This window comes from Hydrogenophaga electricum (assembly GCF_030160815.1).
In the GTDB taxonomy this organism is placed as follows: domain Bacteria; phylum Pseudomonadota; class Gammaproteobacteria; order Burkholderiales; family Burkholderiaceae_C; genus Hydrogenophaga; species Hydrogenophaga electricum.
This window is the reverse complement of the sequence record NZ_BSPB01000016.1, coordinates 1-56,633: the sequence shown is the minus strand read 5'-3', so window position 1 is coordinate 56,633 and position 56,633 is coordinate 1. Positions and strand designations below refer to the sequence as shown.

General features: G+C 68.3%; 49 protein-coding genes and 1 pseudogene (1 of these 50 running past the window's edge). 12 read left to right on the top strand and 38 right to left on the bottom strand.

Annotation, left to right across the window (positions count from 1 at the left end; translation table 11 throughout):
- Nucleotides 1–284, bottom strand: the start of a protein-coding gene (gene speB, locus QQK43_RS11585) for an agmatinase (protein WP_284307897.1). It extends 721 nt beyond the left edge of the window; 284 of the gene's 1,005 nt are visible here — the first part of the coding sequence; the start codon lies at nt 282–284; its stop codon lies beyond the left edge, outside the window.
- A gap of 152 nt (nt 285–436) precedes the next feature.
- Nucleotides 437–1,387 (bottom strand): agmatinase, encoded by a 951-nt coding sequence (gene speB, locus QQK43_RS11580; RefSeq protein ID WP_234266092.1) that lies wholly within the window; start codon nt 1,385–1,387, stop codon nt 437–439.
- A 116-nt stretch (nt 1,388–1,503) separates the two neighbouring features.
- Here speB (QQK43_RS11580) and QQK43_RS11575 point away from each other — a divergent pair, with 116 nt between their 5' ends.
- Both QQK43_RS11575 and QQK43_RS11570 read left to right on the top strand, forming a co-directional pair.
- The gene (locus tag QQK43_RS11575) at nt 1,504–2,391 is read left to right on the top strand and encodes a LysR family transcriptional regulator (RefSeq protein ID WP_234266091.1); all 888 of its coding nucleotides are present in this window, start codon (nt 1,504–1,506) and stop codon (nt 2,389–2,391) included.
- A gap of 61 nt (nt 2,392–2,452) precedes the next feature.
- Nucleotides 2,453–4,186, top strand: coding sequence for a Na+/H+ antiporter (locus tag QQK43_RS11570; protein ID WP_284307896.1), 1,734 nt, complete (start codon nt 2,453–2,455; stop codon nt 4,184–4,186).
- Between the two features lie 21 nt (nt 4,187–4,207).
- On the opposite strand, the gene fabI is transcribed toward QQK43_RS11570, so the two are convergent.
- From fabI to QQK43_RS11555, 3 genes are read right to left on the bottom strand one after another with little or no spacing between them, the layout of a single operon-like run.
- A complete protein-coding gene (fabI, locus tag QQK43_RS11565) occupies nt 4,208–4,978 on the bottom strand; it encodes an enoyl-ACP reductase FabI (protein ID WP_284307895.1) in 771 nt (256 codons plus the stop codon).
- 60 nt (nt 4,979–5,038) lie between these two features.
- Nucleotides 5,039–5,809 (bottom strand): SAM-dependent methyltransferase, encoded by a 771-nt coding sequence (locus QQK43_RS11560; protein WP_284307894.1) that lies wholly within the window; start codon nt 5,807–5,809, stop codon nt 5,039–5,041.
- A gap of 36 nt (nt 5,810–5,845) precedes the next feature.
- Entirely contained in the window at nt 5,846–6,289 is a 444-nt protein-coding gene (locus tag QQK43_RS11555) for a MarR family winged helix-turn-helix transcriptional regulator (protein WP_284307893.1), read from the bottom strand.
- A gap of 137 nt (nt 6,290–6,426) precedes the next feature.
- Between QQK43_RS11555 and QQK43_RS11550 the strand changes: the two genes are divergently transcribed.
- The gene (locus QQK43_RS11550) at nt 6,427–8,337 is read left to right on the top strand and encodes an FAD-dependent monooxygenase (RefSeq protein WP_284307892.1); all 1,911 of its coding nucleotides are present in this window, start codon (nt 6,427–6,429) and stop codon (nt 8,335–8,337) included.
- A 102-nt stretch (nt 8,338–8,439) separates the two neighbouring features.
- On the opposite strand, the gene QQK43_RS11545 is transcribed toward QQK43_RS11550, so the two are convergent.
- Together QQK43_RS11545 and fadB are read right to left on the bottom strand one after the other, a co-directional pair.
- Complete coding sequence (locus QQK43_RS11545; RefSeq protein ID WP_234266085.1) at nt 8,440–9,222, bottom strand: SDR family NAD(P)-dependent oxidoreductase; 783 nt, start codon at nt 9,220–9,222, stop codon at nt 8,440–8,442.
- A 20-nt stretch (nt 9,223–9,242) separates the two neighbouring features.
- Nucleotides 9,243–11,408 (bottom strand): fatty acid oxidation complex subunit alpha FadB, encoded by a 2,166-nt coding sequence (gene fadB / locus QQK43_RS11540; RefSeq protein ID WP_284307891.1) that lies wholly within the window; start codon nt 11,406–11,408, stop codon nt 9,243–9,245.
- 224 nt (nt 11,409–11,632) lie between these two features.
- Between fadB and QQK43_RS11535 the strand changes: the two genes are divergently transcribed.
- Complete coding sequence (locus tag QQK43_RS11535) at nt 11,633–14,326, top strand: winged helix-turn-helix domain-containing protein (protein WP_284307889.1); 2,694 nt, start codon at nt 11,633–11,635, stop codon at nt 14,324–14,326.
- Nucleotides 14,327–14,335: 9 nt separating this feature from the next.
- Here QQK43_RS11535 and QQK43_RS11530 read toward each other — a convergent pair whose 3' ends face one another.
- The 14 genes from QQK43_RS11530 to QQK43_RS11465 form a co-directional block, all read right to left on the bottom strand.
- Nucleotides 14,336–15,226 carry an SDR family oxidoreductase gene (locus tag QQK43_RS11530; protein WP_284307888.1) on the bottom strand — a complete coding sequence of 297 codons (891 nt, stop codon included), beginning with the start codon at nt 15,224–15,226 and terminating at the stop codon, nt 14,336–14,338.
- A gap of 22 nt (nt 15,227–15,248) precedes the next feature.
- Complete coding sequence (locus QQK43_RS11525) at nt 15,249–16,046, bottom strand: enoyl-CoA hydratase/isomerase family protein (protein ID WP_284307887.1); 798 nt, start codon at nt 16,044–16,046, stop codon at nt 15,249–15,251.
- 26 nt (nt 16,047–16,072) lie between these two features.
- A complete protein-coding gene (locus tag QQK43_RS11520) occupies nt 16,073–17,221 on the bottom strand; it encodes an acyl-CoA dehydrogenase family protein (protein WP_284307886.1) in 1,149 nt (382 codons plus the stop codon).
- Between the two features lie 26 nt (nt 17,222–17,247).
- Nucleotides 17,248–18,375 carry a CaiB/BaiF CoA transferase family protein gene (locus QQK43_RS11515; RefSeq protein WP_284307885.1) on the bottom strand — a complete coding sequence of 376 codons (1,128 nt, stop codon included), beginning with the start codon at nt 18,373–18,375 and terminating at the stop codon, nt 17,248–17,250.
- Between the two features lie 150 nt (nt 18,376–18,525).
- Complete coding sequence (locus QQK43_RS11510) at nt 18,526–19,338, bottom strand: enoyl-CoA hydratase/isomerase family protein (RefSeq protein ID WP_234266078.1); 813 nt, start codon at nt 19,336–19,338, stop codon at nt 18,526–18,528.
- On the bottom strand, nt 19,335–20,954 hold the full coding sequence (locus QQK43_RS11505; protein ID WP_284307884.1) for a class I adenylate-forming enzyme family protein: 1,620 nt from the start codon (nt 20,952–20,954) through the stop codon (nt 19,335–19,337). Before QQK43_RS11505 ends, QQK43_RS11510 begins: the two co-directional genes overlap by 4 nt.
- A gap of 13 nt (nt 20,955–20,967) precedes the next feature.
- Nucleotides 20,968–21,978 (bottom strand): NAD(P)H-dependent flavin oxidoreductase, encoded by a 1,011-nt coding sequence (locus QQK43_RS11500; RefSeq protein WP_284307883.1) that lies wholly within the window; start codon nt 21,976–21,978, stop codon nt 20,968–20,970.
- Nucleotides 21,979–22,013: 35 nt separating this feature from the next.
- Nucleotides 22,014–22,817 (bottom strand): enoyl-CoA hydratase/isomerase family protein, encoded by an 804-nt coding sequence (locus QQK43_RS11495; RefSeq protein ID WP_234266075.1) that lies wholly within the window; start codon nt 22,815–22,817, stop codon nt 22,014–22,016.
- A gap of 10 nt (nt 22,818–22,827) precedes the next feature.
- Nucleotides 22,828–24,075 (bottom strand): acyl-CoA dehydrogenase family protein, encoded by a 1,248-nt coding sequence (locus QQK43_RS11490; protein WP_234266074.1) that lies wholly within the window; start codon nt 24,073–24,075, stop codon nt 22,828–22,830.
- Nucleotides 24,076–24,089: 14 nt separating this feature from the next.
- Nucleotides 24,090–25,118 (bottom strand): phosphotransferase family protein, encoded by a 1,029-nt coding sequence (locus tag QQK43_RS11485; protein WP_284307882.1) that lies wholly within the window; start codon nt 25,116–25,118, stop codon nt 24,090–24,092.
- Between the two features lie 12 nt (nt 25,119–25,130).
- Nucleotides 25,131–25,670, bottom strand: a complete 540-nt coding sequence (locus QQK43_RS11480; RefSeq protein ID WP_284307881.1) for a TRAP transporter small permease — start codon at nt 25,668–25,670, stop codon at nt 25,131–25,133.
- Between the two features lie 13 nt (nt 25,671–25,683).
- The gene (locus tag QQK43_RS11475; RefSeq protein ID WP_284307880.1) at nt 25,684–26,994 is read right to left on the bottom strand and encodes a TRAP transporter large permease; all 1,311 of its coding nucleotides are present in this window, start codon (nt 26,992–26,994) and stop codon (nt 25,684–25,686) included.
- Nucleotides 26,995–27,141: 147 nt separating this feature from the next.
- Nucleotides 27,142–28,242, bottom strand: a complete 1,101-nt coding sequence (gene dctP, locus QQK43_RS11470) for a TRAP transporter substrate-binding protein DctP (protein WP_234266070.1) — start codon at nt 28,240–28,242, stop codon at nt 27,142–27,144.
- Between the two features lie 151 nt (nt 28,243–28,393).
- Nucleotides 28,394–31,090, bottom strand: a complete 2,697-nt coding sequence (locus tag QQK43_RS11465) for a winged helix-turn-helix domain-containing protein (RefSeq protein WP_284307879.1) — start codon at nt 31,088–31,090, stop codon at nt 28,394–28,396.
- Nucleotides 31,091–31,256: 166 nt separating this feature from the next.
- Between QQK43_RS11465 and QQK43_RS11460 the strand changes: the two genes are divergently transcribed.
- Complete coding sequence (locus QQK43_RS11460; RefSeq protein WP_284307878.1) at nt 31,257–32,054, top strand: SDR family oxidoreductase; 798 nt, start codon at nt 31,257–31,259, stop codon at nt 32,052–32,054.
- 9 nt (nt 32,055–32,063) lie between these two features.
- Here the strand turns inward: QQK43_RS11460 and QQK43_RS11455 are convergent, their stop codons facing one another.
- From QQK43_RS11455 to catB, 9 genes are all read right to left on the bottom strand, one after another.
- Nucleotides 32,064–33,701: a 3-(methylthio)propionyl-CoA ligase gene (locus QQK43_RS11455; RefSeq protein WP_234266067.1), complete on the bottom strand. Its 1,638-nt coding sequence runs from the start codon at nt 33,699–33,701 to the stop codon at nt 32,064–32,066.
- Nucleotides 33,702–33,771: 70 nt separating this feature from the next.
- Nucleotides 33,772–34,998: an ABC transporter substrate-binding protein gene (locus QQK43_RS11450; protein WP_284307877.1), complete on the bottom strand. Its 1,227-nt coding sequence runs from the start codon at nt 34,996–34,998 to the stop codon at nt 33,772–33,774.
- A 162-nt stretch (nt 34,999–35,160) separates the two neighbouring features.
- Nucleotides 35,161–35,982 carry an enoyl-CoA hydratase-related protein gene (locus tag QQK43_RS11445; RefSeq protein WP_284307876.1) on the bottom strand — a complete coding sequence of 274 codons (822 nt, stop codon included), beginning with the start codon at nt 35,980–35,982 and terminating at the stop codon, nt 35,161–35,163.
- A gap of 4 nt (nt 35,983–35,986) precedes the next feature.
- A complete protein-coding gene (locus QQK43_RS11440) occupies nt 35,987–37,021 on the bottom strand; it encodes a branched-chain amino acid ABC transporter permease (protein WP_284307875.1) in 1,035 nt (344 codons plus the stop codon).
- 3 nt (nt 37,022–37,024) lie between these two features.
- Entirely contained in the window at nt 37,025–37,897 is an 873-nt protein-coding gene (locus tag QQK43_RS11435; RefSeq protein WP_284307874.1) for a branched-chain amino acid ABC transporter permease, read from the bottom strand.
- Between the two features lie 11 nt (nt 37,898–37,908).
- Nucleotides 37,909–38,628, bottom strand: coding sequence for an ABC transporter ATP-binding protein (locus tag QQK43_RS11430; RefSeq protein ID WP_284307873.1), 720 nt, complete (start codon nt 38,626–38,628; stop codon nt 37,909–37,911).
- Entirely contained in the window at nt 38,625–39,446 is an 822-nt protein-coding gene (locus QQK43_RS11425; RefSeq protein WP_284307872.1) for an ABC transporter ATP-binding protein, read from the bottom strand. The genes QQK43_RS11430 and QQK43_RS11425 overlap by 4 nt, the downstream gene beginning before the upstream one ends.
- An 83-nt stretch (nt 39,447–39,529) precedes the next feature.
- On the bottom strand, nt 39,530–40,708 hold the full coding sequence (locus QQK43_RS11420) for an acetyl-CoA C-acetyltransferase (protein ID WP_284307871.1): 1,179 nt from the start codon (nt 40,706–40,708) through the stop codon (nt 39,530–39,532).
- Between the two features lie 137 nt (nt 40,709–40,845).
- Nucleotides 40,846–41,487 (bottom strand): type B chloramphenicol O-acetyltransferase, encoded by a 642-nt coding sequence (gene catB, locus QQK43_RS11415; RefSeq protein ID WP_284307870.1) that lies wholly within the window; start codon nt 41,485–41,487, stop codon nt 40,846–40,848.
- A 216-nt stretch (nt 41,488–41,703) separates the two neighbouring features.
- Here catB and QQK43_RS11410 point away from each other — a divergent pair.
- Nucleotides 41,704–41,966: pseudogene (locus QQK43_RS11410) on the top strand (IS110 family transposase); the annotation flags it as partial.
- A 95-nt stretch (nt 41,967–42,061) separates the two neighbouring features.
- Here the strand turns inward: QQK43_RS11410 and QQK43_RS11405 are convergent.
- Nucleotides 42,062–42,622, bottom strand: coding sequence for a DMT family transporter (locus tag QQK43_RS11405; protein ID WP_370465262.1), 561 nt, complete (start codon nt 42,620–42,622; stop codon nt 42,062–42,064).
- Nucleotides 42,623–42,674: 52 nt separating this feature from the next.
- Here QQK43_RS11405 and QQK43_RS11400 point away from each other — a divergent pair, with 52 nt between their 5' ends.
- Complete coding sequence (locus QQK43_RS11400; RefSeq protein WP_284307869.1) at nt 42,675–43,613, top strand: LysR family transcriptional regulator; 939 nt, start codon at nt 42,675–42,677, stop codon at nt 43,611–43,613.
- A gap of 126 nt (nt 43,614–43,739) precedes the next feature.
- Here the strand turns inward: QQK43_RS11400 and QQK43_RS11395 are convergent, their stop codons facing one another.
- The 3 genes from QQK43_RS11395 to QQK43_RS11385 are packed head-to-tail and all read right to left on the bottom strand — an operon-like array spanning nt 43,740 to nt 48,103.
- Nucleotides 43,740–44,972: an efflux RND transporter periplasmic adaptor subunit gene (locus tag QQK43_RS11395; protein ID WP_284307868.1), complete on the bottom strand. Its 1,233-nt coding sequence runs from the start codon at nt 44,970–44,972 to the stop codon at nt 43,740–43,742.
- Entirely contained in the window at nt 44,969–47,338 is a 2,370-nt protein-coding gene (locus tag QQK43_RS11390) for an ABC transporter permease (protein WP_284307867.1), read from the bottom strand. Before QQK43_RS11390 ends, QQK43_RS11395 begins: the two co-directional genes overlap by 4 nt.
- A gap of 30 nt (nt 47,339–47,368) precedes the next feature.
- On the bottom strand, nt 47,369–48,103 hold the full coding sequence (locus tag QQK43_RS11385; RefSeq protein WP_234266054.1) for an ABC transporter ATP-binding protein: 735 nt from the start codon (nt 48,101–48,103) through the stop codon (nt 47,369–47,371).
- A gap of 107 nt (nt 48,104–48,210) precedes the next feature.
- Here QQK43_RS11385 and QQK43_RS11380 point away from each other — a divergent pair, with 107 nt between their 5' ends.
- The 3 genes from QQK43_RS11380 to QQK43_RS11370 all read left to right on the top strand — a co-directional run bounded on the left by QQK43_RS11380 (nt 48,211) and on the right by QQK43_RS11370 (nt 52,564).
- Nucleotides 48,211–49,758 carry an ATP-binding protein gene (locus QQK43_RS11380; protein ID WP_284307866.1) on the top strand — a complete coding sequence of 516 codons (1,548 nt, stop codon included), beginning with the start codon at nt 48,211–48,213 and terminating at the stop codon, nt 49,756–49,758.
- Nucleotides 49,755–50,456: a response regulator gene (locus QQK43_RS11375; protein WP_284307865.1), complete on the top strand. Its 702-nt coding sequence runs from the start codon at nt 49,755–49,757 to the stop codon at nt 50,454–50,456. The genes QQK43_RS11380 and QQK43_RS11375 overlap by 4 nt, the downstream gene beginning before the upstream one ends.
- A 197-nt stretch (nt 50,457–50,653) precedes the next feature.
- Nucleotides 50,654–52,564, top strand: coding sequence for a potassium transporter Kup (locus QQK43_RS11370; protein ID WP_234266051.1), 1,911 nt, complete (start codon nt 50,654–50,656; stop codon nt 52,562–52,564).
- A gap of 3 nt (nt 52,565–52,567) precedes the next feature.
- Here the strand turns inward: QQK43_RS11370 and QQK43_RS11365 are convergent, their stop codons facing one another.
- The 3 genes from QQK43_RS11365 to QQK43_RS11355 are packed head-to-tail and all read right to left on the bottom strand — an operon-like array spanning nt 52,568 to nt 54,391.
- Nucleotides 52,568–52,963: a DUF1398 domain-containing protein gene (locus tag QQK43_RS11365; RefSeq protein WP_284307864.1), complete on the bottom strand. Its 396-nt coding sequence runs from the start codon at nt 52,961–52,963 to the stop codon at nt 52,568–52,570.
- Between the two features lie 7 nt (nt 52,964–52,970).
- Nucleotides 52,971–53,438 (bottom strand): MarR family winged helix-turn-helix transcriptional regulator, encoded by a 468-nt coding sequence (locus QQK43_RS11360; RefSeq protein WP_284307863.1) that lies wholly within the window; start codon nt 53,436–53,438, stop codon nt 52,971–52,973.
- 56 nt (nt 53,439–53,494) lie between these two features.
- Nucleotides 53,495–54,391, bottom strand: a complete 897-nt coding sequence (locus tag QQK43_RS11355) for a LysR family transcriptional regulator ArgP (RefSeq protein ID WP_284307862.1) — start codon at nt 54,389–54,391, stop codon at nt 53,495–53,497.
- A gap of 74 nt (nt 54,392–54,465) precedes the next feature.
- On the opposite strand from QQK43_RS11355, the gene QQK43_RS11350 reads away from it, so the two are divergent.
- Complete coding sequence (locus QQK43_RS11350; RefSeq protein WP_234266043.1) at nt 54,466–55,110, top strand: LysE/ArgO family amino acid transporter; 645 nt, start codon at nt 54,466–54,468, stop codon at nt 55,108–55,110.
- A gap of 143 nt (nt 55,111–55,253) precedes the next feature.
- The gene (locus QQK43_RS11345) at nt 55,254–55,895 is read left to right on the top strand and encodes an FMN-binding negative transcriptional regulator (RefSeq protein ID WP_284307861.1); all 642 of its coding nucleotides are present in this window, start codon (nt 55,254–55,256) and stop codon (nt 55,893–55,895) included.
- Between the two features lie 66 nt (nt 55,896–55,961).
- On the opposite strand, the gene QQK43_RS11340 is transcribed toward QQK43_RS11345, so the two are convergent.
- Nucleotides 55,962–56,633: SDR family NAD(P)-dependent oxidoreductase (locus QQK43_RS11340; RefSeq protein WP_284307859.1), on the bottom strand; the 672-nt coding region annotated here is incomplete at its 5' end.

Below are 56,633 nucleotides of genomic sequence, written 5' to 3'. Positions count from 1 at the left end.
ACGTCGCCCAGATCGGCCACGCGCGCCAGGTCGTAGGGCGCGATGCGGCTGACGTGGTGCACCTTGCGCATCAGCGCCGACTGGTTGCGCACCTCGCGTGGGCCGTGGCGGGCGCCGGCGCGGTGGGTCGTGCCGGCGTCCCAGGGAATGCCCAGCAGAGCGATGTCCACCTCGGCGATCTGCGCCATGTCGAGCATGGGCAGGCGCATGAAGGTCGGCAGGCCCGCGTAGCGCGGCAGTTGCGCCGCGTCCTGGGGCTGGAAGAAGGAAGGATCGAGGGGCATATCGAATGACCAGGTGTACCGAGCGAAATGTCTTGATCAGGTGGTGCCGCGGAACCGGCTTCGCCGGGCCGCAGGCGCCGTCCCCCTGCCCAGCGCCGCCCAGCGGCGCGCCAGAGCGGGGGGAAGCGGCGCCGCCGCGCAGGGGGGTGTCGTCATCGGTACCTCACACCCGGCAGCACGCACAGCATTTCGTACAGCAGATTGGCCGCCAGCTGCGCGGTGTTGCCGCTCTGGTCGTAAGGCGGCGACACCTCCACCAGATCGCAGCCGATCAGGTTCAGCCCCTTGCAGCCGCGCACGATCTCCAGACCCTGGATGCTGGTCAGGCCGCCCACCTCGGGCGTGCCGGTACCGGGCGCCCAAGCAGGATCGATGCCATCGATGTCGAAACTCAGGTACACCGGGCCGTCGCCCATGATCTGGCGCACCTCGGCCATCAGCGGCGCCAGCGACCGGTGCCAGCACTGCTCGGCCTGGAACAGGCGGAAGCCCTGGTCCACGCCCCACTGGAAGTCACCGCTGGCATAACCCTGGGCGCGCTGGCCAATCTGCACCACGCGGTGGCAGTCGAGCAGCCCCTCCTCCACCGCGCGGCGGAAGGTGGTGCCGTGGGCGATCTTCTCGCCGAACATGTGGTCGTTGGTGTCGGTGTGCGCGTCGACGTGGATCAGGCCCACGGGGCCGTGTTTCTTGGTCAGCGAGCGCAGGATCGGCAGCGTGATGGTGTGGTCGCCACCCAGCGTCAGCGGCACCACCTGGTGCGGCAGCAGCGTGTCGTAATGCGCCTCGATGATGCGCACCGATTCGAGCAGGTTGTAGGTGTTGATGGGCACGTCGCCCAGATCGGCCACCTGCAGCGCGTCGAACGGGGCAGCGCCCGTGGCCATGTTGTAGGGCCGGATCATCACCGACTCGTTGCGGATGCTGCGCGGGCCGTAACGGGTCCCCGCGCGCTGGGAGGTGCCGATGTCCAGCGGGATGCCGATGAAGGCCGCGTCCAGCCCGTCGGGCGTGTGGGCATCGGGCAGGCGCAGCATGGTGCCGCGCCCGGCGAATCGGGGCATCTCGTTGCCGCCTTGCGGCTGGTTCAGGGGCTGGGACATCGCAGAAAACGGGGGGAATCGGTGGATGGGCCCATTCTTCGCCCGCCCCCTGGCACGACAAATGCTCAGATGCAAAAAATCAGTTCAGAAAAATCCCAACCAATGTCTTTCGCCCCATGAGCACGCAGCCCGACCTGAAACTGCTGCGCATCTTTGCCTGCGTGGCCCGCCACCAGGGCTTCGCCAAGGCGCAGCAGGAACTCAACCTCACCCTCTCGGCCATCAGCACCTACATGAGCCAGCTCGAAAGCCAGCTCGGCTTCAAACTGTGCGAACGCGGGCGCGGGGGCTTTTCCCTGACCGAAAAAGGCGAGCTGATCCTGACCGAGGCCATGCGCCTGATCGGTGAAGTGGACGGCTTCGGCGCCTATGCCGCCTCGCTCAAGGGAGATCTGTCGGGCAACCTCAAGCTCGGCGTGCTCGACTCCACCGTCACCGACCGCATGCTGCCGCTGTCCGACGCCATCGGCGTGTTCTGCCAGCGCTACCCGGCGGTGCACCTGAGCCTGTTCATCAAGAATCCTTACGACCTTCAGGAAGGCCTGCTCAACAACGAGCTGGACCTGGCCGTGGGCTTCTTCCCCACCCGCCCACCCGGTCTGGTCTTCCAGCCGCTGTACCGCGAGCAGCAGTGGCTGTATTGCAGCGACCGCCACCCGCTCTACGGCCAGCGCGACATCCCCGAGTCGCTGGTGTCCGAGCTGAACGTGGTGCGCCGCAGCTACTGGAGCCAGTCCGAGCTGGGCCGCCACGGCTTCAAGCGCAGCGTGGCCACGGTGGACAGCATGGAAGCGCAACTGTTCCTGATCCTCTCCGGCGGCTACGTGGGCTACCTGCCCGAGCACTACGCCCAGGCCTGGGTCGACCAGGGCCGCCTGCGCGTGCTGCTGCCCGCCTACTTCGGCTACCAGTCGCCGTTCTCGCTGGTGTCGCGGCGCGGACGCGGGCGCGAAGCGCCGATCCAGGTCATGCGAGACTTGCTGCTGCGCAAAGTGCGCGGCTGAATGCGGCCGGCACCACCCCGCGCCCAGAACCCCGTTGGTGATCGGGGATCAAACCCACTTCATGCATACCGTTGAAATCGTTCTGCTGGTGCTGCTGCTCGGTGCGCTGACCGGCATCGCCGCGCGCTACCTGCGCGCCATTCCCCTGCCCCTGATCCAGATCGCCCTGGGCGCGGCGCTGTCCTGGCCCCAGAAAGGCCTGCACATCGCCTTCGACCCCGAACTCTTCCTGGCGCTGTTCATCCCGCCCCTGCTGTTCGCCGACGGCTGGCGCATTCCCAAGCGGGAATTCTTCGCGCTGCACCGCCCCATCCTGCGGCTGGCCCTGGGCCTGGTGCTGTTCACCGTGATCGGGCTGGGTTATCTGATCCACTGGCTGATCCCGGCCATGCCGCTGACGGTGGCCTTCGCGCTGGCCGCCGTGGTCTCGCCCACCGACGCGGTGGCGGTCTCGGCGATCACCCGCAACCTGGGCATGCCGGCGCAAACCATGCACGTGCTCGAAGGCGAGTCGCTGCTGAACGACGCCTCGGGCCTGGTGGCGCTCAAGTTTGCCGTGGCCGCCACGCTCACCGGCCTGTTTTCCTGGACCGAAGCGGCCAAGGAATTCCTCTGGATCGCACTCGGCGGGCTGGGCGCCGGCGCGCTGCTGGGCTGGGGCTTTGCCTCGCTGCGCGAGACCGTCACGCGCCGCGTCGGCGACGTGGCCGCCACCCAGATGGTGCTGCTGATGGTGTTGCTGCCCTTTGCCGCCTACCTGCTGGGCGAACACATCGGCGTGTCGGGCATCCTGGCGGCCGTGGCGGCCGGCGTCACCACCAACTTTGCCGACCTGCGGCGCGGCGAATTCGTGGTCGAGCGCATGCAGACCGAAGGCACCTGGACGATGGTGGAGTCGGCCTTCAATGGCGCCATCTTCCTGCTGCTGGGCCTGCAGTTGCCCGCCATCCTGGGCAAGACGCTGGAAGCGGCGGGCAACGACTGGTGGCAGCCCGCCAGCCAGGCGCTGATCATCACGCTGGCGCTGCTGGCGCTGCGCTGGATCTGGCTGCTGCTGGGCGTGCGGGGCAGCCTGCGCAAAGCCCACCAGCATGGCACGCTGACCGAACAGCCCACGCTCTGGCTCACGCTGGTGACCACGCTGGCCGGCATCCGCGGCGCCGTCACCCTGGCCGGTGCCCTGTCGGTGCCGCTGCTGATGCCCAGTGGCGACGTGTTTCCCGAACGCCACCAGCTCGTGTTCCTGGCCACGGCCACCATCTTGCTGACCCTGGTGATTGGCAGCGTGGGTTTGCCGCTGGTGCTGCGGCGCCTGCCCCACACCGGGGAACCGCTGGTGGTGCGCGAAGAGCGCCAGGCCCGGCTGGTGGCCTGCCAGGCCGCCATCGCCCACCTGCGCGACATCCAGCTACCGACCGACGAACTGCCCGATGCCGAGCAGCCGGCCCAGATGCAGGAGGCCGTGGGCCGCGTGGCCCAGGACTACCGCAAACGGATCGACCTGCTGGAAGAGCCCGCCAACGTGACCACCCCGGAAGCACAGGCCGATACCCCCGACGCGGTGCGCCAGCGCCAGCGGCGCTACGTGGTCGAGCTGGAGCTGCGCCTGCAGGCGCTGCGCGTGGAACGCGACGCGCTGTACGCCGAGCGCCAGGCCCACCACATCAACGACGCCTCGCTGCGCGCCCTGGTGGGCGAGCTGGACCTGAACGAGGTTTCGCTGCGCAAACGCCTGATCGTGGCCCGCCAGGCCGCCGGGCTCGTTGCGCCGGAGGCGGCCCACAGCGGCCACTGAACCGGCGCCGCCGGGCGCCGTTCAGCCGACGATGTGGTAGCCCGCGTCCACGTAGAGGGTGCTGCCGGTGATGGAGCGCCCACCTTCGCTGGCCAGGAACACGCACAGGGCGCCCACGTCGTCCAGGTCGACCAGCCGGCGCAGGGGCGCGCGCCGCACCGCGTCGGCCAGCAACTCGTCGAAGTGCGCAATGCCCGACGCCGCGCGGGTAGCCAGCGGGCCGGGCGACACCGCGTTGACCCGGATGCCCTGGGGCCCGAGCTCGGCTGCCAGGTAGCGCGTGCTGGCCTCCAGCGCCGCCTTGACCGGCCCCATCACGCCGTAATGGGGAATCACCTCTTCGGCCCCCACGTAACTCATGGTCATCAGGCTGCCGCCACCGGTCATCAGCGGCTCGGCCAGCCGGGCCATGCGCGCAAAAGAGTGGCAGGAGATGTCCATGGCGCGGGCAAAGCCCTCGCGCGAGGCGTCCACCACCCGGCCGTGCAGATCGTCCTTGGGCGCAAAGGCGATCGAATGCAGCACGAAGTCCAGCCGGCCCCAGCGCTCGGCGATGGTGTCGAACAGCGCTTCAAGCTGGCCAGGCTGCTCCACGTCGAGCGCCTGCGTGATCGACGCCTGCACGCGCTGGGCCAGCGGCTCCACGTGCGGGCGGGCCTTGTCGTTGAACCAGGTCAGGGCCAGTTCGGCGCCGGCCGCGTGAAACGCCTGGGCGCAGCCCCAGGCAATGCTCTGGGCGTTGGCCACGCCCACCACCAGCCCTTTGCGGCCTTCGAGGGAAAAAGGATTCAAGGCGGTTCTCCGGTCAGTGAAGGTCAGTGAGGTTCGGTGGGCCCCGGTCGGTGGGCCGGCTCAGGTCGGGGCCGCCCCGAAGCCGGCCCGCGGCATGAGCGCAAACACACCCCAGCCGAGGTATTCGCGGGTGTACGTGGCGTGGCGCACCGGCTCGGTGTCCAGCCTGGCGCGGACCTCCGCCGCCAGTTCGTCGTCCGGGTGGGCTTCCAGCCAGCGGCGCATGGTCAGCCACTTGGCCGCCTCGTAACGGTCCCAGCCGTCCTGGTTGGCCAGCACCATCTCCACCACGTCGCAGCCCAGCCGCCCGAAAGATCCGATCAGCTCGGGCAGCACGAGGAAGTCGGTCGTGGCGTTGGCCAGGCAGCCCCGGGCGATCTCTTCGGTCGGAGGAAGCTGGCGCCAGTAAGGCTCGCCGATGAGGATGATGCCGCCGGGCCGCAGGCTGCGCGCGAGCAGCGCCACCGTGCCGGCCACGCCGCCGGCGATCCAGGTCGCGCCGACGCAGGCGGCCACGTCGACCTGCTGGTCGGACACATGACCGGCGGCATCGTCGTGGATGAAGCGCACCCGGTCGGCGACACCCAGCTCCTGGGCTCGGAGCGTCGCCTGTTCGCTGAAGAGCTGGCTCATGTCGACACCGGTGCCCCGAACGCCGTGGTCACGCGCCCAGGTGCAGAGCATTTCGCCGGAACCACTGCCCAGGTCCAGCACCTGGTCCCCGGGCTGCAGGCGCAGCGCCGCGCCCAGCGTGGCGAACTTGTCGGGCGTGAACGGGTTGTGAATGCGGTGTGCACTCTCCATGACGTTGAAGATGCGGGGAATGTCCATGGTGCGAAGCTTGGGAAAGCCCCATCAAAGATGGGTTTACGAACGCAGCGCCTGGCGGGCGAGCTGGAGAAAGCGTGCCCGGTCGGCCGGTTTCAGTGAGGGGAGGATATCGTCCTGCAGCGCCCGCACCACCGGCAGCAGCGCCGCCAGCACACGCTCGCCTTCGGGCGTCAGCGACAGCTCGCGCGCCCGGCGGTCGCGTTCGCTGACCACGCGGCGGATCCAGCCCTTCTGCTCCAGCCGCTCGATCACGCCCCCGATGGTGGCGCGGTCGTAGGCGATCATTTCCGCGACACGCGCCTGGTCCGTGCCCGGCTGGGCGCGGATGGCGTCGAGTGCCGCGAACTGGACCGAGGTCAGGTCGAAGCCCGCAGCCTGGGTGCGCTGCATGAAAACCTGGCTGGACTGCTGGTGCAGGCGGCGAATCAGGTGGCCCGCCATGTCGAGCGAGTCCATCGGCGTCTCTGGGGAATCGGTCATGTGCGCATCGTATCCGCCGGTCGCGACAGTTATTGATAAGTACACATACAGTATTGACGGCAAATAGTATGTACAGATATTATTTGCGCCACGCGCCGGCAGCCCGCCAGGGCGCCCATCAACCCAGGAGACACCCCATGCAGTTCTACAAAGACGGTTTTCGCGGCGGCAACCCCGACATCAAGCAGGCGGCCCCCAACCGGCGCAACCGGGGTGTCAACGAGCCGCTGCCCGAGAAGGTGGACGTGCTGATCGCCGGCACCGGCCCGGCCGGCCTGTGCCTGGCCGCGCAACTGGCGCAGTTCCCCGAGATCGACACGATGATCGTCGAGCGCATGCCCACCAACATCATCAAGGGCAAGGCCGACGGCATCAACACGCGCACCATGGAAATGTTCCAGGCCTTCGGTTTCGCCGACAAGGTCAAGCGCGAGACCTACTGGGTCAACCAGACCGCGTTCTGGATGCCCGACCCGGCCAACCCCGCGCACATCCAGCGCGTGGGCCGCGTGCAGGACGTGGCCGACGACAGCTCGGAAATGCCGCACATCCTGATCAACCAGGCCCGGCTGCACGAGCTGTTTCTGGAAGTGATGGCGAATTCGCCCTCCCGACTGGCGCCCGACTACGGCTGGGAAATCCTGGGCCTGACCATCGACGAAACCACCGACGACCACCCGGTCACGGTCACGCTCAAGGACGCGACCGGCATCAACTGGGGCGCCACACGCACGGTGCGCGCCAACTACGTGGTCGGTTGCGACGGCGCCCATTCGGCCGTGCGCAAGGCCATCGGCGGCGTGCTGCACGGGGATGCCGCGCACCAGGCCTGGGGTGTGATGGACATTCTGGCCAACACCGACTTCCCCGATGTGCGCCAGAAGTGCCTGATCTCGTCGGCCAACGAAGGCAACGTGCTGATCCTGCCGCGCGAAGGCGGCTACGTGTTCCGCATGTACGTCGAACTCGACAAGCTCAAGGAAGGCGAAAAGGCCGCGAGCAAGAAGTTCACGCAGGACGACATGATTGCGGCGGCCAACCGCATCATCAAACCCTATTCGCTGGACGTGAAGGAGATCGTCTGGTGGTCGATCTACGACATCGGCCACAGCATCACCGACAAGTTCGACGACGTGCCCGAAGGCTCCGACCGCGCGCCGCGCGTGTTCACCGCCGGTGACGCCTGCCACACCCACTCGCCCAAGGCCGGCCAGGGCATGAACGTGTCCATGCAGGACACCTTCAACCTGGGCTGGAAGCTGGTGCACGTGCTGCAGGGCCGGGCCGACGCCAGCCTGCTGCGCAGCTACAGCAAGGAGCGCCTGACCGAGGCCAAACGCCTGGTCGACACCGACCACGAATGGGCCCGCATCATGTCCGCGCCCACCACCCAGGCCGAACGCGAGGGCAAGGAAGAGCCGCGCATCATCCGCCAGTTCAAGGCCAACCTGGAATTCACCGGCGGCACGGCGGTGAAGTACGACACGTCGCCCCTGTTTGCCGAAGGCAAGCACCAGGCCCTGGCCACCGGCGAAGCCATCGGCAGCCGCTTCCATTCGGCGCCCGTGGTGCGCCTGTCGGACGCCAAGCAGATGCAGCTCGGCCACGCGGCCGAGGCCGACGCGCGCTGGCGCCTCTACGCCTTCGCCGGCCAGGGCGACCAGGGCCAGCCCGGTGCGCCGATGGCCCGCCTCGCCGACTGGCTGGCGAATCACCCGGCCTCACCGGTGGTGAAGCACACCCGCCCGGGTGAAGACATCGACGCCATCATCGATGTGCGCGCCGTCTTCCAGCCCACCTTCGACCAGCTCGACTACGGGCAGATGCCGGCGCTGCTCAAACCGAAGACCGGCAAGCTCGGCCTGCAGGACCACGAAAAGATCTTCTGCACCGACCACAAGGGTGCGGGCGACATCTACGCCCTGCGCGGCATCGACCGCACACGCGGCTGCCTCATCGTCGTGCGCCCCGACCAGTACGTGGCCAACGTGCTGCCGCTGGACGGCTTCGACGAACTGTCGGCCTACTTCGCCGGCGTGCTGCGCTGAGCCATGCGCGGGCATGGCCGACCGGGCCGGTGCCCGACGGCATGCGAGGACATGCCGGGCCTGCGCGAACCTCCGCCCCATCGTGGGGCGGAGGGCATCTGATCACCGGGGTGCCATCCGGATCGCCCCGTCAAGGCGGATGGACTCCCCGTTCATGTATTCGTTGGTGATCAGGAACTCGGCCGCGTGGGCGTATTCCAGCGGATCACCCAGGCGCTTGGGGAACGGCACCGACGCCGCAAGCGCCGCCTTGACGTTGTCCGGCGCTGCCTGCAGCAGCGGGGTGTTGAAGATGCCGGGCAGGATGGTGTTGACCCGGATGCCATCGCCCATGAGGTCGCGGGCGATGGGCAGGGTCATGCCGACCACGCCGGCCTTGCTGGCCGCATAGCTCGCCTGCCCCATCTGGCCGTCCTGCGCGGCCACCGAAGCGGTATTGACGATGGCGCCGCGCTCGCCGTCGGCCAGCGGCTCCAATGTGAGCATGCCGGCCGCCGATTTGGCGATGCAGCGGAAGCTGCCGACCAGGTTGATCTGGATGATGCGGTCGAAGTTGGCCAGCGGGAAATGGCGGATCTCGCCGCTGCTCTTGTCGCGGCTGGCGGTCTTGATGGCGTTACCGGTGCCGGCGCAGTTGACGAGGATGCGCTCCTGGCCATGGACCGCGCGGGCCTTCGCGAAACCGGCGTCGACCTGTTCCTCATCGGTCACGTCGACACGGCAGAAAACGCCGCCCAGTTCCTGGGCCAGCGCTTCGCCCTGTTCGCTGTTGAGGTCAAACAGGGCGACCTTGACGCCTTGGGCCGCGAGGCGGCGTGCGGTAGCGGCTCCCAGGCCGGAGGCGCCGCCCGTGATGACGGCGGCAATGTCGTGGTTGAGTTGCATGGAATGGGCTCCAGAGAGGTTCAGGCAGATCGGTGGGGGTAATAGGCGGTGCCGGTCGCCGCCATGGCGCGCATGCGCGCCGTGGGTTGCAGGGCAGCGCCCAGTTCGGGGGCGAGGCGATCGCAGCGCGCAACCACCTCGGGCAGCCCCAGCCAGTCGGCGTATTGCAACGGCCCGCCCGCGTAGGCCGGAAAGCCCAGGCCGAGCTGCATCGCCATGTCGAGTTCGGCCGGGCTGCCGACCACGCCGTCTTCCAGCGCGTGCGCGGCCTCGACGATCATGGGCAGCATCATGCGGTCGACGATCTCGGCATCGCTGAAGGCCCGCGGTCTGTCGGGCTGCAGGCGCGCCAGCAAGGCGGGGGTGTCGGGCGCGATCGAGCGGCGCGGCTTGCCCTGGGCGTCCGCTTCGTAGCGGTAGAAACCGATGCCGTTTTTCTGGCCGTAACGCCCTTCGCTGGCCATGAGGCGCAGCGCATCGCGCTCCAGGCGCGGCATGCGCTCCGGGTAGCCGGCCGAGATCACGTCGCTCACAGGGCTGCCGGTGTCCATGCCGACCACGTCTTCGAGATAGGCCGGCCCCATGGGCCAGCCGAACGCTTCCATGACACGGTCGACCTGCAAGAAGTCCGCACCGTCGGCCACGAGCTGCAAAAAGCCGCGCATGTAGGCGGTGAGCACCCGGTTGACCAGAAAACCCGGACAGTCCTTCACGACGATGGGCGTCTTGCCCATGGCCACGGCATAAGCCACGGCGGTGGAAACAGCGGCATCGCTGGTGCGGCTGCCGCGGATCACCTCGACCAGCGGCATCATGGGCACCGGGTTGAAGAAGTGCATGCCGACAAAATTCTCAGGGCGCTGCAGTGGCTGGGCAATGTCGTCGATGCGCAGGCTGGAGGTGTTGGACGCGATCAGGGTGCCGGGTGCGAGCTGGCCCTCCAGCTCGGCCAGCACCTTCTGCTTGATCCCCAGGTTTTCGACGATGGCTTCGATCACGCCATCGACCTGGTCAAAACCCGCGCTGTCGAGCTGCGGCGTGATCGCGGCCAGCACGCCGTTGGCGCGCTCCTGGCTGAGTTTGCCGTTTTTCACCCCGCGAGCCAGCTGTTTGGTGGCCTCGCCCATGCCCAGTTCCAGCGCGGACGGCTGGATGTCCTTCATGCGCACCGGCACGCCGCGCAAGGCACTCGTGTAGGCAATGCCGCCCCCCATGATGCCGGCGCCGAGCACGGCGGCGCGCCGCACCGGCGTGGCGGCTTGGGCATGGCGTTTGAACAGCTTCTTGAGCGCCTGGTCGTTCACGAAGGCCTGCACCAGCGAACGCGCCGCCTGCGTGCACGCCACCTCACCGAACACCCGCGCTTCCAGCGCCAGCGCGCCGGCCCGGTCGAGCGCTGCCGCCTCGGCCATCATCTCGACCGCGCGCTGCGCGGCGGGCTGGTGGCGGGCACTGAGCGGCTCGGTCGCGGCCACGGCAGCTTCAAACACGGCCGTCCGCTCCGCTGCCGACAGGGGCACCGGGTCGCGCTTGCGCTGTTGTCGCGCGGCCCAGTCCACCTCGCCCGCGATGGCACGGCGCAGCAGGCCGAGCGCGGATTCGCGCAGCGCCTCGGGCGCCACCACCTCGTCCACCACGCCACAGGCCAGCGCGGCGGGTGCGGTCTGTGGCCGCCCGGTGGTGACCCATTCGCAGGCGGCCGCCGGACCGGCCAGGCGCGACAGTCGCACGGTACCGCCAAAACCAGGGAACAGGCCGAGCCTGACCTCGGGTACCCCCACCTGCGCCGCGCTCGACATCACGCGCAGCGAACCCGACACCGCCAGCTCCAGGCCGCCACCCAGGGCGAAACCATTGATGGCCACGACCGTGGGCACCGGCAGGTCTTCCAGCGCCACGAAAACCGTGTTGCTGTGCGCCACACCGGCGCTGATCGCCTCGGCCGGCTGGCTGAACTTGGCACCGAACTCGGTGATGTCCGCGCCGACGATGAACACCTCCTTGGCGCTGCTGATCAGCACACCGCGCAGGTCCGCCACACCGGCCAGCGCGTTCACCGCCTGGCGCAATTCCTCGACGGTGCGGTCATCGAACTTGTTGATCGCATCGCCCTGGCGATCGAAACACAGCTCGTACACGCCGGCTTCGTCCAGCGCACGCACCCACACACTTTGGCCTTGAAACACAGGGCAACTCCCGCTCTTCGGCACCATGCCGAATCGAAAGCCAGTCTAGGAAGCGCACCCTGTGGGCACATCGTCCGAAGCGACGAAAACGGCCACGCAGCGGCGGCGTTCAACCGCACGCCCCGTGCCAGCAGGCTGCCGGAAAACCACCGACCGTCCTGGGTGACATACCGGTGACAGCCACCCCAGGGGATTCGTCGCGGGTCCGGCGCAGAATGCGCCCCATGTCTGCTCCCGAGCCTGTCAACAGCACCTCTGCCCCACTCCGTGCGCGCAACACCGTGGCGCTGGAGACGAAGTTCCAGGCCCCTGCGCCGGTCGCGTCGCAAGTCACCCGCGCAGAACTGTGCAATGCCCTGTGCAACGGCATGGGCCAGTTGGTGCTGGTGCGCGCACCGGCGGGATTCGGCAAGACCACCGCCCTGGTGCAGGCCCGCGAGCGCCTGGAACGCGAGGGCGTGCCCACGGTCTGGCTCACGCTGGACCGCGCCGACAACGACACCTCGCGCTTTCTCAGCGCGCTCGACGAAGCCGTCCACCGCCTGGGGCTGAACGACGCCGATGCTGGCCGCGACGCGGTGCAGGCGCTGGCGCAGGCCGACAGCCCGTTCGCACTGTTCCTGGACGAATTCGAATCCGTGCACGAGGCCGCCGTGCTGGGTCTGGTGCGTGAGATCGCGGAACACCTGCCGCGCCGCGGGCGCCTGTTCATCGGTTCGCGCAACCTGCCCATGCTCGGGCTGGCACGGCTGCGGGTGCGCGGCCAGTTGACGGAGATCGAGGCCGACCGGCTGCGCTTCAGCCTGGAAGACACGACCGCGTTCTTCGACCAGCGCCGTGCGCAGGCGCTCAACCCGGACCAGCTGTTCCGCCTGCACCAGAAGACCGAAGGCTGGATCGCGGCGCTGTGGCTCGCGTCGATGGCCCTGGACCGCCACGAGAACGTGGCGGATTTCGTCGAGCGGTTCTCGGGCTCCGACCGCGCCGTGGCCGACTACCTGGCCGAAGAGGTGCTGGCGCGCCAGCCAGCACCGATCCGCCAGTTCCTGCTGCGCACCAGCCTGCTGCGGCAGCTCGATGCCTCGGTCTGCGCCGCGCTCAATCCGCGCACCGACTGCGCCACCCTGCTGGAACAGCTCGACGCCGACCACCTTTTTCTCACGCCGGTGGCGGGCGAACAGCGCACCTGGCGCTACCACAGCCTGTTCGCCGGCTACCTGCGCGCGCAGCTCGAACGCGAGCGCCCCGACGAGGTGGCGCGGCTGCACCTGGCGGCTTCGGGCTGGTACGAGTCGCGCGAGCGGCCGGTGCCGGCCATCGACCACGCTATCGAAGGCGGCGACTTCCCGCACGCTATGGAACTGCTCGATGCCAACGCCGAGGACTTCCTGGAACAGGGCCGCATGCGCCTGCTGGCACGCTGGTTCCATACACTGCCCGCCGCACAACTGCGCGGGCACTTGCGGCTGCAGATGATCGCGGTGTGGGCGGCCTGCTTCACGCGCGGCCCCTGGGAAGCCATGGAGCTGCTGGAGCGCAGCGGCGTCGATCGCAGCGAAGACCCCTTGCTGCGCGCCCACGCCGACGGCATGCGGCCGATGCTGATGGCGATGCAGGACCGCAACGACGAAGCTCTGATCGCCGGTCGCGCCTCGCTCCAGCGGCTGCCGACCGGCAACCATTTCGCCGACAGCACCCTGCTCAACGCGATGGCCTACATCAGCTCGGTCGCGGGCGATCCGCGCGAAGCGCTGCACCTGCTCGACGCGGCGCGGCGCGAGCAGGACGGTGGCAGCACCTTCAACCGGATGTACACCGAGTCCACCGAAGGCCTGGTCGACCTGCAGCAAGGCCGGCTGCGCCAGGCCACGGCGCGGTTCCGGCTGGCGGTCGACGCGACCCACGCGGTCAACTACCACCACACCCATGGCAACGCCTGGGCCGGCGTGCTCTACACCAGCGCGCTCTACGAAGCCAACCAGCTCGCGCAGGCCGATCACCTGCTCAATGTCTATCTGCCGCTGGCGCGCGACGTGGGACTGCCAGACCACATGATCCTGAGCCATGCCATGCGCTCGCGCATCGCCTACATCCATGGCGACGTGGACGTTGCCTCCCATGCGCTGACCGAACTGGAATACCTGGGCAACCAGCGCAAGCTGCCGCGCGTGGTGGCCGCGGCCAAGCTGGAGCGCGCGCGCCTGCTGATGCTGCAGGGGCACGCCTCGGCGGCCCACGACGAACTGGTGCGGGCGGACGACCCGACCCTGTGGGCGCGCGAGCAGCAACAGCGCCTGCTCGCGCACGACATCGAATACATGGCACTGGCGCGGCTGCGCTGGCACGTCGCCCACGGCGATGCGGCGACCAGCCTGCCCTTGCTCGATGCGCAGATCGAGACCGCCAGCCGGGCCGACCGGCAGCGCCGCCTGCTGGTGCTGCGCCTGCTGCGCGCGCTGGCCCTGCAGCGCTCCGGCGACACGCCGGCGGCGGTGGCGCAGGTCGGGGTGGCCCTGCAGTTCGCCAGCCAGGAGGGGTTCATGCGGCTGGTGCTGGACGAAGGGCCGGCCGTGGGCGTCCTGGTGCAACGCTACCAGGCCCTGCACGACAGCGGCCAGTCGCGCGACCCGCTCCTGGGGGACTACCTGCAGCGGCTGCTGCAGGCTTTCGGCCCCCTGCCGGCCGAGACCGAACTGCCCGGAGACCTGCCCGGCGGCGTGCTGGAACCGCTCACGCGCAAGGAACTGCGTGTGCTGCAGTTGCTGGTGGAGGGCTACTCCAACAACGCCATGGCCGAGAAGCTCTATGTCTCGGACAGCACGGTGCGCACCCACCTGCGCAACATCAACATGAAGCTCGGCGCCCACAGCCGCACGCAGGCGGTGGCCATCGCCCGCCGCCTCGGCCTGCTGAACTGAGGGCGGCGCTCAGGCGCTGCGCCGCTCGCGGTCGGCAGCGTTGCGGCGCTGGATGTTCTGGCGCGCGCGCTGCCAGTCGGCATCGGTCCACGCCGCCAGACTGGCGAAATTGCCCCCGGTGGCCTGGAACTGCGCACCGTCGATGGCGATGGTCTGGCCGTTGATGTACTCGGCGCCCGGCCCCATGAGGAACACGGCGAGGTTGGCCAGTTCGGGCATGCGGCCGTTGCGCCCCATGGGGTTGCCCTCGACCTGGTGCTCACCGCCCTGGGGGTTCAGCCGTGCGCTCATGCCCTCGGTCGGGAACAGGCCCGGTGCGATGGCGTTGAAGCGGATGCCTCGACCGCTCCACTCGACCGCCAGCGACTGGGTCATGGCGTGCAGACCGGCCTTGGACATGGCCGATGGCACCGTGAAGGGTGAGCCGTTCCAGACCCAGGTGGTCAGGATGGAGATCACCGAGGCCTTGCGCCCCTCGGCCAGCCAGCGCTTGCCGCATTCCAGCGTCATGTAGAAGCTGCCGCGGAACACGATGTTGGCGATGGCGTCGAAGGCGCGCGGCGAGAGGTCTTCGGTGCGGCTGACAAAGTTGCCGGCGGCGTTGTTGATCAGGCCGGTGAGGGCACCGCCATCGGCCCAGATGGTGTCGAGCAGGCCGAGGATGCTGGCGTCGTCGCGGATGTCGCAGACCAGCGGCACGACGCGCCCGCCATGCGCGGCCATGAGTTCCTGCGCGGTCTGTTCGACCACCGGGCCGCGCCGGCCACAGATGTAGACCGTGGCGCCGAGCATGAGCAGGGCTTCGCTCATGACCCGGCCCAGACCGGTGCCGCCACCGGTGACCAGGATGCGTTCGCCATTCAGGAGGCCGGGTTTGTAGATCAGGTCATCAAGGGTCATGGTGTTGTCTTCGTTGTGGTCATCAGACGTTGCGGTACCGGGGCTCCCGCTTTTCAAGGAACGCGGCCATGCCTTCGTGGAAATCGCCGCTCTGGGTGCACAGCACCTGCTGGCGGTCTTCCATGGCGATCACGGCCTCCAGCCCGCCCGCGTCGATGGCATGGCCCAGGCCTTCCTTGGTCAGGCGCAGACCCAGCGGGGTGCAGCGCAGCATGTCGTCGGCCAGCGCCTGCGCCTCGGCCTGCATCGCGTCCAGCGCGCCCACCTGGCTGAACAGGCCCAGGGCGAGCGCGCGTTGCGCGGTCATGAAGCGGCCCGTCAGCAGATATTCGGCGGCCACCGAACTGCCCACCATGCGAGGCAGAAAATAGCTCACACCCATGTCGCAACCGGTGAGGCCGATGCGGATGAACGAGGCGTTCATGCGCGCGTCGGGCGTGGCCAGCCGCACGTCGCACGCCAGCGCCAGGGCAAAGCCCCCACCGCTGGCCGCGCCCTGGATCACGCCGATCACCGGCTGCGGACAGCGGCGCATGGCGATCATGATGTCGCGGATGCTGTGCTGCACGGCCATCATGGCTTCGGCGCCCAGGGCATCGCCAGGGGCCTGCTCCTTGAGGTCGAGCCCGGCGCAGAACTGCGCACCCGCCGCTTGCAGGATCACCACGCGCAGATCGAGGCGGCGCTGCAGGCCCTGGAAGTGGTCGCGCAGCGCCGTGGCCAGCGCGGGGTTGAGCGCGTTGAGGCGCTGGGGCCGGTTGAGCGTGACGCGGGCGATGCCGCCCGCCTCCTCGATCTGAAGCACGTCGCCATCAGGCATGCTGGTCTCCTGGGTAATGGGCCCGTTCAAAGCGCACGGGCGATCACTTCCTTCATGATTTCGCTGGTGCCGCCGTAGATGCGCTGGATGCGTGCGTCGGTATACAGCCGCGCCACCAGGTACTCGTTCATGTAGCCATAGCCGCCAAACAGTTGCACGCAGGCATCGACCACCCGCCCCTGCGCTTCCGAGCCCCAGAGCTTGGCCATGGAGGCGGTTGCGGTGTCGAGCCGGCCTGCCACCAGGTCTTCGACACAACGGTCGATGAAGGCGCGGCCCACGCGGATCTCGGTCGCGATCTCGGCCAGCTTGAAGCGGGTGTTCTGGAAATTGGCCACGGCCTGACCAAAGGCCTGGCGATCGCGCACATAGGCCAGCGTGGCCTCGTAGGCGCCTTCCATGGCCGCCAGCGCGGTCACGCCGATGATCAGGCGCTCGTAGGGCAGATCGGCCATGAGCTGGAAGAAGCCCTGGCCTTCGCGGCCGCCCAGCAACTGGTCCGCAGGCACCTGCACGTCATCGAAGAACAGCTCGGAGGTGTCCTGCGCCTTGAGGCCCATCTTGTCGAGCACCCGCCCCACGCGGTAGCCGGGGCAGTCGGCCGTCTCGACGATGAAGATCGACGTGCCCCGCGCGCCCAGGGTGGGATCGGTCTTGGCGACCACCAGCACCAGACCGGCCAGATAGCCGTTGGAGATGAAGGTCTTGGAGCCGTTGATGCGGTAGCCATCGCCCGAGCGTTCGGCGCGGGTTCGGATGCCCTGCAGGTCGGAGCCGGCACCCGGCTCGGTCATGGCGATGGCGCCGACACACTCACCACTCACCAGCCGCGGCAGGTAGCGGCGGCGCTGTTCGTCGGTGCCGTGGTTGAGCAGGTAGTGCGCCACGATGGTGTGCACCGACGCGTTCATGCCGTTGAGACTGCGGCGCGCCATTTCTTCGTAGAACACCGCTTCATGGCGGAAATCACCGCCGGCACCGCCCCACTGTTCGGGCAGGTCGGTGCAGAGCAAGCCGGTTTCGCCGGCCTTGCGCCACAGCTCATGCCCCACGTGGCCACGCTGGCGCGCCGCCTCGTCGCCGGGCAGCATTTCGTTTTCGATGAAGCGCACCACGGTGTCGCGGTACTGGTCGAGATCGGGGTCGCTCCAGGAGCGTGCAAAGTTCAGAGCCATGGAAGGGTTCGGCGCAGATGGGCGGATCAGGCCACGGGATGGGTGGCAGGAACGGTCGCGGATTCCGCGCCCGCCCCCGCCTGCCAGCGGCGGCGTACCGCGTCGATCGTGGCGATCACGCTGCTGCGGGGCACGGCCGCGGGCGTGCGCTGGAAACGGGGGGCGGGTGCGGGCTGGACCACGCCGTCGAGTTCGACGAAGGTCTGGCGCGCGCGGTTGTGCGGGTGCGTCGGCGCCTCGTCCCAGTCCAGCACGGGCGCGAAACAGGCGTCACAGCCTTCCAGCAACGCGCACCAGGCATCGCGCGTGCGGGTGCGAAACACCTCGGCCAGACGCAGCTTGAGCAGCGGCCAGCTGCTCGGGTCCATCTGCGGGTCGAATGCCGGATCGTCGGCAATGCAGCAGCGCTCGCGCAGCAGGGCATAGAACTGGGGTTCGATGGCGCCCACCGCCACGTAGCGCCCATCGGCGCAGGCATAGGTGTCGTAGAAAAAGGCGCCGCCGTCGAGCAGGTTTTCACCCCGCTGGTTGCTCCACTGGCCCGCCGCCTTCATGCCGTACATCATGGCCGACATCAGGGCCGCGCCATCGGTCATGGCGGCGTCCACCACCTGCCCCTGTCCCGACCGGGCGGTCTCATGGAGCGCGCTGAGAATGCCGACCGCCAGCAGCATCGCCCCGCCACCGAAATCGCCCACATAGTTCAGGGGCGGCAGCGGGGAATCACCGGACCGGCCCACGGCATGCAGGGCGCCCGAGATGGCGATGTAGTTGATGTCGTGGCCGGCCGCGTGCGACAGCGGGCCGTGTTGCCCCCAGCCGGTCATGCGACCGTAGACCAGCCTCGGCTGGCGCGCCATGCAGACCGATGGCCCCAAGCCCAGGCGTTCCATGACGCCGGGGCGAAAGCCCTCGATCAGCACATCGGCCTGCGCCACCAGGGCCAGCACCTCGTCCACCGCGTCCGGGCGGCGCAGATCCAGCGCCAGGACCGTGCGGCCGCGGGCCAGCACGTCGTTCGGATCCAGCGGCGTTCCGGGGCGCACGATGCGCACCACGTCGGCCCCCAGGTCGGACAGCACCATGGCGCAGAAAGGCCCCGGGCCGATGCCCGCCATTTCGATCACCTTCAATCCCGCCAAGGGTCCCGCCATCTGCCTGCTCCTGCTTCCCGCACCCAGCGGCGGGACAGACAGATGGTGGCGCGCACCCGCGTGGCTGGCATCGTCCAATCCGACGAAATCCGGACGGCTGACGACGGCCCTGCCGGAGGTGGCCACCTCGGCGCGGTGGCCCCGGGGGAATCAGCGCCCGGTGAAGACCGGTTTTCGCTTCTCGACAAAGGCCTTGGCGGCCTCGGCGAAGTCCTGGGTCATCAGCCCGAGGACCTGGGTGTGGTTTTCCAGCTCGATGGCGGCGTCGAGGCTGCCTGCATCGAGGTTGCTCCACATCAGGCGCTTGGTGTGGGCCGTGGCGTAGGGGCTGTTGGCCAGCACCGCTTGCGCGCAGGTGATGACACGGGCGTGCAGGTCGTCTGGCGCCACCACGTCGGCCACCAGACCAATCTGCAGCGCCTCACCGGCCGACACCGGGCGCCCGGTGAGCATCAGCTCAAACGCCCGCGAAGCGCCGATCAGCCGGGGCAGGTGGTAGCTGATGCCGCACTCGCCGGCGGTGATGCCGATGCGCACGGCGCCCACGTGAAACGCGGCCTGGGTCGAGGCGATGCGGATGTCGGCCGCCAGCGTGAGCGCCATGCCGGCGCCGACCGCCACGCCCTGCACGGCGGCGATCACCGTGGCGTCGGTGGCGCGCAGCCGCTGGATCAGGCCCGCAAAACACAGCTGCAACTCGTAGCCACTGCCGACGTCGAGGCGCGAGCTGCCGTCGTCGTCCAGCACCGATTTGAGATCCAGGCCGGCGCAGAATCCCGGGCCTTCGGCCGCCAGCACGATGACCCGCACGCTGCGGTCACCCAGCACCTCGTCCAGCACCCGGTGGAAATGCTGCAGCGCCGGCACGTCCATCGCATTGAGCCGGCCCGGCCGGTTCAGGCGCAGCACACACAGCCCGGCCTGTGGCCGCTCGACCCGAACGGGTTCGTCAACGCCGTTCATGCGCGGGCCTCCTGCGCCGCCTGGGCGCGCTCGACCTCGGCCAGCAGGCGTTCGCGCAGTTCGCGCTTGAGCAGCTTGCCGTTGGCGTTGCGGGGCAAGGGATCGGCACACAGGGTGTAGCTCTCGGGCACCTTGTAGTCGGACAGGCGTTCGGCGCAGAACGCGCGCAAGGCCGCCGCGTCCAGCGAACGGCCTTCGCGCGCCGAGACGAACACATGCACCCGCTCGCCCAGCACCGGACAGGACTTCGCCACCACGGCCGCCTCCATCACGTCGGGGTGCTGGCACAGGGTGTTTTCCACCTCGACGCTGAAGATCTTGTAACCACCGCGGTTGAGCATGTCCTTGCGGCGATCGAGCACGCGCACGAACCCCTCGGCGTCCACGCTGCCGATGTCGCCGCTGCGCCAGAAGCCACCCAGGAAGTTCTCGGCGGTCGCAGCCGGGTTGTCCCAATAACCCTTGACCACCATCGGCCCCTTGAGCCAGAGTTCCCCCACCTCGCCACGCGGCAGTTCGACGCCCTGCTCGTCCATCACCGCGACCTCGGCACACGGCAGCGGCAGGCCCACGCTGTCGAGATGGTCGCGGGTGAGCTGGGGCGGCATGATGGTCGCCGGCGATGCGGTTTCGGTGGCGCCATAGCAGTTCGACAGGCGCAGCGCCGGCAGCAGCCGCGCCAGCCTGTCGATGGCAGCCGGCGGCATGGGCGCACCGCCGTAGCCCCCCACCTGCCAGGCGGACAGGTCGTGCGACGCGAAGTCGTCCTGCAGCAGGCAGAGGTTGTACATCGCCGGCACCATGATCGTGAACCCCATGCGCTCGCTCGCAGCGAAACGCAGGAAGTCCGCCGCCTTGAAGGCCGGCTGGATGAGCAGGGTGCCCCCCAGGCCCAGCGTGACCATCATCAGGCCGACCAGCCCCGTGACATGGCTCAGCGGCACCACCACCGCGCCGCGCACGCCGGTCGGCAGCGACAGCGCCTGGGCGTAGTGAAGCACCGAGTGCACGATGTTCAGGTGCGTGAGCATCGCGCCCTTGGGAAATCCCGTGGTGCCCGAGGTGTACATGATGATCGCGACGCCGTCTTCCTCCACGGGCACGCATGCCGACAGCGGCTCGTGCGACAGCAGCAGCCGTTCGAACGACTGCGCCTCGTCCGCCGGTGCGCCGACCAGCACCCGGTGCTTCAACGCCGGCGTGTCGGCCGGTGCCGGCCAGCGGTCGCGCAACGCCGCCTCCGAAATCAGCACCGAGGCGCCGCAATGCGCAAGGATATAGGCCAGGCCCGGAGTCTGGTCACGGATGCTCAGCGGCACCAGCACCGCACCGGCGGCCTGCACCGCCAGCGCCGACACCACGAACTCCACGTCATTGCCCAGCAGCAAGGCCACCCGGTCGCCGGGCGACACGCCCAGGGCGATCAGGCCCGCGGCCGCCCGCATCACCTGCGTTTCCAGCTCGGCCCAGTCGAGGCGCCGCCCACCGCAGACCACGGCCTCGGCCTGCAGCTGCAGGCGCGCCGCCGCGCGCCACATCTGGTTCACATCGCCCGGGCGCTGCGCAAAACAGCGCACGACGCGGTCGTGAAAATGGGTTTCCAGTCGTGTCTTCATGGATGCCGCTCCCTCATTGCGCACAGACCACCGGCCGCCCGGTGCGCGTGTCTTCGCCGCAAGCCGCCAGGGCCTGCGCCAGGCTGGCGCGGCATTCGGCGACCATGCGCTGCAACAGGTCGGCACAGCTCGGTATGTCGTCGATCAGGCCCACCACCTGACCGGCCCAGACCAGACCGGCATCCACTTCGCCGCTGCTCAGCGCCTGGCGCCCCCGGGCGCCCGCCACCAGCGGCTGGATGTCGCTGAACTCGCAGCCGCCGGGTCGCCGTTCGGTGGCCACCACCTCGTCCGACACCGCGTTCTTCAACACGCGGCCTGTGTTGTGCAGGGTGCGGAAGATCAGCTGGGTGTCGCGTTCGCTGGCACCGACCAGCGCCTGCTTGATCCGCTCGTGGATCGGTGCCTCCTGCGTGGCGCAGAAGCGCGTACCCATGTTGACGCCCTCGGCGCCCAGGGCCATGGCCGCGGCCATGCCACGGCCGTCGGCGATGCCGCCCGACGCCACCACCGGAATTCGCAAGGCGCGCGTGGCCAGCGGGATCAGCACCAGCCCCGCCACATCGTCCTCGCCCGGATGGCCGGCACACTCGAAGCCGTCGATGCTCACCGCATCCACGCCATTGCGCTCCGCCGACAGCGCGTGGCGCACGCTGGTGCATTTGTGCACGATGCGCACCCCATGGCGCTTGAGCTTCTCGATGAACGCCTTCGGGCTGTTGCCCGCCGTCTCGACCACCTTCACGCCGCGTTCGATCACCACGTCCAGGTACTCGGCGTACGGCGGCGGCTTGACCGACGGCAGGATGGTCAGGTTGACGCCGAACGGCTGGTCGGTCATGCCGCGGCAGCGGTCGATCTCGCGCGCCAGCGCCTGCGGGTCGGGCTGGGTCAGCGCCGTGAGCACGCCCAGGCCGCCCGCGTTGGACACGGCGGAAGCCAGCTCGGCCGTGCCGACCCACTGCATACCGCCCTGGATGATGGGGTAACGGATGCCCAGCAGTTCGGTGATTCGGGTTTTCATGGCTTCAGTTCTCCAGGTTCACAAGACGGCGCTGTTCAGTGGCCGTTGAAAGTCGGTGCGCGTTTGTCCAGGAAGGCGCCCACGCCCTCCGCGAAATCGGCCGTGCGGGCGCAGGACAGGAAAGCCGCTGCCTCGGCGTCGAGCTGGGTCCCGAGATCGTTGTGCGTGGCGGCGCGCAGCAGGCGCTTGAGCTGGCCCAGCGCCTGCGTCGGCCCTTGAGCCAGCCGCTGCACCAGGCGCTCGCCCTCGGCCTGCAGGTCCGCAGCGGGCACCACCCGGTTCACCAGCCCCAGGCGCAGGGCCTCGGGCGCGTCGATCACGTCGGCCAGCAGGGCCAGTTCCATCGCCTTGCGCAGGCCCAGCAGTTGCACCAGGCCCCAGGAGGTCGAGCAGTCGCTGCTGGCGCCGATCAGGGGATAGGCGATGCCGAAGCGGGTGCCTTCGGCGGCGATCACGAGGTCGCAGCCCAGCATCAGGCCCAGACCGCCGCCGAACACCGCGCCCTGCACGCTCGCCACCACCGGTGCCCGCAGGTCTGCCAGCAGACGCAGGCCGCCGTGCATGCCCGCGATCAGCGCCTGGGCCACCGGCACCGGATCGCTGCGCATGGCGGCCAGATCGCCGCCGGCCATGAAGGCCTTGCCTTCGGCGGTGATGTGCACGGCCCGCACCAGCGGGTCGGCCGCCACGGCCTCACAGGCTGCCAGGAAGCCCCTGGCCATGGGTTCATCGATGGCGTTGAGCGCCGTCGGGCGGTTGAAATGCAGCCGTGCCACCGCGCCTTCGCGCCAGTACAGCAGGCTCGCTTCGCCGCGGGTGTCCTTGTCCGGATACGCCATTGCGCTCTCCTCAAGCCAGGTTGTAGTACGCCGCCGTCGACCCCAGGCTCTCGCGCGCACGGCCCAGCTCATGGCGTGCGATGGCGCGCAGGTGCACCTCGTCCGGCCCGTCGAAGAAGCGCATCGCCCGGCCCCAGGTCCACAGGAAGGACAGCGGTGTGTCGGGCGTGATGCCCATGGCACCGAACACCTGCATGGCGCGGTCGAGCACGCGGGTCTGCAGCAGCGCCGCGACCAGCTTGATGGCCGACACGTCGATGCGCGCGGCCTTGTTGCCGTGCGTGTCCATCAGCCAGGCCGCGCGCAACACCAGCAGCCGCGCCTGATCGATCTCGACCCGCGAATGCGCGATCCAGTCCTGCACGTTGGCGTAGTCACTCAGGTGTTTGCCAAAGGCCTTGCGGGTCAGCGCGCGTTCGCACATCAGTTCCATCGCCAGTTCGCACTGGCCGATCGAACGCATGCAGTGGTGCACCCGCCCCGGCCCCAGCCGGGCCTGCGCCAGCGCGAAGCCGGCGCCCTCCTCGCCCAGCCGGTGGGACACCGGCACGCGCACGTTGTTGAAGGTCACTTCGCAATGCCCTTCCGGCGTGTGGTGGTGCATGATGGCCACGTTGCGCACGATCTCGAAGCCCGGCGTGCCGATGGGCACGATCACCATCGAGTGCCGCTGGTGGGCCGGTGCGTCGGGGCTCTCGTCCGACACCCCCATGACGATCGTGAATCGGCACAGCGGGTGCAGGGCGCCGGTGCTGAACCACTTGCGGCCGTTGATCACGTACTCGTCGCCTTCGCGCCGGATCGTGGTCTGGATGTTGGTGGCGTCCGAAGAAGCCACGTCGGGCTCGGTCATCGAGAAGCAGGAACGGATCTCGCCCGACAGCAGGGGATCGAGCCAGCGCTCACGCTGATCGGGCGTGGCGCACAGGTGCAGCATCTCCATGTTGCCGGTGTCGGGCGCGTTGCAATTGAACACCTCCGAGGCCCAGGGAATGCGGCCCATGATCTCGGCCAGCGGCGCGTATGCCATGTTGGACAGGCGCGTGCCCGGTTCGTCGTCGCGCAGGCCGGGCAGGAACAGGTTCCACAGGCCTGCCTCTTTCGCGAGCGCCTTCAGCGGCTCGACCACCGCCGAGGGATAGACCCCGCTGTCGGCCAGGCGTTGCCATTCGCGGTTCTGGGGCAGCACATGGCGGTCCATGAACTGGCGCAGGGTGCGCTGCATCTGCAGGTTGTCTTCGGAATACTGAAAGTCCAAGGGGAGGCTCCGGTTCAAAAATGGGGAACGGGGGTGTCGATCGCTTCGAGGCCGCGTTGGGCCATGGCCAGGCTGAGTGCGCCCACGGCTGCGGCGTCATCGGCCACGGCATTGCCGCGATGGGCGCGCGCGGCAATGCCTTCGAAAATGACCGCCCAACGCATGAACGCAAACGCCCAGTGGAACGGCTCGGCCTGCCCGTCGTGCCCCACCGTGCGGTAGTAGTGCGCCAGGTAGTCGTGTTCATCCGGGATGCCCAGGCTCGCCAGGTCCAGGCCACGGATGCCACCGAATTCGCTGGGCAGGGTGCGCCAGGCCACGGTGTTGAACGCCACGTCGGCCAGGGGGTGGCCGAGGGTGGAGAGTTCCCAGTCGAGCACCGCCACCACGCGCGGTTCCGTCGGGTGGAACATCAGGTTGTTGAGCTTGAAATCACCGTGGGTGAGCGTGGTGCGGTCGTCGTCCGGCAGGTGGTCGGCGAGCCAGACCAGCAGCGCATCGATGGCCGGGTTTTCGCGGGTTTTCGACAACGCCCACTGCTGCGTCCAGCGGCGCAACTGGCGCTGGAAGAACTGCCCCGGCTTGCCAAAGCCTTCCAGGCCGGCGGCCCGCCAGTCGATCCGGTGCAGTTGCGCCAGGGTCTCGGCCATCGCCAGGTAGATCGCCCGCCGCCCGTCCGGCGCCATGTCCGGCAAGGCGTTGTCAGCGAACACGCGCCCCTCGACCCGCTCCATCAGGTAGAACGGGGTGCCGATCACGTCGGACTCGGGGTGGTAGAGCACTGTCGGCGGCACCGGCAAGGCGGTGTCGGCCAGCGCCCGCATGACCCGGTATTCGCGGTCCACCGCATGGGCCGAAGGCAGCACATCGCCGTCGGGCTTCTTGCGCAGCACCATGCGGCGGTTGTCGAAATCGACGAAGTAGGTCGGATTCGACTGGCCGCCACCGATCTTCTGCAGGCGCATGGCACCGCTCAGGGCGGGCAACTGCTGGCGCAGAAAGGCTTCCAGCGGGGACGAAAATTCAGGAGAAGAAACAGCCATACCGCTTGAAGGTCAGAACGCCGCAGAGACGTTGTCGTTGCCGGATGCCGGGGGTGGGTGGCCCTCGCCCCGCAGGTCCTTCCAGACCAGGCGCAGCATCTCCAGCATCATCAGAAAGAAAGCCAGCGGCATCATCACCAGCACCGGCCACATGGGCCAGAAATCGGCGCCGACCTGCATGGTGCGGTCCTCGACGATGCTCTGCCAGGTGAAGCGCAGCACATACCACATCACCACCGCATAGATGGCCAGTTCCACCACACCGACCAGCACCTGGACCGCCCGGCGCACCCGCGCAGGCATGGCATTGACCAGCATGTCGAAGCGCGGAAAGGTGGCCTCGCGGTGCGCCATCGGCGCCGCCCAGAACACGATCAGCGGGAAGGCCACGCGTTCGATCAGGTTGTAGGCGCCGGGCAGGATGTCGTGGTGCAGCACGTAGCGCCCCACCACGCTGATCACGGTAATGACGATCATCGCCAGCAGGCACAGGCCGGCACCGATCGAGGCCATGCCCCCTTCGAGGCGCCCCAGGAATGTCCAGAACTTCATGGCGTCGTGCTCCTCATTGGATGTGGCTGGGCAGCCAGGTGACCAGGCCCGGGAAAAGCATCATGGCGGCGGTCACGATCACCCCGGCCGCGACCGCAAACAGGGTCGCTGGCCGGAACACCTCGGACACCGGAAAGCGCGTAGCGCTGGAGGCGGCGTAGACCGACAGCCCCACCGGCGGTGTGAGCAGGCCGAGCGAAATCATGAAAGAGGCCATCACGCCGAACCACAACAGGTCGATCTGCGCGGCCTGCAGCAAGGGCAGCAGCATCGGCACCAGCAGCACGATCACGGCCGCCGATTCGAGGATCATCCCGGCCAGGAAGAAGAGCCCCATCATCATGGCGATCAGCAGCATCGGCTGGTCCAGTATGGGATCGAGCAACGCCACCAGTTCGCGCGGCAGCCGCGAGAACGCCAGGAAGCGCGCCATGATCTGGGCGCCGATCACCAGCATCATCAGCATGGCGGTGACCTTGACCGAATCGCCCATGGAAAGGGCGATGTCCTTCAACGTCACCCGGCGCATCGCCACCATGCCGATCAGCGCCGTGAAGGCCCCGATCGCGCCCGCTTCGGCCACCGTGATGATGCCGCCGTAGATGCCGCCGAACACCACCGTCATCAGCACCACGACAAAGACGAAGGCATGCACGCTGCGGCGGAACAGCGCCGGATCCGGCTGTTCCTCGATCTGCACGCCGTCGACCGCGCCGGGCTTGACCTCGGCCAGGAAGCGGATGCAGACGATGTAGACCGCCATGCAGACCAGCCCCGGACCGATCAGGCCGATGAACAGGTGACCGATGGGCACCATGGTGATGGAGCCGTAAATGATCACGATCAGGCTGGGCGGAATCACCGCGGAGAGCGAGCCCGACACCGCCGCCAGGCCGATCGCGAAACGGCGCGAATACCCCACGCGCTCCAGTTCGGGGCCTGCCAGCGTGGCCAGCGCCGCGGCGCTGGCCGAACCCGAGCCGCACACCGCGCCCAGCAAACCGCCGGTGAGGATGGTGGCCACACCGAGCGGAAAGCGCTTGTAGCCCGACAGCCGGTGGGCCACGCGGAACAGGTCCACGATCACGCCACCGCGCAGCAGCAACTGCGCCATCACCAGGTACAGCGGGATGATGGACAGCGAATAGATCGAGGCCGTGTAGAAGATGTCCGGGCCGATGATGCCGTCGAAGACGCGCGGCCCGATCCACAGCGACACGCCCACCACACCCGCACCCAGCAGCACGGTGGACACGTTCTGACCCAGCAGCAGAAAGACCGTGAACCAGGCGCCGACGGCCCACAGGATCAGGGATTGAGACATGATTTCTCCATGGTGCGAAAGAAGGAAGCGCAGCGCCTGCGCTGATCGGTGCTCCGGCAACGCGAACCGGCCTGGCCGGGTTGCGCTGCCGCGCCACCGGGAAAGGGGCGCGGCCACCGGCCGCCCCCTTCGCTGCGGCAGGTCGCCTTATTTCGCGAGGTATTCCGCCACGCCGTCCGGCACCTTGCCGCCTTCGGCCTGCACCAGCGATGCCCACAGCTTGGCGGTGGCCTTGCCCGGCTGCCCCTTCTTCTCGGTCTGCTCGATCCACTGGATCCAGGTGTTGGCCGAGGCCTTGGCGATGAAGGTCTGCATGTCGGCCGACAGGCTGGTGATGGGCACGAACTTGCTGCCCTTCTTTTCGGCCGCTTCACGCACCTCGACGTCCTGCCGGTCGATGCCTTCGGCGTTCTTCAGCGCCGTCTCGCGGGCGATGCGGTCCCAGGTCTGGCGCTGGTCGGCCGGCAGTTTGTTCCACTGGTCTTCCGTGGTGGCCAGATAGCTCTCCCAGTGACCGATGGACACACCGGTCACCGTGTACTTGATCAGGTCCTGGAAGGAGTACGACTTCCAGTCGGCCACCGACAGCACCAGGCCATTGACGGTGCCGCGCGACAACGCCTCGTAGGCCTGCGAGGCCGGCATGGTGACCGGCGTGGCGCCGAGCTGCTGCAGCACGATGGTGTGCATCGCCGAACCGGCGCGCAGCGGCAAGCCCTTGAGCTCGGCCGGCGACTGCAGGACTTTGCCGGTGGTGGAGATGACGTAGGGAGCGGTGGCACCCAGCGGCCAGACGCGGATGCCCTTGTCAGCGATCTCGTACTGGTAGAACGACTTGTCGCCCTTGATCTTGACCGGTGAGTCCAGCAGCTTCTGGAAGGCCTTCGTGACCGACACGGCGGAGGTGTTGTAGGTCGGCAGTTGGGTCACGTCCGACAGCGCGAAGCGGCCTTCGTGGTACGGCGCGAGCAGCGGTGCAGCCACGTCGATGGTGCCGCCCTTGAGTGCATCCAGCTCGCGGCCCACGGCCACCAGTTCGCCCGCATAGAAGCGCTTGAACCGGATCGGCGTGGCGGCCTCGACGGCGTTGGCAAACGGCTCCATGTACTGCCCGACCCAGAAGTGGACCTTGGGCAGGCCGGCCGAAATCGTCAGATCGGCGGCGGCGGCCGAACCGGCCATGGCGGCGCCGGCGGCGGCCAGGACGAGGGAGGATAGGCGCGGCTTGCGCAGGCTGCGGTTGAACATGCTTGTCTCCTGTTGTGAGGGTCTTTTTCGTCGCCGGACCACCGGATGCGACACCCGGCCCCCAACGCGACGCCATGTTCCCGCACCCCCTCGCCAACCGCCCCCCCCCGCAACGGGTGGCTAGGGTATTCCCCGGTGGTGGGGAAAGCCCTCAGCCCTGCCCCACCAGGCCCAGATCACGTGCCCGCGCCACCGCGTCATCGCGCCCGGTCACGCCCAGCTTGCCGTAGACATTCTTCAGGTGCCACTTCACCGTTTCGGGCGACACGCCCAGCGCCTGCGCGATGCGCTTGTTCGACATGGCGTTGGCCAGGGCACGCAGGATTTCGTGTTCACGCTCGCTCAGGGATTCCTTCAGCGGTGCCAGCGACGGCGGCGCTTCGGGCCTGAACAGCGCCGCCTGGGCCTGCAAGCGCTCCACGTAGAACACCAGCACCGGGTCGGCATCGGGCGTCTCCTGCGCCCACCGCAAGGCCAGCGCCAGCCATTCCGCCCCCAGGTCCAGCAGGCTGCGCACCATGCCCTGGCGCTGGGCGTCCCGCAGCACCGAGGCCATCTGGTTCATCGCCAGTTCGTGCTGCCCCAGGCGCGCCCAGAGCAAGGCCCGCAGACCGTGCACGCTGGCCCGGTCGCGCCGCAGCCAGGCGGCATCGTCCGGCCCGCACACCGGCTCCAGCGCTGCCAGAGCCCCCCGGTCATCGTGTTCGGCCACCGCCACCAGCGCGGTGCCGTAAGCGGCCAGACCCACTGCGCGGCGGCTCGCGGGCGCCGCGTTTCCGGCATGGCGGCGCGCGAGCGCCTGCAAGGCATGCAGCGTCTGCCACGCCGTGGCCATCTGCCCCATGTGCAAGTCGGTGCGCAGCCGCTCGATCAGGGCAAACCCCAGCGCGCGATCCAGGCCCCGGCGCTGCGCCAGTTCCTCCAGCCGGTCCAGCCCTTCCAGCGCCTCCAGCGGGTTGCCTTCCAGGCGGCGCAGGCGGCAGCGAACGACGGCGGCCGTGATCAGCGCATCGGGCAGGGTCACTCGCTCGATGGCATCAAAGCGCGGCTCCAGCAACGGGTGCAGGCCATCGATGTCGTTCACTTCGTAGAGCACCGCGCTGAGGAAGCCGGCCGCGTTGCAGGCGGCTTCGCAGTACGGCCCGAGTGCCCGCTCGGCATCGGCCAGCGCGTCGCGCAAGGCCGGTTCGGCCTGCCGCATGTCGCAGCTGTGCATCAGGGCAAATCCGCGCAGTGCCTGACTCATCAGCGCGCCGAACGGGGAATCCAGCAAGGGCGAACCGTCTTCCCGGCTGGGGACCGCTCCCTGCATGACCTTGCGCGCCTGTTCGAAGTCGCCCTCGTGCGTGAACAGCCAGCTCAGGAGGTTGCGCCGGCCACCGATCAGCACCGCGTCGCTGCCCTGGCGCATGGCCTGCATTGCCGGCAGCAGCGCCTGGGCCGTGGGGATGTCGTCTTCCTGCAGCGCGAGCGAAAAGGCCAGCAGCGACCAGTGCGCCCGCGCCTCCGGATCGTTCCCGCGCATCCGGTCCTTCAACGCGGCGAGGCTGTCGTGGCAAGCCGCAAACTGTCGATAACACAGTTGGGACCAGCCCAGCCAGAGCAGCAGGGAGCCGCGCTCGCGCAGGATGGCGCGGGGCAACTCGGAGACCGCGCGCACCAGCCGCTGCAGCTCGCCGTTGAGAAACAGCTCGCGTGCCCAGCGATCCAGCCAGTCGGCGGCCTGCACCAGGTCGCCACTGGCCACCCCGTGGTGCACGGCTTCCCGCAGGTGCTTGCGGCGGCCGAACCACTGGCTCAACACGGAATGGGTCTGGCGCCGCTGCGCATCGGGCATGCGCTCCAGGCGTTCCAGCAGCAGGTCGCGAAACAGCGGGTGGAAACGGAACCAGCCTTGGCGCTCCATGCCATCCATCGGCATGAGAAACAGGTGTTCGCGCCGCATGCGCTCCAGCAAGGCGGGCCCCTGTTCGTCTCCCAGCAGATCGCGCACCAGGGCCAGATTGAAACCGCGTGCCGCCGCGAGGCAGGTCATCGCATCCAGTTCGCGCAGGTCGAGCTGCGAGAGCACCTCGCGGTTGAAGTACGCGGTGAAGTCGTGCGGGTTCTGCACCGGCACGGCGCGCCCCAGGCGCTCGGGCTGGCGCTGGATGTCGAGCGCCACCAGTTGCAGACCCGCGATCCAGCCGTCGGTGATGTCGTGCAGGCGCCGTGCGTCGCGGTCCGGGCTGCCCATGTGACGGCTGTGCGCAAAGGCCCGCACCTCGTCCAGGGCGAAACGCAGGTCGGCAAAGCCCAGCTCCATCACGGCGTCCTTGTCGCGCAGGCGCGAAAGCGACAGCGGCGGCACGCTGCGCGAGACCAGGACGAGGTGGAAATGCGGCGGCGCAAAGTCCAGCCAAGTCTGCAACAGCGTGTGCGCGCGCGCGTCGGACACGTTCTGGTAGTCGTCGATCAGCAGCACCAGTGCGCGGCTGCGCCGCATCAGGCCCCGCAGCACGGCGATGGCGATCGGGTCGGGCGAGCGCAATTCGCCATCGCGGTTGTAGATGAAGTGCGCCTCGCGCGCGATCTCGGGGTCCACCCGGTCGAGCGCGGCAAACAGCGCATCGAGCATGGCCTGCGCGTCGTCGCCGGGCACCACGGTCATCCAGGCGAAATCGTGCCCGTAGGCCAGCGCCTGGGCACGCCATTGCAGCGCCAGCGTGGTTTTTCCCGAGCCGGCCGGCCCCAGGATCAGCACGCAGGGCTTGTGGCGGGCCTCGGACAGCCGGGCCAACAACTGGGTACGCTCGATGCTGCCCGGCTCCAGCCTGGGCAGCGTTGCGGGCGTCTCGACAGGGTTCATGCGGTACCGGTCTCCATAAGGCCGACATGGTGCCACGTCAGGCCGTCCGCCACGGTCACCGGCCCGACGGGCCCGACGGGCATTCGTCCGTTCCGACGATGCCTGCCGCCCGCCCTGACCGTAGCCTGCTGGGGAACCCCCAACCCACCACCCCAAGGAGACCCGCTTGAGCACCCACCGCACCATTCAACAACTGCACGACCTGCGCGGCCGCACCGCCCTCATCACCGGCGGCTCGCGCGGGCTGGGCCTGCAACTCGCACACGCCCTGGGAGAAGCCGGCGCCCGGCTGCTGATCAGCGCGCGCAAGCCCACCGAGCTGGAAGAAGCCGCCACCGAACTGCGCGCCGCCGGCCACCCTGTGAGCGTCTTTGCCGCCGATGGCCGGGACGATGCGCAGGTGCTGGCCCTGGTCGATCACGCGCTGGCCACCCTGGGCCAGGTTGACATCCTGGTCAACAACGCGGGCGCGACCTGGGGCGCAGCAGCCGAAGAGCACCCGATGGACGCCTGGGACAAGGTGATGGACCTGAACGCGCGCAGCGTCTTCCTGCTCACGCGCGAGATCGCCCGGCGCAGCATGCTGCCGCGCGGCCAGGGCCGGATCGTCAACATCGCGTCGGTGGCCGCCCTGGGCGGCACGGCCCATTCGATGCAGGCGGCGGCCTACCACGCCAGCAAGGGCGCGGTCGCCACACTCACGCGGGCACTGGCCTGCGAATGGGGGCCGCACGGCATCACGGTCAATGCCATCCTGCCCGGCGTGTTTCCGAGCAGGATGGCGCAGCACATGCTGCAACCCGCGACACTCGGGCCCATCGTCGCGCAGGTGCCCTTGCGCTGCATCGGCAACGACGAAGGGCTCAAGGGCGCGGTGCTGCTGCTCGCGAGCGATGCCGGTCAACACATCACGGGCGTGCTGCTGCCGGTCGACGGGGGCGCCTCGGCCGTGGTTGGCGCATAGGCACCCACTTCAGATGGTGGGCAAGGCGTGGCCGCGGTATTGCTCGCGCAGCTTCGTCTTGAGCAGCTTGCCGGTGGCGGTGTGCGGCAGGCTGTCGACAAACACCACGTCATCGGGCAACCACCACTTGGCGATGCGCGCCTCCAGATGCTTCATGATCGCATCGCGGTCCACGGTCGAGCCCGAGCGCCGCACCACGATCAGCAAGGGCCGCTCCTGCCATTTGGGGTGTGCCACACCGATCACCGCCGACTCGGCCACCTCGGGATGCGAGTTGGTCGTGTTCTCCAGATCGATCGACGAGATCCACTCACCGCCCGACTTGATCACGTCCTTGGCGCGGTCCACCAGTTGCAGGTAGCCGTCCGGATCGATGGTGGCCACGTCGCCGGTGGGGAAATAGCCTTCCTCGTCCAGCACCGCACCGCCTTCGCTGCGGAAGTACCCGCTGGCGATCCAGGGGCCGCGCACGTGCAGGTGCCCGAAAGCCACCCCGTCCCAGGGCAGGGTCTTGCCATCGGCATCGACGATCTTGAGGTCGACGCCCCAGACGCCGCGCCCCTGCTTGAGCTTGACCGGCATCAGCGCTTCCTTGTCCAGCCCCTGGTGCTTGGGCAGCAGCTTGCTGATCACGCCGATCGGGCTGGTCTCGGTCATGCCCCAGCCTTGCACGACCTCGGCCCCGAAGTCGTTTTCAAAACGTTCGAGCATGCCGCGCGCCACCGCCGCGCCGCCAATGCCCACGCGCTTGACGCCGAGCGAGCGGGTCGGTAGCTCGGGGTGCGCGTCCAGGTACTGGAACAGCATCATCCAGACCGTGGGAACACCTTGCGAGAAGGTCACTTTCTCGTCGCGCATCAGGTTGTAGACGCTCTCGCCGTCCAGGTGCGGGCCGGGCAGCACCAGCTTGGCGCCCACCATGGCGGCCGCGTACGGCGCGCCCCAGGCGTTGGCATGGAACATCGGCACGATCAGCAACAGCGTTTCGGCCGAACTGATGCCAAAGGTGTCGGGCGCCAGCTCCATCAGTGTGTGCAGCAGCGTCGAGCGGTGCGAATACAACACCCCTTTCGGGTTGCCGGTCGTGCCCGAGGTGTAGCAGAGCGACGAGGCGTTCTTCTCGTCGAATTCGGGCCAGGTGTATTCGGTGCTCTGCGCGGCGACCAGCTCTTCGAAGCACAGCAGGTTGGGCACATCGATGTCCGGCATGTGCGCCCTGTCGGTCATGGCGATGAAGGCCTTGACCGTCTTCAACCGGGGAGCAATTTGCTGCACCAGGGGAGCGAACGTGGTGTCGAAGAACAGCACCTGGTCTTCGGCGTGGTTGACGATGTAGTCGATCTGCTCTGGGAACAGGCGCGGGTTGACGGTGTGCAGCACCGCACCGCTGCCCGAGACACCGTAGTACAGCGCCAGGTGGCGGTAGGAGTTCCAGGCCAGCGTGCCAACCCGGTCGCCCTGCCGGATGCCCAGCGCCTGCAGGGCCTGCGCGATCTGGCGCGACAGGTCGCGCACACCGCGCCAGTGGGTGCGGTGCACCGTGCCTTCGGGCAATCGCGACACGATTTCAGTGTCCGGGTGGAAGGTGGCCGCGTGTTCGATCAGCGACGAAATCAGCAGCGGGCGGTCTTGCATCAGGCCATGCATGGCGGGGTCTCCAGGTTCTGGTTGTGGTTCTGTTGGTTCTGCACAGGGGCATCCGCCGGTAGATACCCCTCTAGCCCGCCATGGGCGCCCCCATGGCTTCGTAGCCCTTGCCATTGAACCGCTGCAGGATCTTTTTGTCGATGGGATAGAAGTCGTCGGCGCCGGTCTTGACCTCGATGCCGGGGTACAGCATCGGCGCCTTGAAGTCGAGGTTGGCCGCCTGTTTCATGACGTTGTCGCGGGTGAGCTCGTCGCCGCACTGGCGCAGCACCTGGGCCATGGTCGCCGCGACACCCCAGCCGATGGCGTTGAGCGAGTCGTCGGGGTTGCCGTCGGGGAAGTACTTCTTCATGCCCTCCAGGTATTCCGGCACGTCCTTGCTGCCGGCAGCCATCGGGTCCGACGGCGTGAGCAGGTAGGTCGACGAGATGACGCCCACGGCGTTCTCGAAACCGGCCGGCTTGAGCACCGAATTCATGGACTGCGACACGCTCACCAGATATTGCGTGGGCTTCCAGCCCAGCTCGGCCGCCTTGCGGATCGCCTGGGCCGCGAACTTGGGCGTGGTGATGCTCACGAAGACATCGCAGCCCGCCGATTTCAGACTCACCATCTGGCTATCGATGGTCGGATCGGACACCTCGTAGGTCTGGTGCTGCACGATCATGGCCTTGGCCTTGTCGCCCAGGCCGTCGTTCAGACCCTTGAAATAGTCCTTGCCGAAATCGTCGTTCTGCATCAGCACGCCGATCTTCGCATTGGGCTGGGTCTGCAGGATGTGCTTGGCATACAGCCGGCCTTCGGCCTGGTAGGTCGGCTGCCAGCCCATGGTCCAGGGAAAGGCCTTGGGGTCGCCGAAGCGGGTGGCACCGGTGTTGACGAACAACTGAGGCACCTTCTTGGCGTTGAGGTAGCGCTGCACCGCGATGTTCTGCGAGGTGCCGAGCGAGGCGAACATCAGCAGCACCTCGTCCTGCTCGACCAGCTTGCGCGTCTGCTCGACCGACTTGGCAGGGTTGTAGGCATCGTCCAGGGTCAGGAAGTTGATCTTGCGGCCGTTGACGCCACCCTTGGCATTGAGCGCGCCGAAATAAGCCGCCATGGACTTGCCGCACACCCCATAGGCTGACGCCGGTCCGGAATAGGGGTTGAGGTTGCCGATCTTGATTTCGGTGTCGGTCACGCCGCTGTCGTACTTCTTCTGCGCGAAGGCGGTCAGTGGCAGGCTGCTGGCCAGGGCCAGGCCCGCGCCGATCTGCAAGGTACGGCGGCGGCGCGTGTCGATGGGTGCGTTCATGTAGATCTCCTGTGGATGGAATTCGGCTATTGGAAAAGCGTGACGGTTGCCTGTGACCCGCCACGGCCCCCAAGCATCTGGTTCATCGTAGGAAGTCGCTGTGCGGCCGGCCTCGTCGGAACTGACGAAATTGCGGTCGTCGGTGCACGGCACCCCAACCCATCAGCGGCAGGGAAAGACCGGCTCGCGTTTGGCCAGAAAGGCACTGACCCCCTCGACAAAGCTTGGGCGGTCGATCAATTCACGCTGGCGCCCGGCCTCCACGGCCATCTGCTCCACCAGCGAGGCCTGACCGGCGCTGTCGTAGACCGCACGGATCTCCAGGGCCGCGTGCGCAGGCAGCCGGGCCAGACGCTGCGCCAGCGCCATGGCCTCGTCGGCCAGCGTGGCATCGTCCACGCAGGCCCAGACCAGGCCCCATTGCGCGGCCTGTTCACCCGACAGCCGATCACCCAGCAGCGTGAGGGCGGTAGCGCGCGCCCGTCCCAGAAAACGATCGAGGAACCAGGTGCAGCCCAGATCGGGCACGATGCCCAGGCGCGGCATGAACGGCAGGTAGAAATAGGCCGAACGGGCGGCCAACACCACATCGGCGGCCAGCGCCAAGCCCACGCCGGCACCCGCGCACGGCCCGTTGACCGCGCTGATCACCGGAAACGGCAGCTCGCGCAGGTCCTGAATCAGGCGGTTGGAAAGCCGCTCCATGGTCTCCGCGGTCTGCGCGCCGAGGCTGGCACCGTCCGATGCCTGCATGCTGGAGAGATCAGCCCCCACGCAGAAGGCCTTGCCGACGCCGGTGAGCAGCAGGGCACGCACACCGCCATCGGCCTTCAACCGGGCCAGTTCGTTGCGCAACGCCTCCTGCAGCGGCAACGCCAGGGGATTCAGGCGCTGCGGCAGGTTCAGCCGCAGCACGGCCACGTCACCGTGGCGTTCGCTCAGCAACGGCGGTGCGGCCGCACCCGCCTCGGTAGGCACAGGCATGGTCTCACCCTCCCCGGTTTTCACGCGCACGCAGCGCGGTCTGCATGCGGCGCAACAGCCCCACCACGCCCCCCGGCATCACGAACATGATGGCGATCAGCGCCACGCCGTACACCGCCCATGGCGCAGCCTTGGACACCTGCTCGGCCAGATTGGGCACGAACATGATGAACAGCGCGCCGAACAAGGCCCCCCAGAGCGTGCCCAGGCCACCGACCACGATGCCCACGAGCAGCGAGATCGACAGGAAGAGCGTGAACGAATCGGGCGAAACGAACTGCACCGCGATCGCCGACAACGCGCCGCCGACACCGGTGAAAGCGGCCGACACGCCGAAAGTCATGGACTTGTAGTGCCGGTTGTCCACGCCCATGGCCTCGGCGGCCAGGGCGTGGTCGCGAATGGCGCGCATGGCGCGACCGGTGCCGCTGCTCAGCAGGTTGTGGACGATGAGGAACATCACCACCGTCACGCCCAGGGCGAACAGGTAAAGCCACTGGTCTTGCGTGAGGGGCAACCCCCAGGGAGCATCGGGCTTGATGAGCACGATGCCCTGCACCCCGCCGGTCCAGGCTTCCAGGTGCTTGTACTTCAGCAACTGCGGCATCGCCACACCGAGTGCGAAGGTCGCCAGCGCAAGATACAGCCCTTCGAGCTTGAGCGCCGGGCGGCCGAACAGGTAGCCCACCACCAGGCACGCCAGGCCGGCCACGGGGATCGCCGCCCAGTAGGGCAAGCCACCATGTTCCATGGCGATGGCCGCGCCGTAGGCACCCAGCGCAAAGAACGCACCATGGCCCAGCGAGATCTGGCCGTTGTAGCCGGTCAGGATGTTCAGGCCCAGCAGCGCGATGGCGTAGCACAGCACCATGGTCGCCTGGAACAGCTGATAGCCTTTGAGCACCCAGGTCAGGCCCGCAGCAAGCAGCAGCAAGGCCAGCACCCAGAGCCAGTGGCCGCGGCGGGCAACCGGCGCGCCTTGGGTGGCGAAATTCGCAGCGCCCGCAGGCGGCGTCGAAAGGGAAGACAGGGAAGCCATGGTTCAGACCCGGGTAACGATGGTCTTGCCCAGCAGACCGGAAGGTTTGACGATCAGCACGCCGATGATCAGCACGAGCGCCACCGAGAGCTTGAGTTCGGTGCCGACGACGTAGGTGCCGATCAGGTTCTCCAGCACACCAACGATGAAGCCGCCGAGCACCGCGCCGATCGGGTTGTCGATGCCGCCGATGAGCGCCCCGGCAAAGGCGTAGAGCAGCACGCCGGTCATCATGTTCGGGTCCAGGAACACCACCGGCGCGACCATCATCCCGGCCACCGCGCCGATGGCCCCGGCCAGGCCCCAGCCCAGCATCAGCATGCGCCCGACCCGGATGCCGACCAGCCGCGACGAACCCGGGTTCTGCGCCGCCGCGCGCATGGCCAGTCCCAGCGGCGTGGCGCGCAGGAACAGGAACAGCAGCGCCACCATGCCCAGCGCGACCGCGATCGCCCCCACCTCGTGGGCCGACATCAGGCTGCTGCCGTACCAGGCATCGGCCGGAAACGGACTTGGAAACGGTTTGATCGTGTAACCGAAGAAGAAGCCCGCCAGGCTGTGAAAGATCACCAGCAGGCCGATGAACACCACCACCACGGAGAGCACAGGCGCCTTGTGCATCGGCCGGATGACCACAAACTCGATCCCGGCGGCGACCACGAAGGACAGCACCACCGTCGCCGCAAACGCCGCCCAGTACGGCAGGCCCGCGTCGATCAGCATCCAGGCGACGAAGGTGGAAAACATCGCCATCTCACCCTGGGCGAAATTGATGTGATGCGTGGCCTGGTAGATCATCACCAAGGCCAGCGCCACGCTGGCGTAGATGCCTCCGGTGGCCAGACCGGCGAGCAACTGGTGCAGGAATTCATTCATGTCTGCTCGTCCTATTCACCCAGGTAGGCGCGGCGCACCGCGTCGTTGCGTTGCATCTCGGCCGAAGGCCCGCTGAGCACCACCCGCCCGGTTTCCAGCAGGTAGGCGTTGTCGGCCAGATCCAGCGCCAGCTTGGCGTTCTGCTCCACCAGCAGGATCGACACCTTCTCCTCCCGGTTGATGCGCCGCATGATCGCGAAGATGTCCCGGACCACCAGGGGCGCCAGGCCGAATGAAGGCTCGTCGAGCAGCAGCAGGCGCGGACGGCCCATCAGCGCCCGGCCGATGGCCAGCATCTGCTGCTCACCGCCCGAGAGCGTGCCGGCCTGCTGCCGGGCGCGCTCGCGCAGCCGCGGGAAATAGTGGTAGACCCGCTCCATGTCCTCGGCCTGGCCACTGCGGTTGTGGCGCACGTAGGCACCGAGTTGCAGGTTCTCTTCGGTGCTCAGGCCCATGAAGGTGCCACGCCCGTCGGGCACGTGGCCCACCCCCAGTTGCGCAATCTGTTCCGTCGAACGGCTGTCGATGCGCTCGCCCGCCAGCGTCACCGAGCCGCTGGTCTGCACCATGAAACGGCACAGCGCACGCAGCGTGGTGGTCTTGCCCGCGCCGTTGGCGCCCAGCAGCGCCGTCACCTGGCCCTCGGCCACGTCCAGGTCCATGCCCTGGAGCACCTGGGTCGGGCCGTAGCGGGCCTGCAGGCCGCGCACTTCCAGCAGGTTCGTCGTCATGCGCCCACCCCTTCCTCTTCTTCTGCGCCCAGGTAGGCGCGGATCACTTCGGGGTGCGAGCGCACCTCCGCCGGCGTGCCTTGCGCGATCTTCTTGCCGAAGTTCAGCGCCACCACCCGGTCGGAAATGCCCATCACCAGGCCCATGTGGTGCTCCACCAGCAAGACGGTCACGCCCAGCCGGTCCCGGATGTCGCGAATCAGGTCGCCCAGCCCCTGCAGTTCTTCGTGGTTCAGGCCGCAGGCCGGTTCGTCGAGCAGCAGCAACTGGGGCTCGCTGGCCAGTGCACGCGCCAACTCCACCCGCTTCTGGGTGCCGAACGGCAGGTCCGACACGATCCGGTCAGCCTCCGCGTCCAGTTGCAGGAAATGGATCAGCGCTTCGGCCCGCGCCTGGGCCTCGGCCTCGATGCGCGCCGCGCCCGGCAAACGGAAGGCGTTGCGCACCATGCCCGCGTGGTGCTTGCTGTGGCAGCCCACGCGCACGTTGTCACGCACCGTCATCGAGCCGAACAGCGCCAGGTTCTGGAACGTGCGGCCGATGCCGATGGCCGCCATGCGGTGGCGCGGCAGCCGGTTGATCGGCTGGCCGTCGAACACGATGCTGCCGCTGTTGCACTCGTACAGGCGCGACAGACAGTTGAACAGCGTGCTCTTGCCCGCCCCGTTGGGGCCGATCAGCGCGCAGATCTCGCCGCGCCGGATGTCGAAGGACACGCCGTCGAGCGCGACGATGCCGCCGAAGCGCACCGTCACACCCTGCACCTGCAACAGCGGCGGTGCCGTGTTGCTGTCTCCGCGATCGTTGTCATGGGTCATGCGTCGATCTCTTGTGGGAAATACCGGGAGCCCGGAGCCACCGGGCCAGCATGGGCACGCCCGCCGGGCGCAACCCGGCAAGGTCAGAGCCGTTCGACGATGGTCACGTTGGCCATGCCACCGCCTTCGCACATGGTCTGCAGGCCATAGCGCTTGCCGCGTGCACCCAGCGCGTGGATCAGCGTCGTCATCAGCTTGGTGCCCGAACCGCCCAGCGGATGGCCCAGGGCGATGGCACCGCCATTCACGTTCAACCGGTCGGCGTCGGCCCCCAGCGCCTTGAGCCAGGCCAGCGGCACCGAGGCAAAAGCCTCGTTGACCTCGTACAGGTCGATGTCGTCGATCTTCAGACCGGCCTTCTTGAGCGCGCGCTCGGTGGCCGGAATCGGTGCCTCCAGCATGATCACCGGGTCGTGGCCGATCACCGACATGTGGTGGATGCGCGCCATGGGCTTCACCCCCAGGGCCTTCAGGCCACGCTCGTTGACCACCATGACACCGGTGGCGCCATCACAGATCTGGCTCGCATTGGCCGCGCTGATGACACCACCTTCCTGCAGCAGCTTCACATTGCCGATCGATTCCAGCGACGCATCGAAGCGGATGCCCTCGTCCACCTGGTGGATATCGTCCGTGTCCACGCCCTCCGCGTTGCGCACCGGCAGCGCCAGGATTTCGGCATCGAAAGCACCGGCCTGCGTGGCGGCGATGGCGCGCTGGTGGCTCTGCAGCGCAAAGCGGTCCAGGTCTTCGCGCACGAAACCGTACTTCTTCGCCATCATCTCGGCGCCCACGAACTGGCTGAACACCACGTCGTTGTAACGGCGGTTGATCGATTCGCTCTGGTAGTAACCCAGACCCGCCTTCTGCGCCAGCGACGAAGGGCTGAACATCGGCACCCGCGTCATCGACTCGACGCCGGCGGCGATCACCACGTCCATCGAGCCCGACATCACGGCCTGCGCCGCGAAATGCACCGCCTGCTGCGACGAGCCGCACTGGCGGTCCAGCGACGTGCCCGGCACCGATTCGGGCAACTTCGACGCCATCACTGCGTTGCGCGCCACGTTGGTCGACTGCTCGCCCACCTGACTCACGCAACCCATGATCACATCCTCGACCAGCGCAGGGTCGATGCCGGCGCGGTCCACCAGCGCGTTCAGCACCTGGGCAGACAGCTCCACAGGGTGCCATCCGGCAAGGCGGCCGCCGCGGCGCCCCCCAGCGGTTCGGACAGCGGCGACGATATAGGCTTCAGACATGGCGACAAGGGGTTGGTTGAAACTGCGGCCATTCTGGTCGGCACCCCGGCCCCGGGCGTCGTCGGAACGGACGATTTTCCCTTGCCGCTACCGCCCAATCTCCCGGGCGCCGGCCCCTGCGGCGGCGGCCCGATCGCTCAGCGGTCGCTCATGCTTCGGGATTCACGCCAATACCTGTACAGACCAGCAATATCGGATGAGCACAACATAGGCATTGCCGTTTTGATCTTATCCAGCGGCCAATCCCACCACGCCATCTCCAAAAGCCATGATATTTCCTCCTCAGAGAAGCGCTTCTTAATCTGCTGGGCCGGATTTCCGCCAATGATGGCGTAAGGAGCCACATCCTTTGTCACCAAAGAGCGGCTACCAACCACAGCACCGTGCCCGATCGTGATGCCGGGCATGACCATTGCCTCAGAGCCAATCCAGACATCATTGCCAATGACAGTGTCACCAGCCTTCCGAAAGGCATCAAGTGAACGGGAGAAGGCGGGCTCTTCCTGCATGTAAAAGAAAGGAAAGGATGACGCCCAGTCATACCGGTGCCCTTGGTTGCCCGCCATGATGAAAGAGGCGCCGCTTCCGATAGAGCAGAAGCTGCCAATGATCAGCTTGTCAACATCTTCACGGTCCGGCGCAAGGTATCGCGCACATTCATCGAATGGGTGCCCGTGATAGTAGCCAGAGTAATAGCTGTACCGCCCCACTTGGATGTTGGGGTTCTTCACATGCTCCGAAAGCAGTTGACCTTTAAATGGGCTTTCAAAATAGTTCATCGCAAGAAAATCAACGGGATATTCATCACTACCGGCTGCATCCGGGATGCAACAACCAACGTTTGACGCAAGGGGCTTGCCGAAGGCAGAACCCCTTGACGGCGGTGCGATGCCAGGTCCCGGGTGATCCGCGCATTTGCGGGGCACGGCATCCAGCTGCCACGGTGGGAAGTGCGAAATCTCATCAACCCAATCGTTTGCTGGAAGGGGAAGTCGCTGGCCATCGTATCCGTTGGCATCGATCTGGCAAAGAACGTCTCTGCCGTGCATGGCGTGGATGAAGCAGGCAAACCCGCGCTGGTGCCCCCCGGGTACCGCACGCCAAGCTGCTCGAACTCATCGCTTCGCTGCCGCCGTGCCGGATCGGCATGGCGGCCTGCTCCGGCGCCCACCACTGGGCGCGCGAGTTTGCTCGGCGCGGTCACACCGTGCGCATGATGGCGCCCAGGTTCGTCGTCCGCTACCGCCTCTCGGGTAAACATCGGTGGTGCATCGCGGTTGGGTCGGTGTTTGAAGATGTTTGCGGGCAGGACCGGGGTTATGGCAGCAGGCGTTTGCACACACCAAACGCCCCTTACCGCCACCCGCCGGAAGGCGCCGGGCCAGACGCATGGGCCGCAGGCGAACGGCTCATCTGCACAACGACCATGCCCACCAGGATCAGCAAAATGCCCACGATCCGCCACGCACCAGCAGGCTTGGGCGTCAGTCCCATCAAGCCGTAATGATCGATCAGAAGCGATGCCAGCATCTGCCCCGCAATGACGATGACAAGAAAGCTGGCCGCGCCCAGCTTGGGCGTCAATACCAGTGCGGCAGTGATATAGACCACCCCGGCCACACCACCGAGCCACCACCACGCCGGCCCCTGCGCCGCAGCACCTAACGCCGGTGCAGGAACCCGCAGCAGCACCATCAGCGGCACGATGACCAGTACGCTGACAGCCAGAGAAGACAGCGTGGCCCACAACGGATGCCCGAGCGCACGCCCCAATGCCGCGTTGCTTGCCGCCTGGAAAGGCACGACAGCGCCAGCCACCAAAGCAATCACCATGGGAAACAAACCGGAAAGAGAAGAAGACCACTGCATGCGGAAACGCCTCGTCACAGATGAAAGAACATGCCGGATGTTCATGTATTCGATCTAAGAATGGAAATTCTTATTTCAAACAGGCATCATTCGTTGAATGGATGACCTCCGACGCATTGACCTCAATCTGCTGCTGACGCTCCATGCTTTGCTCGCAGAACAACACGTCACGCGGGCTGCACGGCGGCTGCACAAGAGCCAACCAGCGATCAGCCATGCACTGGCGCAGCTACGAGAGATTTTCAAAGACCCCTTGCTGACCCGGCGAGGCGCAGCGATGGCGTTGACACCACGCGCCCAGGATTTGCAACGCCCTCTGGAAGCGGCCCTGAATCAACTCACCTCGTTGCTGCGAGAAGGCGCCTTTGACCCGCACCAGGCCATACGACACTTTCGCGTCGCCATGTCTGACTATGCGGCCCATTTGGTGCTACCGACGTTGGTCAAACGGCTGCGCGATCAGGCGCCGGGCATCGACATAGCCGTTTGCCAAGCGAGCCGCGAGGCCATGCTGGCCCAGCTCGGGGATGGCGAGATCGATATGGCCCTGGGCGTTTTCCCAGACACCCCGAGCAACATCTGGGTCGAAACCCTGTTCCAGGAACACTTCATCAGCGTGGCCGACAAGCGCTCGCTGCCCTTGCGCGGCAAGCTCTCGCTGGCCCAGTGGCTGGCGCGTCCGCATGTGCTGGTGGCCACCAGACCGGATGCCGACAACGAAATCGATTCGGCCTTGGCCGCTCAAGGGCTGCACAGGCACATTGCACTCGTTCTGCCGCATTGGAGCGCGTCGACGAAAGTACTGACAGACACCGATTTGATTCTGACCGTTGCCAGTCGAACGCTGGACCCAGTGCTCCATGGTCAAGAGCTGATGCAGTTCACGCCACCGTTCAAACTACCCCGCTTCCCATTCCAGCAAGCGTGGCACATTCGGCGAGATTCAGACCCTGCACACCACTGGTTCAGAAGCACGGTGATGGATTGCAGCCGAACGAGCCCACAGAGCGGAGAGAAACAGGCAGTCTCCCGCTGACGCAACCAACGGCGGTCCCTGAAAGCATCACCAAGCGGCTCCAACAGGCCGGCTGTGCTGCCGCCATCGCATTGACGGGCAGTTTGTGCAGATCGTGGTCGTCTGTCCGCGCTGAGTCCAACGCGGTTAGGCTGCCCGCTTACCCTTCACCGGCTGCCCATCCTTCATCCCGCTCCCTGGATAAAGCACCACCGTCTCCCCCGCCTTCAGCCCTTCCTTCACCCAAGCGCTGTCGGCATTGCGGTCGCGGAAGCTCACCGCCCTCGCGCGGGCTTTGCCGGCTTGCAACACGAACACCTGCCAGCCTTCGCCCTGCCTCACCAGCGCGGCCGAGGGCACGAGCAAGGCCCCGTCCTGGGCCGAGACGGTGATGCGCGCGTCGACACGGAAACCGTCGCCGAGTTTCTGCAGTTCCGCAGCGGGTGCGTTCAGCGCCACGGTGATGTTGACGCGCTGTTCTTCAATGCCCAGGGCCGAGGTCTTGGTGAAGGCCACCGGGTCCACGCGCACCACCTGCCCTGCCAGCGGCGGCTGGTTGCGACCGGTGGCGAGTTGCACCGCCGCGCCGGTGGCGATGCGGGGCGCATCGCCCGAGAGCACGTCGATCACCGCCTCCATGGCGCCGGTGTCGCCGATCTCCAGCAGCGGTGCGCCGGCCTGCACGGGTTCGCTGCTGTCCTTGTGCAGCTTGATGACGCGGCCACTGACGGGGCTCTTGAGCGACCACAACCCGGCTTCCCGGCCCGGGATACCGCCGCCGCTCGGCTCGGCGCGCCCAAGCGCGGCGCGGGCTTCGCTGGCGGCGTGCTCGGCGGCGTTCTGTTCGGCCTGCGCGGCCTTCAGCGCCTGCACGGCGGCCTCGCGCGCAAGGCGACTCTGGTCGCGCGCCGACGCGGCGATGAAGTTGTCCTGTGCCAGCTTGGCAGACCGCTCGGCGTCGATCGTGGCCTGGGCCAGCGCGGCCTGGGCGCGCTGCACGTTGGCACGGCCGGCGGCCACGGCGGCGTCGGCGCTGCCCACGCGCTGCTGCAGCACGCTGCGGGTGCGCGGGTCGATGAGTTGCGACGCCGCGGGCGCGAGCACGGCGACCACGTCGCCGGCCTGCACCGCATCGCCCACCTTGAGCGTGGGCCGCTGCAACTGCGCGGCGGTGGGCGCGGTGATCAGGTAACGGTGCTGCAGGCGCAACTGGCCGTCTTCTTCGATCACCTGTTCAAAGCGGCCTTCGGTCACCGTGGCGGTTTCCACGTCCATGGGCCTTGGCCGGTAGGCCGCCCACACCAGCACCACCACCGCGGCCAGTGCCGCCACCCCCACGCCCCAGCGGCGGGCGGGCTTCCATTGGGTCTTCTGAGTCATTCGCGCACCTTCAACACGGACACGAGGTCCAGCCGGTCAATCTGCCGGCGCACCAGCAAAGCACTGGCCACCCCGGCGGCCAGCACGATCAGGGCCGCCGACGCGTAGGTCGACGGTTCGATCACCACCGGAAAATCGATCGCGTCGCTGGCCATGAGTGCCATCATCGCGCTGGCCAGCCCAAAACCGAGCCCGGCCCCGATGGGCAGCGCGATCAGCAGTTCGGCGCCCAGCTCGGCCAGCAGCAGCACGGAGACTTCGGCCCGGGTCATGCCCAGCACGCGCAGGCTGGCCAGTTCCCAGGCACGCTCGGACAGCGAGATGCGCGCCGCGTTGTAGATGATGCCCACCGCCATGGCGATGGCAAACACGGTGAGGATGCCGCTGAAGATGCCCATGTTCTTCTGCGTGCGCTGGTCGAAGGCCTCGTAGGAGCCGGCCTTGTCGAACACCGACGCAATGGTGGGCGCGTTCTTCACGGCGGTCCAGAACGCGGTCATGGCGGCCGCGTCGACCTGCAGCGCGGCATCGGCCACGCCGTCGCCATCACCGGCCAGGCGGTTCATGGCGTCGAGGTTCATGAACAGCAATTTGCCGAACATGGTGTGCACGACGTCGACCACCTCCACCTGCACCTGGCGCCGGTTCCAGAGACGGAAGTCGAGCGTGATGCGGTCGCCCACGCGCGCGCCCAGCGATTCGGCCAGCAATGCCGAAAGCACCACACCGTGCGCCGGCATGGCGACGGCGCCGCGGGTTTCGTCGACCACGCGCAGCAGTTGCGCGTCGCCCCGGTAGCCGCTGAGCGCAGTGTCCTCGCTGCGACCCCGCAGGCTGACTTTGACCGGTTCGGTGCGGTAGGGCTCGGCCCGGATCACACCGGGCAGGCGCAGCAGGTCTTGCACCACGGTGCGCGGCACCGGGTGGCGGAAGTTGACCAGCACGTCGCCCTGCTGCACCTGGCGGAACTGCACGTCGGCGATGTGGGCGATGGCGTCGAGCCAGAACGCGCCCGAAATCTGCAGCGCCACCGCCAGCGCAATGCCGGTGACGGTGAAGGCCGCCCGCAGCGGCCGGCGCTCGACCTGGCGCACCACCATGCGTGCACCGGTGGACAGGAAGCGCCCAAGGCCCAAGCGTTCGACCAGCGTCTTCGAATACAGCGGCGGCGCGGGCGGCAGCATGGCCTGCGCGGGGTGCAGCCGCACCACGGACCGGATCGCGGTCCAGGTGCCGGCGGTGGCGGCCAGCGCAGCGATCAGGCCCGAGGCCAGCAGCAGCCAGGGGCTCATCACATAGGCCAGGCCGTTGAAGCGGAACACCTCGTCGTAGAGGCTGAGCATGCCGCGGCCGATGAACTCGCTCAGCGCCAGTCCGGCCAGCACACCCAGCCCGGCGATGACCAGCGCGAGCTGGGTGTAGTGCCACGCGATGGCGCCATCGGGGTAACCCAGCGCCTTGAGCGCGGCGATCTGGCTGCGCTGGGTCGCGACCTGGCGGCTGAGCACGACGTTGAGGATGAACATCGCCACCGCCAGGAAGATCGCCGGCAGCACCGTGCCCATGACCTTCAGTTGCGACAGCTCGTCGTCCACGATCTTCGTGGAGAGCTGGCCGTCACGCCCGACCGCACCGACGCTGCCGTAGGCGGCCAGCAGCCGGTCCACCTCGGCCCGCACCGACGCGACGGGCACGCCCGCATACAGGCTCAGCGACGCCTGGTTGAAGGCGCCTTCCATGTCGAACTGCTCGGTCAGGCGCTGGCCGTCGATCCACCAGATGCCGAAAGACGTGTCGTCGGGCGCGCTGGCCTGCGCGGCGAACACGTATTCGGGCGTGACGGCGGTGCCGACGATGCGCAAGCGCTCGCGCCGGCCGTTGAGGATGGCGTGAACCTCGTCGCCGGGCTGGAGCTGGCGCGCGGCGGCAAAGCGGTCGCTGACGAGCGCCTCCAGCTCGCTGCCGCGTTCGGGCCAGCGTCCGTGCTTGAGCGTGAGCGCGTTCAGGCCCTGGCGGCCCGCGTGCGCGGCCGACAGGTCGAGCGCGATGAAGCGGCCGGTGACGGGCGGGATCACGCCGGGCAGATCGACCTGCGCGTCGAACAGCACATCGAGCTTGACGTCGGCCACGCCGTGGATGGCCGCCAGCCGTTCGCCCAGATGCCGGGGCGCGCGCTTGACGCCCACGAACACGTCGGCGAGCCGGTTGTCGCGGTAGAAGGCGTCGCGCGAGCCTTTGAGCGACTCGTGCACCGCAAACATGCCGACGAAGCCCGCCACGCCGATGGCGACCACCATGGCGATGGTCAGCACCTGGGCACGCAGGCGCGTCAGGTCGCGCCAGAGTTTGGTGTGCAGCGTGCTCACGGTCGGCGGTCCGGTGTGGCGCTCATGCCCTTACCAGCTCAGCGCCGAGGCCGGCTGCTTGTGGGGGTTGGCATGGCTTTCGACGATGCGGCCGTCGGCCAGGCGCAGCACGCGGTCGGCCATTTCAGCGATCGGCGCGTTGTGGGTGATGACGATGGTCGTCGTGCCGAGTTCGCGGTTCACGCGCTCGATGGCCTGCAGCACCATCACGCCGGTGGCGCAATCGAGCGCCCCCGTGGGCTCGTCGCACAGCAGCACGGCCGGGCGCTTGGCGATGGCGCGCGCGATCGCCACGCGCTGCTGCTCGCCGCCCGAGAGCTGCGAGACGAAGTGGTGGCGCCGTTCGGCCAGCCCCACCAGCGCCAGCGCGTCGGCCGGGTCCATGGGGTCGTCGGCCAGGTCGGTCACCAGGGCCACGTTCTCTTCGGCGGTCAGGCTGGGAATGAGGTTGTAGAACTGGAACACGAAGCCCACGTGCTCGCGCCGGTAACGCGTCAGCTCGGCGTCGTCGGCACCGATGAGTTCGTGCACGCGGCCCGCGTGCGTCCAGCTCGCCGAGCCGCTGGTGGCGGAGTCCAGCCCACCCAGGATGTTGAGCAGCGTGGACTTGCCACTGCCCGAAGCGCCCAGCAGCACCACGAATTCACCGCGCACGATGTCCAGGTCCACCCCGCGCAGCGCGTGCACGGCGGTGTCGCCCTCGCCGTAGGTCTTGGTGAGGGCGCGGGCAGTGAAGACGGAACCAGAAGATTCGGCGGAGTCCATGTGGCACTATCCCACAGCCCGCCTTTTGGCCGCCTGACAGGGATCAATCCACCGAGACACGGCCCATCCATATGTTTTCCTGACGCCCATGGCGTTAGGCTCTGGTCATGAAAAGTCCGGGCATCACGCGCCTCATTCCCGCCCTGCTGGCCTGGGCCACCGCCTGGGCGGCCATGGCCTGGCTGGACGGGCAGTTGGAGCTGGCCAACCTGGCCATGCTGCTGGTGCTGGCATCGGCTCTGTCGGCACTCTGGCTGCCCGGCTGGGCCAGCATGAGCGCCAGCGCCCTGGCGGTGCTGGCTTTCAACTGGTTCTTCGTACCGCCGAAGTTCACCTTCACCGTTGACCTGCACCAGAACGCGCTGCTGCTGGTAGCGATGCTGCTGGTGAACTGGATCATCGCGGGACTGGTGATCCGACAACGCCGCCTGGCCGAGACCGCGCAAACCGTGGCCGGCCGCGAGGCGCGGCTGCGCCAGTGGGGCGACACGCTGCGCGATGCCAGCGACCCAGCCGCGCACGCTGCGGCGCTGCGCGTGGCCCTGCAGGAGGCGTCCGGGCATCCGGTGGCGGTATCGGTGCTGCGCGCACTGGGCGCTCAGCCGGACGACAGCGCCACCCTGCAGGTGGGCGAACCCGACGCGGAACAGCGCGCCGGCCTGGCCCTGTGCGTGCGCGACGGCCGGCCCATGGGCGCGGGCAGCGGCCGCTACGACGAACTGCCCGACGCCTATCTGCCGCTGCGCGGCAAGGGCGTCACCCTGGGAGCGGCACTGGTCACCGGCCTGGCCCGGCATCCACAGGACCCCGAGCTGCGCGCCCACCTGCAGGCCCTGTGCGACCAGATGGGCAGTGCCTTGCACCGCTCGCTGATGACGGCGCAGGAGCAGCAGGCGCGCGAGCAGGCCCAGTTGCAGGCCACGCGCAACGCGCTGCTGGCGGCCATCTCGCACGACTACCGCACGCCGCTGGCCACCATCATGGGCGCGGCCTCGGCCCTGCAGGAGCAGGGCGATCGCATGGACGGCGCGCAGCGCCAGCGCCTGGCCGCCGGCATCGTGGAAGAAAGCGAGCGACTGGCGCGGCTGACCGACAACACCCTGCAGTTGGCGCGGCTGGACGCCCCGGCGGTGGCGCTGCGCTGCGACTGGGAGTCGACCGAAGAGATCGTGGGCGCGGTGCTGCGCCGGGCCCGGCGACGGCCCGAGGGCGGCCGCGTGCGCGCCTGGGTGGAGCCCGCCCTGCCCCTGCTGTGGTGCGACGCGATGCTGGTGTCGCAACTGCTGGACAACCTGCTGGACAACGCCCTGAAGTACAGCCCGGCCGAAACGCCGGTGGAGCTGCACGCCATGCGCGACGGCGAACACCTGGTGCTGGCCGTGAGCGACCGGGGACCGGGCATCGCGCCGGCCTGGCGCGAAAAGGTGTTTGAGGTGTTCCAGCGCGGCGACACGGCACCGGAGCAACCACGGGCGGACGGAGGCCGGGGAGCGGGCGTGGGCCTGGCCGTGTGCCGCGCCATCGCCCGCGCACACCAGGGCGAGCTGCTGATGCGCCCGCGCGCGGAAGGCGGTTGCCGCTTCGAGTGCCGACTCCCACTTCGCGGCGATGGCCCGCCGCCACCGGCCCCCGAGGCGGAGGAAGCGCCGTCATGAGTCCCCGCGTGCTGCTGGTGGAGGACGACCGGGTGCTGCGCAGCTCGCTGCGCGAGGCCCTGTCCATCGAAGGCCACGACGTGCGCGCCGCGGCCAGCCTGGCGGACGCGCGGGCGCAGTTGGAGCACTGCCCGCCGGGCGAGCCCATCGACCTGGTGCTGCTCGACCTGGGCCTGCCCGACGGCGACGGCCAGGCCCTGCTGGCCGAGCTGCGGCGCAACGGCGGCACGCCGGTGATCGTGATCTCGGCCCGCGAGGCCGAGGGCCAGAAGATCCGCCTGCTGGACGACGGAGCCGACGACTACCTGGTCAAGCCCTTCGGTATCGGCGAGCTGCTGGCGCGCATGCGCGTGGCCCTGCGCCGCCGCGGGCGCCACAGCGAGCCCGCGCTGCTGCACTACCGCCACGGCCCGCTCGATGTGGACCTGAAGGCGCGCCGCGTGCGGCTGGCCGAGGCCGATGTGCACCTCACGCCCACCGAATACGCGCTGTTGGCCCGGCTGGTGCGCCAGGCCGGCCAGGTGGTGACGCACCGCCAGTTGCTGGCCGATGTGTGGGGCGCCGAACACGTGGAGCAGACGCACTACCTGCGCCTGTACATGGGCCAGTTGCGCGCCAAGCTGGAGGCCGACAGCGCCGATCCGCAGCACCTGTTGACCGAACCGGGTGTCGGATACCGCCTGGCTGAAGCTGAGTAAGCCCCCCTGCGCCGCTGACGCGGCCGTCCCCCCTGCTGCGCGGGGGGACGCACCCTGTGGCCGGGCCAAGCCCGTTCCACGGGGGCCCTGGATCAGACACTTCGCGCCGGATGTGTTTGGGTGTCGCCCTTTCTCCACTTATGCGTTCCTGATGCGCGTCGGCGCATCGTGATGGCCTGTGTTTCCACGGAGCTTTCATGCAGAACCCCGACACCGCCGCCACCGATGCGGCACCCCACCCTGCCGGCCAGCAGGGCCTGGCCGCCCTGACGTTGGCCGCCATCGGCGTGGTCTACGGCGACATTGGCACCAGCCCGCTCTACACCGTCAAGGAAATCTTTGCGCCGCACACGGGCGTGCCGCTGGACGCACCGCACCTGATCGGCGCGGTCTCGACCATCTTCTGGGCGCTGATGCTGGTGGTCACGCTCAAGTACGTGATCCTGATCCTGCGCGCCGACAACCACGGCGAAGGCGGTGGCCTGGCGCTGACCGCGCTGGCCGCCCGCGCGGTGGGGCAGCGCCCTGCCCTGCGCAACGCCTTGCTGCTGCTTGGCGTGTTCGGCGCCACGCTGTTCTACGGCGACAGCCTGATCACCCCGGCCATCTCCGTGCTCGGTGCCATGGAAGGGCTGGAGGTGGTCACCCCCGCGCTCAAGCCGTATGTGGTGCCGGCCACCGTGGCCATCCTGATTGGCCTGTTCCTGATGCAGCGCTTCGGCACCGCGGTGGTGGGCCGCTTCTTCGGGCCCATCATCGTGCTGTGGTTCACCGTCCTCGGTGCCGCAGGCGCCTGGCACATCGCGCAGCAGCCGGCCATCCTGGCGGCGCTGAACCCCCTGCACGCCTGGGAGTTTCTGTCGGGCCGCGGCTGGCATGTCTTCGCAGCGGTGGGCGCCATCGTGCTGGCACTGACCGGCGCCGAAGCGCTGTACGCCGACATGGGCCACTTTGGCCGCAAGCCTATCCAGATCGCCTGGACCGGTCTGGTGATGCCCGGCCTGGCGCTGAACTACCTGGGCCAGGGCGCGCTGCTGATGGGCGACCCGTCGGCCATCCAGAACCCTTTCTACCGCCAATTCCCCGAAGCCTGGCTGCTGCCCGCGCTGGTGCTGGCCACGCTGGCCGCCATCATCGCCTCGCAGGCCGTGATCTCCGGCGCCTATTCGCTGACCAAGCAGGCCATCCAGTTGGGCTTTTTGCCGCGCATGCGGGTGCGCTACACCAGCGCACGGGAGAAAGGGCAGATCTACGTGCCCGGCGTCAACTGGGCACTGCTGGTGGGCGTGCTGGCCGTGGTGCTGTTCTTCCGAAGCTCGTCGGCCCTGGCCAGCGCTTACGGCATCGCCGTCACGCTGACCATGATGATCACCACCGTGTTGACCTACTTCGTGGTGCGCGAGGGCTGGCGCATGCCGGCACCGGTGGCGATGGGCGCCACGGTCTTCTTCCTGGCCATCGACGCGTTGCTGGTGGCCGGCTGCGCCATCAAGTTCCTCGACGGCGGCTGGTTCCCGCTCACGCTGGGGCTGCTGCTGTTCGTGCTGATGAGCACCTGGCGGCGAGGGCGCGAACTGCTGATGGAGAGCATCCGCCACGACGGCCTGGTGTTGCAGGACTTCATCAACCAACTGGACCCGCGCAGCGTGAACCGCGCAGAGCGCACCGCCGTGTACGCGGTGGCCGACCCCGACACCGTGCCACAGGCCCTGCTGCACAACCTCAGACACAACCAGGTGCTGCACGCACGCAACGTGATCCTCACGGTGCGCTTCCACGACGTGCCCTGGGTGCCGATGGAGCGCCGGGTGGACGTGCAGGCGCTGGACCACGGCTTCTGGCGGGTGCAAGTCAACTACGGCTTCATGAACACACCCGACGTGCCCAAGGCTCTGGAGCTGACCGCCTCGCACGGGCTGGCGGTACCGCTGTTCGAGACCAGCTACTTCCTCAGCCGCGAGACCGTGGTGCCCACGCGGGGCAGCGGCATGGCGCACTGGCGCGAAAAGCTGTTCGCCACCATGAGCCAGAACGCGGGCGGCGTGGTGGAGTTCTTTCGCCTGCCGGGCAACGCGGTGGTGGAACTGGGCACGCGGGTCCCGATCTGAGCCTCAGTCCGGGAAGCGCTCGACGTGCGCCTCGCCACGGCGCCCCCAATAGGTGACGTGCCGACCCGCGATCCAGACCGTGTAGCCGACGCAGCCGGCCCGCTGGGTCAGGGTCTTGAACGCGGGGTACATCACCGTCCCCTGCTGCGCCCCCCGGATGGCCGCGCGCACCGCATCGCCATCAAAGACGTCGGCAATGCCCTCGACCGGCTTTTCAAACGTCAGGTCCAGGGTCTCGCCATCGGGCAGGAAGTAGGTGGATCGCCCACAGCGGTAATCGACGTGGTAGGACTCGATGCCGGCCTCCACCAGTTGGTCCACAACCTGGCCGAAGTGGATGCGCCCGGCGTTGGAAGCCTCGAAGGTGGCGCGAATGGCGTGTTGCGTGCTCTCTTGCATGGTGGGCTCATTCGGTAGGGATCTGGAGGAATTGGTGGTGCCGCACCAGCGCCTGCATGGCGCTCGTCAATGCCCTGCGCTCGGCCGCCGACAGGTGGCCGAAAAAGTGCTCGTCGTTGTCATCGGCCAGCCGAGCCAGCGTGGGCACCAACGCCCGGCCTTGGGCGGTCAGCACCAGCACCTGTCCACGCGACCTGCCTTCGGCCCACTGACGCCGGGCCAGCCCCTTCTCTTCGAGCCGGCTGATGACCTTGGAGGCCGCCCCCTTGGTCATGCCCAGCGCATCGATCAGGCGGGTGTGGCTGCCTTCGCCCTGCGCGAGCAGGGTGCGCAGTGCGACCCATTCGGCGACCGTGACACCCTGCGCCTCCAACTGCTGGCGGAAGCGCTGGGACACCTGGTTGCAGACGAAGCGCTGCCAGAAACCCAGATGTGCTTCCAGGGGCGGTGGCGAGGCGGCTTTCGGTATCGGCATGAAAGAGTTTCCTTGGAAACCCTTGTCAAGCACCGCCAGGGCGGCGCGCGGCCTGATCACAGAGGCCGCAAGCCCTGTCGTGCCGCGGCCACCATCTGCCTCGTCAGGTCGTCCAACAAGCCCGACGCGGCGCGCGCAGTCTGCCAGTACAGCGGCACGTCCAGCGGGGTGCCGGGCACCAGTTCGACCAGCCGCTCTTCGGCGAGCAGGTCCGCGATCATCTCCTGCGGAAACATGCCCCAGCCCATGCCCGCGAGCGCAGCGGTCACGAAGGCCTGGGGCGATGGCAGGGTGTGGCGCGGCAGCTCCACATGCCGGTGGCACAGCCGGCGCACCCAGTGCGCCTGCAATTCGTCCTTGGTGTTGAACAGCAGGCTGGGCGCCAGCGCCAGGCTGCCCGCGCCCACACCAGCGGCGAAGTGCCGGCCGATGAAGGCCGGGCTGGCCGCCGCCAGGTAGCGCATGATCCCCAGCGGGCGGCTGTTGCAGCCGGTGGCCGGCCGGGCAGCGCTGGTCACGGCGGCCACCACGGCGCCGGTGCGCAGGCGCTCGGCCGTGTGGTCCTGGTCGTCCACGCTCAGTTCCACCAGCACCGGCGCGTTGGCCGCGAAGGCGGCCAGCGCGGGCGCGAACCAGGTGGCCAGGCTGTCGGCGTTGACGGCCACCGGCAGCGGTACCCGCGTCGGCCCGTCGGCCACCAGCGCCGGGAGGGTGTCGGTCAGCTCCTGTTCCAGCAGGCGCACGCGGTCCATGTGCTGGCACATGCGCCGGCCGGTTTCGGTAGGCCGACAGGGCTGGCCCCGCACCACCAGCGCGCAGCCCACGCGCTCCTCCAGCAGGCGGATGCGCTGCGACACCGCCGAGGGCGTGACGTGCAGCGCACGGGCCGCACGGTCGAAGCTGCCTTCGCGCACCACGGCGGCCAGGGCGTTGAGAGCGGCGTAGTCGATCATCAATACAGTTTTTCTAATTTCAATGAAGCAAAGACAGTTTGCCTTCATTGATGGCGAGCGGCAACATGGCGGTCATGACCACCCCTGCCCTCGCCCAGGCCATGCCCGCTTTTGTCCAGGGCCTGCTGCTCTGCTTCGGACTGATCGTCGCCATCGGCGCGCAGAACGCCTTTGTGCTGCGCCAGGGCCTGCGGCGCGAGCACGTGGCGCCGGTGGTGCTGTTCTGTGCGCTGGCCGACGCGGTGCTGATCTCGGCCGGCGTGCTGGGCATGGCCCAGGCGCTGGGTGCCAGCCCGGTGCTGGCCCGGTCGCTCGCGCTGGCTGGTGCGGCCTTTCTGGCCTGGTACGGCTGGCAGGCGCTGCGCCGGGTGTCGCACGCCGGGCAACTGCAGGCGGCCGAAGGGGGGGCTGGTTTGAGCCGGGGCGCGGTGCTCGCCCAGGCGGCCGCCTTCACCCTGCTCAATCCGCACGTCTACCTGGACACGGTGATGCTGATGGGCAGCATCGGCGCCCAGCAGCCGCCCGGTCTGCGCGGCTGGTTCGTGGCCGGATCGAGCACGGCCAGCCTGGTCTGGTTCTGCGGGCTGGGTTTCGGGGCCCGCTGGCTGGCGCCGCTGTTCCGCAATCCCCGCGCCTGGCAGGTGCTGGACGGCCTGATCGGCCTGACCATGTGGGTGATGGCCGCGCTGCTGCTGCGGCATGCGCTGCGAAGCTTCTGACCGCTGCCGACATGGGCTGCCACCCGGGCGCCTGATCGGCCCATTCGAGACCCTGTCTGGCCGGATGGTGACCTCTCCCACCGAGCACAGCGCGCGCACAATGCACTGCACCGACGCACGGCGTCTTCGCCCCATGAAACCCCATGTACCTGCCCGCCGCTTTCGAAGAACGCCGCCCCGAAGTCCTGCATGCCCTCATCGCCGCGCACCCGCTGGGCACGCTGGTGACGCACGGCCCCGAGGGGCTGGACGCCAACCACCTGCCTTTTGAACTCGATACCGCGCAGGGGTCGCACGGCACGCTGCGCGCCCACGTGGCGCGCGCCAACCCAGTGTGGCAACAGGCTGCCGACACCGCCGTGCTGGTGATCTTCCAGGCCGCGGGCGGCTACATCTCGCCCAACTGGTACCCCAGCAAGCCCGAACACCACCGCCATGTGCCGACCTGGAACTACCAGGTGGTGCACGCGCACGGCGTGCTCCGCATCCATCACGATGAACGCTTTCTGCGCGGGCTGGTCGGTCGCCTGACGCGCGAGCACGAGGCGCGCTCGCAGCAGCCCAGACCCTGGCGGATGGGCGACGCCCCGAGCGACTACATCGCCGGCATGCTGCAGGCCATCGTCGGGGTGGAGATCGACATCACCCGCCTGGTGGGCAAATGCAAGCTCGGCCAGAACCGGCAAGCGCGCGACCGGCTGGGCGCGGCCGACGGTCTGGAACGGCTGGGCGCGAATGCCCTGGCCCATGCCATGCAGAGCGCCGGCCCGAAAACGGGCGACTGAGGGCGCTCATCGGCGACCCGTCACACCGGAGCGCAGCAGCGCCGGGCCGCCCCTGGCGTGCGCGGCTCAGGCGGCCGGCGCCCCCACCGGCGGCTTGCCGGGGCGGCCCGGGATCATGCACAGCATGTGGTCCGCCACGCCACCGTCCACCACCAGGTTCATTCCGTTGACGTAGGACGCGGCTTCGCTGGTCAGGTAGGCCACCGCCTGGCCGATGTCGTCGGGGCGACCGATGCGGCCCAGCGGCACCAGGGCCTCGCGCTGCAGCCGCGTCGCATCGTCCTGGTACACCGCCTCGGTCAGCGGCGTGCGGATCATGCCGGGGCAGACGCTGTTGGTGCGGATGCCGTCCGGCCCCCACTCCTGCGCCAGTTGGCGGCAGAGCATCACCAGCGCCGCCTTGGCGGGCGAGTAGGCGCCGTAACCCGGGTGCGGATGCAGGCCCGACATGGACGCCACCGCCGTGATGCTGCCGCGGGTGCGCAGCAGCGACTCGCGCGCCGCGCGCGCCAGCAGCCAGACCGCGCGCGTGTTGAGCTGGAAGGTCAGGTCCCACTGCTCGACCGGCAGGTCCGCCAGCCGGCCCGGCCCCGAGGCGCCGGCCACACAGACCAGGGCCGACAGGTCGCCACCCTGGGCCAGGGCCTGCGCCACCAGGGCATCGCACTGCGCGGGGTCGGTCACGTCACCGGCCACGCCGTGGGCGTCGACGCCGGGCGTGCGCAGCTCGGCCACCAG

Excerpts from the sequence above, each read along its gene's own strand:
- QQK43_RS11400 (WP_284307869.1), top strand. The coding sequence starts at position 42,675 with ATGGATGACCTCCGACGCATTGACCTCAATCTGCTGCTGACGCTCCAT.
- QQK43_RS11405 (WP_370465262.1), bottom strand. The coding sequence starts at position 42,622 with ATGAACATCCGGCATGTTCTTTCATCTGTGACGAGGCGTTTCCGCATG.
- QQK43_RS11520 (WP_284307886.1), bottom strand. The coding sequence starts at position 17,221 with ATGGCTCTGAACTTTGCACGCTCCTGGAGCGACCCCGATCTCGACCAG.
- QQK43_RS11570 (WP_284307896.1), top strand. The coding sequence starts at position 2,453 with ATGCATACCGTTGAAATCGTTCTGCTGGTGCTGCTGCTCGGTGCGCTG.
- QQK43_RS11440 (WP_284307875.1), bottom strand. The coding sequence starts at position 37,021 with ATGGCTTCCCTGTCTTCCCTTTCGACGCCGCCTGCGGGCGCTGCGAAT.
- QQK43_RS11375 (WP_284307865.1), top strand. The coding sequence starts at position 49,755 with ATGAGTCCCCGCGTGCTGCTGGTGGAGGACGACCGGGTGCTGCGCAGC.
- QQK43_RS11360 (WP_284307863.1), bottom strand. The coding sequence starts at position 53,438 with ATGCCGATACCGAAAGCCGCCTCGCCACCGCCCCTGGAAGCACATCTG.
- catB (WP_284307870.1), bottom strand. The coding sequence starts at position 41,487 with ATGAACTATTTTGAAAGCCCATTTAAAGGTCAACTGCTTTCGGAGCAT.
- QQK43_RS11385 (WP_234266054.1), bottom strand. The coding sequence starts at position 48,103 with ATGGACTCCGCCGAATCTTCTGGTTCCGTCTTCACTGCCCGCGCCCTC.
- QQK43_RS11480 (WP_284307881.1), bottom strand. The coding sequence starts at position 25,670 with ATGAAGTTCTGGACATTCCTGGGGCGCCTCGAAGGGGGCATGGCCTCG.
- QQK43_RS11380 (WP_284307866.1), top strand. The coding sequence starts at position 48,211 with ATGAAAAGTCCGGGCATCACGCGCCTCATTCCCGCCCTGCTGGCCTGG.
- QQK43_RS11560 (WP_284307894.1), bottom strand. The coding sequence starts at position 5,809 with ATGGACATTCCCCGCATCTTCAACGTCATGGAGAGTGCACACCGCATT.
- QQK43_RS11555 (WP_284307893.1), bottom strand. The coding sequence starts at position 6,289 with ATGACCGATTCCCCAGAGACGCCGATGGACTCGCTCGACATGGCGGGC.
- QQK43_RS11475 (WP_284307880.1), bottom strand. The coding sequence starts at position 26,994 with ATGTCTCAATCCCTGATCCTGTGGGCCGTCGGCGCCTGGTTCACGGTC.
- QQK43_RS11545 (WP_234266085.1), bottom strand. The coding sequence starts at position 9,222 with ATGCAACTCAACCACGACATTGCCGCCGTCATCACGGGCGGCGCCTCC.
- QQK43_RS11370 (WP_234266051.1), top strand. The coding sequence starts at position 50,654 with ATGCAGAACCCCGACACCGCCGCCACCGATGCGGCACCCCACCCTGCC.
- QQK43_RS11465 (WP_284307879.1), bottom strand. The coding sequence starts at position 31,090 with ATGAACCCTGTCGAGACGCCCGCAACGCTGCCCAGGCTGGAGCCGGGC.
- QQK43_RS11435 (WP_284307874.1), bottom strand. The coding sequence starts at position 37,897 with ATGAATGAATTCCTGCACCAGTTGCTCGCCGGTCTGGCCACCGGAGGC.
- QQK43_RS11485 (WP_284307882.1), bottom strand. The coding sequence starts at position 25,118 with ATGGCTGTTTCTTCTCCTGAATTTTCGTCCCCGCTGGAAGCCTTTCTG.
- QQK43_RS11365 (WP_284307864.1), bottom strand. The coding sequence starts at position 52,963 with ATGCAAGAGAGCACGCAACACGCCATTCGCGCCACCTTCGAGGCTTCC.
- QQK43_RS11550 (WP_284307892.1), top strand. The coding sequence starts at position 6,427 with ATGCAGTTCTACAAAGACGGTTTTCGCGGCGGCAACCCCGACATCAAG.
- QQK43_RS11510 (WP_234266078.1), bottom strand. The coding sequence starts at position 19,338 with ATGAACGGCGTTGACGAACCCGTTCGGGTCGAGCGGCCACAGGCCGGG.
- QQK43_RS11350 (WP_234266043.1), top strand. The coding sequence starts at position 54,466 with ATGACCACCCCTGCCCTCGCCCAGGCCATGCCCGCTTTTGTCCAGGGC.
- QQK43_RS11345 (WP_284307861.1), top strand. The coding sequence starts at position 55,254 with ATGTACCTGCCCGCCGCTTTCGAAGAACGCCGCCCCGAAGTCCTGCAT.
- QQK43_RS11505 (WP_284307884.1), bottom strand. The coding sequence starts at position 20,954 with ATGAAGACACGACTGGAAACCCATTTTCACGACCGCGTCGTGCGCTGT.
- QQK43_RS11455 (WP_234266067.1), bottom strand. The coding sequence starts at position 33,701 with ATGCATGGCCTGATGCAAGACCGCCCGCTGCTGATTTCGTCGCTGATC.
- QQK43_RS11535 (WP_284307889.1), top strand. The coding sequence starts at position 11,633 with ATGTCTGCTCCCGAGCCTGTCAACAGCACCTCTGCCCCACTCCGTGCG.
- QQK43_RS11500 (WP_284307883.1), bottom strand. The coding sequence starts at position 21,978 with ATGAAAACCCGAATCACCGAACTGCTGGGCATCCGTTACCCCATCATC.
- QQK43_RS11525 (WP_284307887.1), bottom strand. The coding sequence starts at position 16,046 with ATGCCTGATGGCGACGTGCTTCAGATCGAGGAGGCGGGCGGCATCGCC.
- QQK43_RS11575 (WP_234266091.1), top strand. The coding sequence starts at position 1,504 with ATGAGCACGCAGCCCGACCTGAAACTGCTGCGCATCTTTGCCTGCGTG.
- QQK43_RS11515 (WP_284307885.1), bottom strand. The coding sequence starts at position 18,375 with ATGGCGGGACCCTTGGCGGGATTGAAGGTGATCGAAATGGCGGGCATC.
- QQK43_RS11530 (WP_284307888.1), bottom strand. The coding sequence starts at position 15,226 with ATGACCCTTGATGACCTGATCTACAAACCCGGCCTCCTGAATGGCGAA.
- QQK43_RS11445 (WP_284307876.1), bottom strand. The coding sequence starts at position 35,982 with ATGCCTGTGCCTACCGAGGCGGGTGCGGCCGCACCGCCGTTGCTGAGC.
- QQK43_RS11355 (WP_284307862.1), bottom strand. The coding sequence starts at position 54,391 with ATGATCGACTACGCCGCTCTCAACGCCCTGGCCGCCGTGGTGCGCGAA.
- QQK43_RS11425 (WP_284307872.1), bottom strand. The coding sequence starts at position 39,446 with ATGACCCATGACAACGATCGCGGAGACAGCAACACGGCACCGCCGCTG.
- QQK43_RS11450 (WP_284307877.1), bottom strand. The coding sequence starts at position 34,998 with ATGAACGCACCCATCGACACGCGCCGCCGCCGTACCTTGCAGATCGGC.
- QQK43_RS11495 (WP_234266075.1), bottom strand. The coding sequence starts at position 22,817 with ATGGCGTATCCGGACAAGGACACCCGCGGCGAAGCGAGCCTGCTGTAC.
- QQK43_RS11420 (WP_284307871.1), bottom strand. The coding sequence starts at position 40,708 with ATGTCTGAAGCCTATATCGTCGCCGCTGTCCGAACCGCTGGGGGGCGC.
- QQK43_RS11395 (WP_284307868.1), bottom strand. The coding sequence starts at position 44,972 with ATGACTCAGAAGACCCAATGGAAGCCCGCCCGCCGCTGGGGCGTGGGG.
- QQK43_RS11430 (WP_284307873.1), bottom strand. The coding sequence starts at position 38,628 with ATGACGACGAACCTGCTGGAAGTGCGCGGCCTGCAGGCCCGCTACGGC.
- speB (WP_234266092.1), bottom strand. The coding sequence starts at position 1,387 with ATGTCCCAGCCCCTGAACCAGCCGCAAGGCGGCAACGAGATGCCCCGA.
- dctP (WP_234266070.1), bottom strand. The coding sequence starts at position 28,242 with ATGTTCAACCGCAGCCTGCGCAAGCCGCGCCTATCCTCCCTCGTCCTG.